Origin of the sequence: Streptomyces sp. NPDC088124 (assembly GCF_040685895.1) — a bacterium.
GTDB lineage: Bacteria > Actinomycetota > Actinomycetes > Streptomycetales > Streptomycetaceae > Streptomyces.
The window spans coordinates 1-57,671 of record NZ_JBFBJB010000049.1; the positions used below are offsets into that span (position 1 = coordinate 1).

Annotated in this window: 37 protein-coding genes and 2 pseudogenes (1 of these 39 running past the window's edge); 19 read left to right on the forward strand and 20 right to left on the reverse strand. The window is 71.8% G+C overall.

Annotation, left to right across the window (positions count from 1 at the left end):
* The 4 genes and pseudogenes from AB0P17_RS32060 to AB0P17_RS32075 all read right to left on the reverse strand — a co-directional run.
* Positions 1–94 (reverse strand): annotated as a pseudogene (locus AB0P17_RS32060) (thiamine pyrophosphate-dependent enzyme); the annotation flags it as partial.
* A 16-nt stretch (positions 95–110) separates the two neighbouring features.
* Complete coding sequence (locus tag AB0P17_RS32065) at positions 111–1,892, reverse strand: ABC transporter ATP-binding protein (RefSeq protein WP_365816394.1); 1,782 nt, start codon at positions 1,890–1,892, stop codon at positions 111–113.
* Positions 1,889–3,817 carry an ABC transporter ATP-binding protein gene (locus tag AB0P17_RS32070; RefSeq protein ID WP_365816396.1) on the reverse strand — a complete coding sequence of 643 codons (1,929 nt, stop codon included), beginning with the start codon at positions 3,815–3,817 and terminating at the stop codon, positions 1,889–1,891. The genes AB0P17_RS32065 and AB0P17_RS32070 overlap by 4 nt, the downstream gene beginning before the upstream one ends.
* A 111-nt stretch (positions 3,818–3,928) precedes the next feature.
* Complete coding sequence (locus AB0P17_RS32075; RefSeq protein WP_365816480.1) at positions 3,929–4,387, reverse strand: MarR family transcriptional regulator; 459 nt, start codon at positions 4,385–4,387, stop codon at positions 3,929–3,931.
* 131 nt (positions 4,388–4,518) lie between these two features.
* On the opposite strand from AB0P17_RS32075, the gene AB0P17_RS32080 reads away from it, so the two are divergent.
* Together AB0P17_RS32080 and mltG are read left to right on the forward strand one after the other, a co-directional pair.
* The gene (locus AB0P17_RS32080; RefSeq protein ID WP_365816482.1) at positions 4,519–6,357 is read left to right on the forward strand and encodes an ABC transporter ATP-binding protein; all 1,839 of its coding nucleotides are present in this window, start codon (positions 4,519–4,521) and stop codon (positions 6,355–6,357) included.
* A gap of 109 nt (positions 6,358–6,466) precedes the next feature.
* The gene (gene mltG / locus AB0P17_RS32085; RefSeq protein WP_365816398.1) at positions 6,467–7,309 is read left to right on the forward strand and encodes an endolytic transglycosylase MltG; all 843 of its coding nucleotides are present in this window, start codon (positions 6,467–6,469) and stop codon (positions 7,307–7,309) included.
* Between the two features lie 12 nt (positions 7,310–7,321).
* On the opposite strand, the gene AB0P17_RS32090 is transcribed toward mltG, so the two are convergent.
* Positions 7,322–8,473, reverse strand: coding sequence for an NAD(P)-binding domain-containing protein (locus tag AB0P17_RS32090; RefSeq protein WP_365816400.1), 1,152 nt, complete (start codon positions 8,471–8,473; stop codon positions 7,322–7,324).
* 141 nt (positions 8,474–8,614) lie between these two features.
* Here AB0P17_RS32090 and AB0P17_RS32095 point away from each other — a divergent pair, with 141 nt between their 5' ends.
* Both AB0P17_RS32095 and AB0P17_RS32100 read left to right on the forward strand, forming a co-directional pair.
* Positions 8,615–9,037 (forward strand): YjbQ family protein, encoded by a 423-nt coding sequence (locus AB0P17_RS32095; protein WP_365816402.1) that lies wholly within the window; start codon positions 8,615–8,617, stop codon positions 9,035–9,037.
* A 167-nt stretch (positions 9,038–9,204) separates the two neighbouring features.
* On the forward strand, positions 9,205–11,469 hold the full coding sequence (locus tag AB0P17_RS32100) for a PQQ-binding-like beta-propeller repeat protein (RefSeq protein WP_365816405.1): 2,265 nt from the start codon (positions 9,205–9,207) through the stop codon (positions 11,467–11,469).
* A gap of 68 nt (positions 11,470–11,537) precedes the next feature.
* On the opposite strand, the gene AB0P17_RS32105 is transcribed toward AB0P17_RS32100, so the two are convergent.
* Together AB0P17_RS32105 and AB0P17_RS32110 are read right to left on the reverse strand one after the other, a co-directional pair.
* Positions 11,538–12,716 carry a cytochrome P450 gene (locus AB0P17_RS32105; protein WP_365816407.1) on the reverse strand — a complete coding sequence of 393 codons (1,179 nt, stop codon included), beginning with the start codon at positions 12,714–12,716 and terminating at the stop codon, positions 11,538–11,540.
* A gap of 805 nt (positions 12,717–13,521) precedes the next feature.
* On the reverse strand, positions 13,522–14,976 hold the full coding sequence (locus AB0P17_RS32110; protein ID WP_365816408.1) for an MFS transporter: 1,455 nt from the start codon (positions 14,974–14,976) through the stop codon (positions 13,522–13,524).
* A gap of 939 nt (positions 14,977–15,915) precedes the next feature.
* Here AB0P17_RS32110 and AB0P17_RS32115 point away from each other — a divergent pair.
* The 6 genes from AB0P17_RS32115 to AB0P17_RS32140 all read left to right on the forward strand — a co-directional run bounded on the left by AB0P17_RS32115 (position 15,916) and on the right by AB0P17_RS32140 (position 23,579).
* Positions 15,916–16,266, forward strand: a complete 351-nt coding sequence (locus tag AB0P17_RS32115; RefSeq protein ID WP_365816410.1) for a LuxR C-terminal-related transcriptional regulator — start codon at positions 15,916–15,918, stop codon at positions 16,264–16,266.
* 244 nt (positions 16,267–16,510) lie between these two features.
* Positions 16,511–17,164, forward strand: coding sequence for a helix-turn-helix domain-containing protein (locus AB0P17_RS32120; protein WP_365816412.1), 654 nt, complete (start codon positions 16,511–16,513; stop codon positions 17,162–17,164).
* A 207-nt stretch (positions 17,165–17,371) separates the two neighbouring features.
* Positions 17,372–18,148, forward strand: a complete 777-nt coding sequence (locus AB0P17_RS32125; protein ID WP_365816414.1) for a phytanoyl-CoA dioxygenase family protein — start codon at positions 17,372–17,374, stop codon at positions 18,146–18,148.
* Positions 18,149–18,275: 127 nt separating this feature from the next.
* Positions 18,276–19,709, forward strand: a complete 1,434-nt coding sequence (locus tag AB0P17_RS32130; RefSeq protein ID WP_365816416.1) for an MFS transporter — start codon at positions 18,276–18,278, stop codon at positions 19,707–19,709.
* 300 nt (positions 19,710–20,009) lie between these two features.
* Entirely contained in the window at positions 20,010–21,809 is a 1,800-nt protein-coding gene (locus tag AB0P17_RS32135) for an ABC transporter ATP-binding protein (RefSeq protein WP_365816418.1), read from the forward strand.
* Between the two features lie 15 nt (positions 21,810–21,824).
* Complete coding sequence (locus AB0P17_RS32140; RefSeq protein ID WP_365816420.1) at positions 21,825–23,579, forward strand: ABC transporter ATP-binding protein; 1,755 nt, start codon at positions 21,825–21,827, stop codon at positions 23,577–23,579.
* 58 nt (positions 23,580–23,637) lie between these two features.
* Here AB0P17_RS32140 and AB0P17_RS32145 read toward each other — a convergent pair.
* The 6 genes and pseudogenes from AB0P17_RS32145 to AB0P17_RS32170 all read right to left on the reverse strand — a co-directional run.
* Positions 23,638–24,435 (reverse strand): annotated as a pseudogene (locus tag AB0P17_RS32145) (alpha/beta hydrolase); the annotation flags it as partial.
* Entirely contained in the window at positions 24,366–25,553 is a 1,188-nt protein-coding gene (locus AB0P17_RS32150) for an acyl-CoA dehydrogenase family protein (protein ID WP_365816422.1), read from the reverse strand. The gene AB0P17_RS32150 and the pseudogene AB0P17_RS32145, both read right to left, overlap by 70 nt.
* Positions 25,554–25,578: 25 nt before the next feature.
* Entirely contained in the window at positions 25,579–26,721 is a 1,143-nt protein-coding gene (locus AB0P17_RS32155) for an acyl-CoA dehydrogenase (RefSeq protein WP_365816424.1), read from the reverse strand.
* On the reverse strand, positions 26,718–26,996 hold the full coding sequence (locus AB0P17_RS32160; RefSeq protein ID WP_365816426.1) for an acyl carrier protein: 279 nt from the start codon (positions 26,994–26,996) through the stop codon (positions 26,718–26,720). Before AB0P17_RS32160 ends, AB0P17_RS32155 begins: the two co-directional genes overlap by 4 nt.
* Positions 26,980–28,536 (reverse strand): amino acid adenylation domain-containing protein, encoded by a 1,557-nt coding sequence (locus AB0P17_RS32165; RefSeq protein ID WP_365816428.1) that lies wholly within the window; start codon positions 28,534–28,536, stop codon positions 26,980–26,982. The genes AB0P17_RS32160 and AB0P17_RS32165 overlap by 17 nt, the downstream gene beginning before the upstream one ends.
* Positions 28,536–30,164, reverse strand: coding sequence for an AMP-binding protein (locus AB0P17_RS32170; RefSeq protein ID WP_365816430.1), 1,629 nt, complete (start codon positions 30,162–30,164; stop codon positions 28,536–28,538). The genes AB0P17_RS32165 and AB0P17_RS32170 overlap by 1 nt, the downstream gene beginning before the upstream one ends.
* A gap of 558 nt (positions 30,165–30,722) precedes the next feature.
* Here AB0P17_RS32170 and AB0P17_RS32175 point away from each other — a divergent pair.
* The 8 genes from AB0P17_RS32175 to AB0P17_RS32210 all read left to right on the forward strand — a co-directional run bounded on the left by AB0P17_RS32175 (position 30,723) and on the right by AB0P17_RS32210 (position 46,453).
* A complete protein-coding gene (locus AB0P17_RS32175; protein WP_365816432.1) occupies positions 30,723–34,208 on the forward strand; it encodes an amino acid adenylation domain-containing protein in 3,486 nt (1,161 codons plus the stop codon).
* A gap of 79 nt (positions 34,209–34,287) precedes the next feature.
* A complete protein-coding gene (locus AB0P17_RS32180; protein ID WP_365816434.1) occupies positions 34,288–35,700 on the forward strand; it encodes a hypothetical protein in 1,413 nt (470 codons plus the stop codon).
* A 161-nt stretch (positions 35,701–35,861) separates the two neighbouring features.
* Entirely contained in the window at positions 35,862–36,527 is a 666-nt protein-coding gene (locus AB0P17_RS32185; protein WP_365816436.1) for a YqcI/YcgG family protein, read from the forward strand.
* Complete coding sequence (locus AB0P17_RS32190) at positions 36,520–39,975, forward strand: amino acid adenylation domain-containing protein (protein ID WP_365816438.1); 3,456 nt, start codon at positions 36,520–36,522, stop codon at positions 39,973–39,975. Before AB0P17_RS32185 ends, AB0P17_RS32190 begins: the two co-directional genes overlap by 8 nt.
* Positions 39,972–44,273 carry a beta-ketoacyl synthase N-terminal-like domain-containing protein gene (locus AB0P17_RS32195; protein ID WP_365816440.1) on the forward strand — a complete coding sequence of 1,434 codons (4,302 nt, stop codon included), beginning with the start codon at positions 39,972–39,974 and terminating at the stop codon, positions 44,271–44,273. Before AB0P17_RS32190 ends, AB0P17_RS32195 begins: the two co-directional genes overlap by 4 nt.
* Entirely contained in the window at positions 44,270–45,289 is a 1,020-nt protein-coding gene (locus AB0P17_RS32200) for a methyltransferase (protein ID WP_365816442.1), read from the forward strand. The genes AB0P17_RS32195 and AB0P17_RS32200 overlap by 4 nt, the downstream gene beginning before the upstream one ends.
* Positions 45,290–45,393: 104 nt before the next feature.
* On the forward strand, positions 45,394–46,011 hold the full coding sequence (locus AB0P17_RS32205) for a flavin reductase family protein (RefSeq protein WP_365816444.1): 618 nt from the start codon (positions 45,394–45,396) through the stop codon (positions 46,009–46,011).
* 145 nt (positions 46,012–46,156) lie between these two features.
* Positions 46,157–46,453 carry a heavy-metal-associated domain-containing protein gene (locus AB0P17_RS32210; RefSeq protein WP_365816446.1) on the forward strand — a complete coding sequence of 99 codons (297 nt, stop codon included), beginning with the start codon at positions 46,157–46,159 and terminating at the stop codon, positions 46,451–46,453.
* A gap of 164 nt (positions 46,454–46,617) precedes the next feature.
* Here AB0P17_RS32210 and AB0P17_RS32215 read toward each other — a convergent pair whose 3' ends face one another.
* Complete coding sequence (locus AB0P17_RS32215) at positions 46,618–47,589, reverse strand: acyl-ACP desaturase (RefSeq protein WP_365816448.1); 972 nt, start codon at positions 47,587–47,589, stop codon at positions 46,618–46,620.
* A gap of 105 nt (positions 47,590–47,694) precedes the next feature.
* Positions 47,695–49,113: a DHA2 family efflux MFS transporter permease subunit gene (locus AB0P17_RS32220; protein WP_365816450.1), complete on the reverse strand. Its 1,419-nt coding sequence runs from the start codon at positions 49,111–49,113 to the stop codon at positions 47,695–47,697.
* A gap of 225 nt (positions 49,114–49,338) precedes the next feature.
* On the opposite strand from AB0P17_RS32220, the gene AB0P17_RS32225 reads away from it, so the two are divergent.
* The gene (locus AB0P17_RS32225; protein ID WP_365816452.1) at positions 49,339–49,911 is read left to right on the forward strand and encodes a hypothetical protein; all 573 of its coding nucleotides are present in this window, start codon (positions 49,339–49,341) and stop codon (positions 49,909–49,911) included.
* 312 nt (positions 49,912–50,223) lie between these two features.
* Here the strand turns inward: AB0P17_RS32225 and AB0P17_RS32230 are convergent, their stop codons facing one another.
* The 5 genes from AB0P17_RS32230 to AB0P17_RS32250 all read right to left on the reverse strand — a co-directional run.
* Positions 50,224–51,645, reverse strand: a complete 1,422-nt coding sequence (locus AB0P17_RS32230) for an adenylosuccinate lyase family protein (RefSeq protein ID WP_365816454.1) — start codon at positions 51,643–51,645, stop codon at positions 50,224–50,226.
* Positions 51,646–51,656: 11 nt separating this feature from the next.
* On the reverse strand, positions 51,657–54,488 hold the full coding sequence (locus AB0P17_RS32235; RefSeq protein WP_365816456.1) for a prephenate dehydrogenase: 2,832 nt from the start codon (positions 54,486–54,488) through the stop codon (positions 51,657–51,659).
* Positions 54,473–55,396 (reverse strand): phytanoyl-CoA dioxygenase family protein, encoded by a 924-nt coding sequence (locus AB0P17_RS32240; RefSeq protein WP_365816458.1) that lies wholly within the window; start codon positions 55,394–55,396, stop codon positions 54,473–54,475. Before AB0P17_RS32240 ends, AB0P17_RS32235 begins: the two co-directional genes overlap by 16 nt.
* A gap of 120 nt (positions 55,397–55,516) precedes the next feature.
* Positions 55,517–56,584, reverse strand: a complete 1,068-nt coding sequence (gene hppD / locus AB0P17_RS32245) for a 4-hydroxyphenylpyruvate dioxygenase (RefSeq protein ID WP_365816460.1) — start codon at positions 56,582–56,584, stop codon at positions 55,517–55,519.
* A gap of 62 nt (positions 56,585–56,646) precedes the next feature.
* A protein-coding gene (locus AB0P17_RS32250; protein WP_365816462.1) for a beta-ketoacyl-[acyl-carrier-protein] synthase family protein crosses the window boundary here: on the reverse strand, positions 56,647–57,671 show its 3' portion. It continues 247 nt past the right edge of the window; 1,025 of the gene's 1,272 nt are visible here — the last part of the coding sequence; its start codon lies beyond the right edge, outside the window; it ends in the stop codon at positions 56,647–56,649.

Genomic DNA, 57,671 nt, shown 5'->3' on the forward strand with positions numbered 1-57,671 from the left:
CGTACCCGACGGCCTTGTGGGCCAGGGAGGGCGCGGCGGACTGCTTGGCGAGCGGTACGGAGATCGCGAAGCCGTTGTTCTGGACGAGGAAGACAGGCTCTGAGCTGCCGTCAGCCGTGCCAGGAGCGCCACAGCGCGGCGTACGCGCCGTTCGCCGCCACCAGCTCGTCATGGCTGCCCTGCTCGCTGATCCGGCCCTCCTCGACCACCACGATCACATCCGCGTCGTGCGCGGTGTGCAGCCGGTGGGCGATCGCGATGACCGTACGGCCGTCCAGCACCCGGGCCAGCGAGCGCTCCAGATGACGGGCCGCGCGCGGGTCGAGCAGCGAGGTCGCCTCGTCCAGCACCAGCGTGTGCGGGTCCGCCAGCACCAGCCTGGCCAGCGCGATCTGCTGCGCCTGGGCGGGTGTCAGCGGGACCCCGCCCGAACCGACCTCGGTGTCGAGACCGCCGTCCAGCGCCCGCGCCCAGCCGTCCGCGTCGACCGCCCCGAGCGCCTCCCACAGCTCCGCGTCCGTCGCGCCCGTGCGGGCCAGCAGCAGATTGTCACGCAGCGACCCCACGAAGACGTGGTGTTCCTGGTTGACCAGGGCCACCTGCTCACGCACCCGCTCCGCCGGCATCCGGGAGAGCTCCGCGCCGCCCAGTGCGATCCGCCCCTGGCGCGGCCCGTAGATGCCCGCGAGCAGCCGCCCCAGCGTCGACTTCCCGGCGCCCGACGGGCCGACCAGCGCCAGCCGGGTACCGGGGCTGATGTCCAGCGTCACCCGGTGCAGCACGTCGACGCCCTCGCGGTAGCCGAAGTGCACCCGGTCGGCGGCGACGTCGCGGCCCTCGGGCACGACCGACGCGTCTCCGGCGGCGGGCTCGATGTCCCGCACTCCGACCAGCCGCGCGATCGACACCTGGGCCACCTGGAGCTCGTCGTACCAGCGCAGGATCAGCCCGACCGGGTCCACCAGCATCTGGGCGAAGAGCGCGCCCGTCGTGAGCTGCCCGACGGTGAGCCAGCCCTGGAGGACGAAGACCCCGCCGAGCACCAGCGAGGCCAGGAAGATCGTCACATGCGTGAGGTTGATGACGGGGAACAGCACCGACCGCAGCGAGAGCGTGTACCTCTCCCACACCGTCCACTCCCGGATCCGCTGCTCCGAGAGCGCCACGCGGCGCCCGCCGAGGCGGTGCGCCTCCACGGTCCGCCCCGCGTCGACGGTCTCGGCGAGCATCGCCGCGACGGCCGCGTAGCCGGCGGCCTCCGAGCGGTACGCCGAGGGCGCCCGCCGGAAGTACCAGCGGCACCCGGCGACCAGCAGCGGCAGCGCCACCAGCACCGCGAGCGCCAGCGGCGGCGCGGTCACCGTCAGGGCGCCGAGCAGCAGGATCACCCAGACGACGCCGATCGCGAGCTGTGGCACCGCCTCGCGCATCGCGTTCGCCAGCCGGTCGATGTCCGTGGTGATCCGGGAGAGCAGATCGCCGGTCCCGGCCCGCTCCAGCACGCCGGGCGGCAGCCCGACGGACCGGACGAGGAAGTCCTCGCGCAGGTCGGCGAGCATCTCCTCGCCGAGCATCGCCCCGCGCAGCCGTACCAGCCGTACGAACACGGTCTGGATCACCAGCGCGACGACGAACACCGCGACGACCCACTCCAGTCGCAGTTCGCGCGCGCCGTTGGACAGGTCCTCGACGATGGTGCCGAGGAGGTACGGGCCGACCATCGAGGCGATCACCGAGACGGCGTTGACCGTGACGAGCACGACGAACGCCGTCCGGTGGCGCCGCAGCAGCTCGCTCACATAGGTCCGTACGGTCGCCGGTGTCCCGACGGGCAGGGTGGTCGCCGACTCCGGGGCCGCCGGGTCGTACGCCGGGGGCGCCAAGCCGATCACGCCGATTCCTCCATCTCGTTCGCTGCCCCTGCCGCCCCTGACGGGACGGGGGCCATGACATGTTCCGTTTCTTCGGCGCCTGCCGCCGGGCCGCCCGCCTCACCGGGGGCCGCCGCCGCGTCGTCCGTCCTGGCGTCGTCCGAGCCGGCGTTGTCCGCGCCGGCTCCGTCCGTGCCCGCGTCGTCCGTCTCGCGGGTCACGACCGCCCGGTAGCCGGTGGCGCCGGCCAGCAGCTCCCGGTGCGTACCCACCGCCACGGCCTCGCCCTCGTGGACGAAGACCACACGGTCCGCGTGGTCCAGCAGCAGCGGCGAGGTGGCGAACACCACCGTCGTGCGCCCGGCGCGCAGCTCCTTCACGCCGCCCGCGATCCGCGCCTCCGTGTGCGAGTCGACGGCGGAGGTCGGCTCGTCGAGCACCAGCACCTCCGGATCCGTGACCAGCGAACGCGCCAGCGCCAGCCGCTGCCGCTGCCCGCCGGAGAGCGAGCGCCCGCGCTCGGTGATCCGCGACCGCATCGGGTCCCCGCTGCCGTCCACCGACGCCTGGACGAGCGCGTCCAGGACATCGCCGCACTGCGCGGCTGTCAGCGCCGCCGACGGGGTGACCGCGCCGGAGGCCGGGATGTCCAGCAGCTCCGCCAGCGTCCCGGACAGCAGCACCGGATCCTTGTCCTGTACGAGCACACTGGCACGCGCCGAGTCCAGCGGGAGATCGTCCAGCGCCACCCCGCCGAGCAGCACGGACGGATTCTTCTCGGTCTGGGCCGCGTGGCCGCCGAGCCGCTCGGCCAGCCGCCCGGCCGCGTCCGGGTCCCCGCACACCACGGCCGTCAGCAGGCCGGACGGCGCGAGCAGGCCGGTGGCGGGGTCGTACAGATCGCCCGTCGGCCGGGCCTCGGCGAGCCCGCCGCGCTCGTCCTCGTACGCGGTACGTTCCAGCGACAGCACCCGGGCCGCGCGTTTCGCGGAGGGCCGGGAGAAGGAGTACGCCATCGCGATCTCCTCGAAGTGCCGCAGGGGGAAGAGCATGAGCGTCACCGCGCTGTAGACGGTCACCAGCGCTCCGACCTCGATCTGTCCGTCCAGGGCGAGCCGGGCCCCGTACCAGACGACCGTGACCAGCAGAATGCCCGGCAGCAGCACCTGGATCGCCGAGATCAGCGCCCACATACGGGCGCTGCGCACGGCCGCCTCGCGCACCTCCTGCGAGGCGGTGCGGTAGCGGCCGAGGAACAGCTCCTCGCCGCCGATGCCGCGCAGCACCCGCAGCCCGGCGACGGTGTCGGACGCCAGCTCGGTGGCCCGGCCGGCCTTCTCGCGCTGGATGTCGGCGCGCTGGGTGGCGCGGGGGAGGAGCGGCAGTACGGAGAGGGCGAGCACCGGGGCGCCGACGGCGACGAGCACGCCCAGCTCCGGCAGGTACAGGACCAGGCCGACGCAGATCAGGGCGATGGCGATGACGGCGGCCAGGAAGCGTGAGAGCGCCTCCACGAACCATCCGATCTTTTCGACGTCGCCGGTGGAGACCGCGACCACCTCACCGGCGGCGACCCGCCGGGTCAGCGCGGAGCCCAGCTCGGCGGTCTTGCGCGCCAGCAGTTGCTGGAGGCGCGCGGCGGCCGTGATCCAGTTGGTGATGGCGGTGCGGTGCAGCATCGTGTCGCCGACGGTGATGGCGAGGCCGAACAGGGCGATCAGACCGCCGGCGAGCGCGAGCCGGCTCCCCGAGCGGTCGATGACGGCCTGGACGGCGACCCCGGCGCCGATGGGCAGCCCGGCGATGCCCAATTGGTGCAGCAGGCCCCAGGAGAGGGATTTGAGCTGTCCGCCCAGCTGGTTGCGCCCGAGCCACAGCAGGAACCGAGGGCCTGACCGGACATCGGGAATCCCCGGATCGGGATACGGAAGGTCGCGAATCTGCATGATGTCCCATGACTCGTGGATGGCCCAAACCGTGCAAGGTTCTCTGTGTTCGAGGCCACGAGGCAAAGGGTTTTCCGCGGAGGAGGCCGGTTCGGGCCAGCCGTGCCACGCTCAGCAGGGACGTTCGGCGGCACCGTCGACCAGTGTCGACAGCAGCCCGCCGAGCACCTCGCGCTGCTCGGCCGTGAGCGGCGCCAGGATGTCCGCGGCGGCGGACCGGCGCGCGCCGCGCAGGGCGCGCAGCGTCGCCCGGCCGGTGTCGGTCAGCTCGATACGGATCACCCGGCGGTTGGTCCGGTCGGGAGCGCGGCGCACCCAGCCGCTCGCCTCCAGGCTGTCGACCAGGGTGGTCACGGCACGGGGCACCACTTCGAGCCGCGTGGCCAGATCGGTCATCCGGGGCGGTGCGTCGTACAGCGTGAGCATGCGCAGCAGCCGTGCCTGGGCCGGGGTGATGCCGATCGGTTCGAGCTGCTGCTTCTGGACGCGGTGGAGCCGGCGGGTCAGCCGCCGTTTGCGGAGCCGCGAAACAGGGGAGTACGTTTGCCCCTGCCAACGGGCAGCGGTCAGGGCTTGGCCGTCATGAGGCTCCTACAGAGCCGAGTGAGAAGCCGCCCCGCGTTCACTCACGGGGTGGAGGAGTCACGAAACCCGAACCATCCAGAGGTTCCACAGGGACGCCCCGGCTTTCCCCGGACGTTCTGGGGGAGCCGGAGCAGCCCGCCCAACTGCGGCGGATCTTCGGCCTCTTCCGGCCCTATCGCGGCCGACTCGCGCTCGTCGGCCTTCTCGTGGCCGCGTCGTCACTGGTCACGGTCGCCTCGCCGTTCATGCTGCGCGAGATCCTCGACACGGCGATCCCCCAGGGCCGTACCGGCCTGCTGAGCCTGCTGGCCCTCGGCATGATCCTGACGGCGGTCGTCAACAGCATCTTCGGCGTACTCCAGACGCTGATCTCCACGACCGTGGGCCAGCGGGTCATGCACGACCTGCGCACCGGCGTCTACAGCCGGCTGCAGAGCATGCCGCTCGCCTTCTTCACCAGGACCAGGACCGGAGAGGTCCAGTCGCGCATCGCCAACGACATCGGCGGCATGCAGGCGACGGTGACCTCCACCGCGACCTCCCTGGTCTCCAACCTCACCGCCGTGATCGCCTCGGTCGTCGCGATGCTCGCCCTGGACTGGCGGCTCACCGCCGTCTCGATGGTGCTGCTCCCCGTCTTCGTCTGGATCAGCCGCAAGGTGGGCCGCGAGCGCAAGAAGATCACCACGGAGCGCCAGCGGCAGATGGCCACCATGGCCGCGACGGTCACCGAATCGCTCTCCGTGAGCGGCATACTCCTCGGCCGTACGATGGGCCGGGCCGACTCGCTCACCCGCTCCTTCGCCGACGAGTCCGAGCGTCTGGTCGACCTGGAGGTCCGCTCCAACATGGCGGGCCGCTGGCGGATGTCGACCATCGGCATCGTCATGGCGGCCATGCCCGCCGTCATCTACTGGGCCGCCGGCATCGCGCTCGGCGCGGGCGGCACGCCCGTCTCCATCGGGACGCTCGTCGCGTTCGTCTCGCTGCAGCAGGGGCTCTTCCGGCCCGCGGTGAGCCTGCTGTCCACCGGGGTCGACATGCAGACCTCCCTCGCCCTCTTCCAGCGCATCTTCGAGTACCTGGATCTCCCCGTCGACATCACCGAGCCCGAGCGGCCGGTCAGGCTGGAGCGGATCCGCGGCGAAGTCCGCTTCGACGGCGTCGACTTCAGCTACGACGACAAGGACCGGCGTACCCTCAGCGGCATCGACCTCACGGTTCCGCCCGGCGGCAGCCTCGCCGTCGTCGGCCCCACGGGCTCCGGCAAGTCGACCCTCAGCTATCTCGTGCCCCGGCTGTACGACGTGACGGGCGGCCGGGTCCTCCTCGACGGCGTCGACGTACGCGACCTGGACTTCGACACCCTCGCCCGGGCCGTCGGCGTCGTCTCCCAGGAGACCTACCTCTTCCACGCCTCGGTCGCCGACAACCTGCGCTTCGCCAAGCCGGACGCCACGGACGAGGAGATGGTGACGGCCGCGAAGGCCGCCCAGATCCACGACCACATCGCCTCGCTGCCCGACGGCTACGACACCCTGGTCGGTGAGCGCGGATACCGCTTCTCCGGTGGCGAGAAGCAGCGCCTCGCCATCGCCCGCACCATCCTGCGCGACCCGCCCGTACTGATCCTGGACGAGGCGACGAGCGCGCTGGACACCCGTACGGAACACGCCGTGCAACAGGCCATCGACGCCCTCTCCGAAGGACGTACGACCATCACCATCGCGCACCGGCTCTCCACGGTCAGGGACGCGGACCAGATCGTCGTCCTCCACGCGGGCGCCATCGCCGAGCGCGGCACGCACGAGGAACTGCTCCGCCAGGACGGCCGCTACGCCGCCCTCGTCCGCAGGGACGAGCGCCCGGCGCACACGAACACCGATGCGAAGGCGGCGGGCGCCGACCCGGCCGACCCCGATCCGGTCGACGGCCTGGCACCCGTCGCTCGGTGACCGCGGCGGCGCCGCCGTTCCCCGGGACGGGAACGGCCGAACGCGTACCATCCGTGTCGCCGCGCCCGAGGTGCCGGGATCGGTGATCACTCCGGGTTAGCGTGCCCGCATGACGAACGAGCCTCCGGTGGCACGACCCGGGCGTCGCACCCGGCTGACCCGCCGCGGCCGGCTGGTGCTGATCACCGGCGCCGCCCTCGCGGTCACCGCCGCGGTGCTGGTGCCTCTGACCCTGCTGTCCGGCGGGGACGACAGCGCCCGGCGGGCGACGACCCTGGCCGTTCCCGAGGGGCGGCGCGCGACCCAGGTGTACGCGTCGGTCGACCGGGCGCTGGACGTACCCGCGGGCACCACCCGGAAGGCCGCGGTGGACGCCCGGCTCGAACTGCCCGAGGCGGCCCGGTCCAACCCGGAGGGCTACCTCTTCCCGGCCACGTACCCCATCGACTCCACGACCTCACCGGCCGGACTGCTCGGCTACATGGTCAGGACCGCCAACCAGCGGTTCGGGGGCGACCGGATCACCGCCGGCGCGCGCGCCCACGGGGTGTCGGCCTACCAGACGGTCACCATCGCCAGCATCGTGCAGGCGGAGGCCGACACGACGGAGGACATGGCCCGCGTCGCCCGGGTCGTGCACAACCGGCTCGCCCTGGGCATGCCGCTCCAGATGGACTCGACGCTCAACTACGCGCTGAACCGCGCCACGCTGGACACCAGCCACGCGGACACCAGGACGGACAGCCCCTACAACACCTACGAGCACAAGGGACTGCCGCCCACACCGATCGGGAACCCGGGGGAGGAGGCGATGCGCGCGGCGGTCGCCCCCGCGAGCGGCGACTGGCTGTACTTCGTCACCGTGCGGCCCGGGGACACCCGCTTCACCAACCGGTACGCCGAACACCGCAAGAACGTCGAGGAGTTCAACAAGCACCGCAGGGACGCCTAGGCCCTGGCCTTCTCAGGCGGTCAGCGCCGCCGCCTTCTCCTCCCCGGCCGTCGTGCCCCCGCCCGTGTCACCGCCGTTGCGGTCGCCGGAGCCGCGTGCCAGCAGCCGCCGGATCTCCCGGACGGCCGCCCGGCCGGCCCGGTTGGCGCCGATCGTGGAGGCCGACGGCCCGTACCCGACCAGATGGACCCGTTCGTCCCGTACGGCGCGCGTCCCCTCGATCCGGATCCCGCCGCCCGGCTCCCGCAGCCCGAGCGGGGCGAGCTGGTCGATGGCGGGCCGGAACCCCGTCGCCCAGAGGATGACATCGGCCTCCACCGTCCGGCCGTCGTCCCAGACCGCACCCTCCGGCGTGATCCGGTCGAACATCGGCAGCCGGTCGAGCACCCCCTCCGCGCGCGCCCGCGCGACGGCCTCGGTCACCGCGAGCCCGGTGACCGACACCACGCTCCGCGGCGGCAGCCCCTGGCGCACCCGCTCCTCGACGAGCGCCACGGCCGCCCGGCCCCACTCCTCGGTGAACGGGCCCTCACGGAAGACCGGCGGACGGCGGGTCACCCAGGTCGTGTCCGCCGCCACCCGCGCGATCTCCATGAGGTGCTGGATGCCGGAGGCCCCGCCGCCGACCACGATCACCCGCAGCCCCGCGAACTCCTCGGGCCCCGGATAGTTCGCGGTGTGCAACTGACGCCCCCGGAAGCTCTCCTGGCCCCGGTAGCGCGGCCAGAACGGGCGGTCCCAGGTCCCGGTGGCGTTGATCAGCGCCCGGGCCGACCAGTTCCCCGCCGAGGACTCCACCAGCAGCCGCCCGCCGGTGCCCTCCCGGGCGCCACGGACATCGACGGGCCGGTGGACCCGCAGGCCGAAGCGCCGCTCGTACGCTGTGAAGTAGGCGCCGATCACCTCGGACGACGGCCGGGCGTCGTCGTCCGGGCCGGTGACCAGCTCCATGCCGGGCAGCGCGTGCATGCCGTGGACCTTGCCGTACGTCAGCGAGGGCCAGCGGAACTGCCAGGCGCCGCCCGGTCGCGGGGCATGGTCCAGGACGACGAAGTCGCGGTCCGGCTCCAGCCCCGAGCGGCGCAGATGATAGGCGCCGGACAGACCCGCCTGCCCGGCGCCGATGACCACCACATCGATGTCGCGTACCCCGAAGTCGTTCACGTTTCTACCAACAGTCGGGACTCCGGCAATCTTCCCGGCCCGGACCGTACGGGAACCTCCCCGGGGCAGCAGGGACGCAGGGACCCGCGCGAGCAGCCCGCGCTCCTTACCGGACCGCCTGACGGTTGGCACGATGGACGCATGTCTCACGCGTTCATGACCAGAGTCCTGAGTGTCACCACCGGCGCCGAGGAGAGGGTGGCCGATCTGACCCACGACTGCGCCGCGTTCCTCCGGGAGACCGCGCAGGGCCGGGACGGCCTCCTGAACATCTTCGTGCCGCACGCCACCGCCGGGGTGGCGGTCATCGAAACGGGCGCGGGCAGCGACGACGACCTCCTTGCCGCCCTGCGCACCCTGCTCCCCGCCGACGACCGCTGGCACCACCGCCACGGCACCCCGGGCCACGGCAGGGACCACGTCCTCCCGGCCCTGGTACCGCCCCACGCCACCTTGCCGGTGATCAAAGGGCGACTGGAGCTGGGCACCTGGCAGTCGGTCTGCCTGGTCGACACGAATGTGGACAACGCCGACCGTCAGGTCCGGCTGAGTTTCCTCGGTTAGCCGGTCGCCGGAACGGCGGCTTCCGAGCTGTGCGGCACGGGAGCCGCCCTGGGCTCCCCGCGGCACCCTCTTTGCGCTGCCGTACCGGCCTGCGACTAGTTTGTAGGCAGGACAGGTACGCAAACCCGTGGTGACAGAGGTGCACGGGGGACGAGAGGTCGGGAAGAGTGTCGCTGCGGGGAGGTGATCCGGTCGAGATCGGCGGTTATCCGCTTGAGGGGCGGCTCGGCTCGGGGGGCATGGGCACGGTCTTTCTGGCCCGTACGAACTCGGGGCGGGCTGTCGCGATCAAGCTGATCCACCAGCAGTTCGCGGGGGACGACGAGTTCCGTATCCGCTTCCGGCAGGAGGTGGCGGCGGCGCGGCGGGTGAGCGGAGCGTTCACCGCCGCCGTGGTCGACGCCGCGCCCGAGGCCGAGCAGCCGTGGATGGCGACCACCTATATCGAGGGGCCGACCCTCGCCCAGCACATCGCGGCCGACGGCCCGCTGAACGGGGCGGAGCTGAGGAGGCTGGCCATCGGGCTGGCGGAGGCGCTGCGCGACATCCACCGGGTGGGGGTCGTCCACCGTGACCTGAAACCCTCGAACGTCGTGCTCTCGCCCGAAGGGCCACGCGTCATCGACTTCGGCATTTCGCGCGCCGTGGACCAGCAGACGCTGACGATGACGGGGCGGGTCATCGGTACGCCGCCCTTCATGTCGCCGGAGCAGTTGCAGGCGCCGCGTGGTGTGGGGCCGCGCTCCGATGTCTTCTCGCTGGGGACGCTGCTGGTGTACGCGGCGACGGGCCGCGGGCCCTTCGACGCGGACAGCCCCTATCTGACGGCGTACCAGGTGGTGCACGAGGAGCCTTCGCTGGGTGCCGTGCCGGTGGCGTTGCGCGCGGTCGTCGAGCCGTGCCTGGACAAGGAGGTCGAGCGGCGCCCCTCGGCGGACGAACTCCTCGTGCTGCTGCGGGATCTGCCGTCCGACCTCGGCGGGGCCGACACGAACGGGGCCGGCGCGGGCTGCACCCGCGACATGGACACCCAGCATCACCTCGCGGCGTCGGCCACGCCGGCGCCGACTGCCACGGGCACCGCCCCGACTGCCGCGAGCACCGCCCCGGCCGTTCCCGATACGCGGAGTACGGGTGCTCCCCTCGGGCGCCGTCTGCGTCGTCGGTGGCGGCCCGTGCTCGCGACCTCGGTCGCGGTGGCCGCGATCGGCGGGGGCCTCGCGGTGCTGACGTCGGGCGGCCTCGGGCCGGACAGCGCCGGCCCCAAGGGCACCAGCGCCGCGGCGCCGAGTGCCCCCATCCTGGACGGCTTCGAGCCGTGGCACGAGACGGTGCCGGGCGGTCGTGCGGACATTCCCGACGAACTGCGCTGCGTCGCGCGCGGCGACGCCCTGTTCTGCGGGGGCGGCGGTGTGATCGCGACCCGTGTCAGGGCCTCGGACGGCTCGCGGGTGTGGACGGCGAAGAGTCCGGGCGTCCCCGTCCAGGGCATGCACCTGGTGGGCGCCACCGACGACACCGTGCTCGGTTACCGCTTCGCCGCCGAGGACGCCCCGCAGGACCCTCCCAACGAGGTGGTGGCCATCGACGCGAACAGTGGCCGGGAGCTGTGGTCCGTCCCGTCCGGCGTCCCGTCGGCGGCCGTCACGGGCCGGACGCAGGACGCCGTGGTGGCCGGCTCCACCGTGGTGACGGTCGACCCCTCCAACTCCCGCTTCGAGGCCCGGGGCGCCCACAGCGGCAGGGTCGCCTGGAAGACGCCGTTCCCCGCGGGCGCACAGTGCGCTCCCGTCCTGGCGGGTCCGCGGCTCTTCGCGATGTGCGCGACGGACGCGGAGGTGGCTGCCTCGGAGGTGCGCCGACCCACTCTGTACACCGTCGACCGCGCCTCGGGGACCCTGGGCAGGCCGATCGCGGTCGACGGCCCCGCCGTGCCGATGGGCGTCGCCGATGGCAGGCTCGTGCTCTTCCAGGTGCGCATGGAGGGAACGGCGCCGGCCGGTTACGACGGGGTGGCGCGGGTCGACCCGGCCTCGCGGAAGGTCACGTACTCCCGGCTGGCCAGGACATACCCGGGGACACCCGGCATGGCGGACGGCACCCTCTACGTGAGCAGGCGGATCGGTCTCGTCACGGCGCTCGACCCCGCGACGGGGCGGGAGAAGTGGTCCCGGCAGACGGGCGTGGAGGGCGCGTCGGGTCCCGCGGCGGGAGCCGGCGCACTGTATTTCAGCTCGGCCACCGGCCGGGTGGTCGCGCTGTCGCCGCGCGACGGCAAACCCCTGTGGACCACAGATCCGCAGGCCGACGGTCTGACGGGCGAGGAGGGCGCGAGCCCGCGCGTGGCCGTCGCGGGGCGTGCGGTGGTCGTGGCCGCGGCCGAGAACACCCTCTTCGCCTTCGACGCGCGGAATCCGCCGACGTCGGGCTGACGGCGCGACGCCGTCCCGGTGCTCCGCGGCCCGGTCGCCACACCGCTCGGCACCCTCCCTCCGCTGGCTCAGGTGAGCAGGGGGAGCGAGACCAGCCCGCGCATCAGGCGGGTGTGCCGCCACCGCAGTCGGTCCGGCGGGACGGCGAGCCGGAGCCGGGGGAAGCGGGTCAGGACCGCCCGTAGCGCGATCTCGGCCTCGGCCCTGGCCAGGGGTGCGCCGAGGCAGCGGTGGATGCCGTGGCCGAAGGCGACGTGGCCGCTCGCGTCCCGGTCCAGGTCGAGTCGGTCCGGTGCGGGGAAGCGCTCCGGGTCGCGGTTGGCGGCGCCGGGCGAGACCTGCACGGGTGTGCCGGCCGGGACCGGAGTGTCGCCGAGGAGCAGGTCCTCGGTGGCGTAGCGGAAGGTGGCGGTGCCGACGGGGGAGTCGAAGCGGAGCAGCTCGTCCAGGGCCGCCGGGACGGAGTCGGGGTTCGCGCGCAGGCGTGCCAGCTCGGCGGGGTGCCGGAGCAGGGCCAGGACCGCGTTGCCGAGGAAGTGGGTGGTGGTCTCGTGTCCCGCGACGAGGAGCAGCACCGCGAGGGAGACGAGTTCGTCCTCGCTCAGTCCTTCCCCGCCGTCGCGGGCCGAGATCAGGCGGTCGAGGAGCGCCTCGCCGGGCTGCCGCCGCCTGGCGGCGATCAGCTCCGTCAGGTAGTTCGCCAGGGCGTGCGAGGCGGCGTCGATCAGGTCGGGTTCTCCGGCCGCGAACAACTCGGCGGACCAGCGCCGGACGTCCGGCCGGCCGGTCTCCGGTACTCCGAGCAGCTCGCAGATCACGGTGACGGGCAGCGGTTCGGCGAGGCCGGCGACGAGGTCGACCTCACCGCCGGCCGGCCAGCGGTCCAGCAGCGCGTCGGTCACCTGGGCGATGTACGGGCGCAGCCCGGCCACCGCGCCGCTGGTGAAGGCCTTGGTCACCAGTCGGCGCAGGCGCGTGTGCCGGGGCGGATCGACGGCGAGCATGGTCTGCGCCACCGCGGGATGCAGACGGCGTGGTGACGGCTTGTCGGCGAAGAACGCGGCGGTGTCCTTCGAGAGCCGCGGGTCACCGAGAGCCTGCCGGGCTTCGGCGTATCCGGTGACGAGGTAACTGCCGTATCCGTCGAAGCCGGTGGGGACGTGCTGCACCGGACACGTGGACCGCAGTTCCGCGTAGGCGGGGTAGGGGTCGCGCAGGAAACGGGGGTCCTGAAGTGGGCTGTTCATGGTGTCAGGCTCCAACGGGTTCCGGCGGGGGAGTGGTCGCGACACGCGCGCTCCCGCCGCGCGCGTGACAGCGGGCGAGCGGGAGAAAGCGCGGATTTTTCTGCGCGGAGCCTTTCTCCGGCGCGTGCTCGGAGAGCGAAGAACGACGGGATTTCCGCGACGCGCCGTTGCCCTGTCGCGCGACCGCCGGTACTGAAGGAATACGGGAGATGCCGACCGTCCCTCTGCGGCGCGCGCCCTGTGCGCAGCTCTTTTCGATCGAGCGCCTGTGGGGGAATGAGAAGTGCCTCCTCGATCTGGGCCGTGCCGGTGGGTGAGCCCGTCGTCCTCCGTCTTCCCACTGCCGAATCGGCCTTTGCCGGGACGGCCATGGCCACGGTCGACGCATCATCGGAACGCGGCCCATCGGGCAACCCAAATCGCCGTTCCGCGGCCCGGACGCGGAACGCCCCCATTCCGCCTGCTCTCCGACCGGCGCCGTACGCCAACCGGGAGCGGCGCGGGCGGATTCCCGGAAGGTCCGTCACATCGCGTGGGGAATTCGGCGGAGCGCGAGGCGATATGCGACAGGCGAAATCCGCGGGGGGTGAAAGCGGGGAGCGGCCTCGGCCTTTCCCGTGCGACCGTGATGCCGCCGGCCGGGCGGGACGAGCGCCTTTCCCTTCCCGGGATCCCACCGCCTTTCGGCGGACTTCCGCCCACCGGCCACCCGGAGGAGCCCTCGTCGTTCCACCGCTCCCGCTGCCTTCGGGCGCGGGCCGGACCGGCCCGCGGGAGGGGCGGGGTCCGGCCATCTGCTCCGCTGCTACGCAGGCTCCCGTGAGGCCTCCTTCCTGTCGGTCTCCGGCCGTGCGGCGTTGTCCCCGGCGAGCAGTACGGCGATGAGGACCGCGCCGAGGGCGAGCAGCCCGGCGGCGATGGTGAGCGTGTGCGAGAACCCTTCCGTCGCCGCGCGCAGCGGGCCGACCGACCCGGTCAGCTCCTCGCTGCGCCGCGTGGCGACGGTGACCAGGACGGCCAGTCCCACGGCGCCACCGATCTGCTGGACCGAGTTGAGGACCGCCGAGCCGAGGCCGGCGTTCTCCTCGTCGGTGCCGTGGACCCCGGCGATCGCCAGGGCGGGGAAACCGAGACCGGAACCGAAGCTCACCACGAGCATGCCGGGCAGCACGCCGGTCACGTAACCGTCGTTCGCCGACACCCCGGACAGGAGCAGGAGTCCGCCCGCGCCGATCAGGAACGCGAGCACGAGGGTCCACCGCAGTCCGAACCTGACCACGACCCGGGAAGAGCACCAGACACCGGTGAGGATGCCCGCGCCGTAGGGCAGATAGCCGACCCCGGCCTCCAGGGGGCCGTACCCCAGCACGGTCTGCAGATGCAGCATCAGCAGGAAGGAGAGGGAGAAGAAAGCCGCGGTGAAGAGCAGGCCGGCGCCGTTGGAGACGGCACGTATTCTGACGGAGAGGAAGGACAGCGGAATGAGCGGCTCCGCCGTGCGCGCCTCGACGGCGACGAAGACGATGCCCAGGGCCACCGCGAGCAGCACCGGCCCCAGTACCGTGAGTTCGGTCCAGCCCGACCTGTCGGTCTGCAGCAGGCCGTAGACCAGGGAGACGATGGCGCCGGTGCCCAGGACCGCGCCGGGGATGTCCAGCCGGGCGGGGCGGTCGGTACGGCTCTCCCCGACCAGGCGCGGCAGCAGGACCAGGGTCACGGCGACCACCGGCAGGTTGATCAGGAAGATCCAGCGCCAGGACGCCAGCCCGGTCAGCGCTCCGGAGATCACCACCCCCGTCGTTCCGCCCAGCCCGGCGATGGCACCCCAGATGCTGAGCGCCTTGGCGCGTTCCTCCCGGCCGGGGAAGAGGAGAGTGATCAGTGCCAGGGCCGCCGGACTGGCCATGGCCGCCCCCGCGCCCTGGGCGAACCGGCCGGTCACGAGGAGCCAGGGTTCCTGGGCGATTCCGCAGAGGAGGCTCGCCACGCCGAACAGCGTCACGCCCCAGAGGAAGATCCGGCGGCGCCCGACCAGATCGGCGAGGCGGCCGCACAGCAGCAGCAGCCCGCCGAAGGCGAGGAAGTACGCGTTGGCGACCCAGGTCAGGTTGCCGGTGCTGAAGCCGAGGTCGCTCTGGATGCTGTGGAGCGCCACGTTGACGACCGTGTCGTCCAGCACCAGCATGAATTGCACGAAACACAGGACGACGAGGGCGGCCCGCCGGCGGTCGGGGGCCCCGCGGCCCGAGGGCGCTGTCATCACGAGCGGTCCGCGCAACACCGCGTTGCGGCAGGCGATTTGGGGCGGTAGGGGCGGCAGCGGCGCCGGTGGCGTGGGTGAATGATCAGCACCCTACGACGCTATGCAGGGCCGTCATCGACCGCAATACGTTACCCGGCCAAATACGGGGGGTGGGTATTGCCCGCGGTGTGGGCGGCGGCCGCGGCGCCGGGTGCTCGGGGCGCCCGCTGCCGGAGGAGCGGCGGGCCGGGTCCTCCGGTGGTCGTACGTCCGGGGGCGGGGGCAGGGGCGGAGGGATGCCGACGGCGGGGGATCCGCTCGCGGCGGCATCGGTTTTCGGCCACGGTGCCGCCCTCGGAGCCTCGGGTCCGGCGCGCGGTCACCCCGGCCGCGAGGAGCCCGGGCTCTCCTCGCCGCGGAGCCGGGGCGACGCCCGGGGCGGGTGATCAACGAATATCCGGAGGTGCCGCGGGAGAATGTTCATTACCCAGTTCCGGGGTGTTCGAAGCGGCGATCCGAACATTAGTGGATGTTCTTCGCGGTGAACGGATCTGATCCGCACGCGACTTCGCGCAGCCGGCGACCGTCCGGTGGCAGCGAGATCTTGACCTCGAAGGTAGGGCAGCCTAACGTTCCTACACATGCCCGAAAACGTCGCACGCATTGGATTCTGGTTGGCCGGACATCGCGCAGCGTGGAACTCTATTCCGATGACGGTCATCCGCCGTACGCCAACGACGTCAACGACGCCAATGATTCGGACCGCTGTACGGGGCATCCCGTCCAGGAAGGGGTCAACTGCGTAGAGAAATCATGACGGTTCCTCTCCGGCCCGGACAAGTCATTTTTCCGCCACGCAGGCGGTCGCGCGTCAGCCGCTCCGAGACCTGGGCGACAAGAAACGGATCAGCGCCATTCACTGATCAATCCCTGCGGTGTTTCTAGCTAAGGATCACGATGACGATGATGCAGCTCAGTACACGGCAAATGGAGATACTGTTACTCATCGCGGAGGGTTACCGCGACAAACAGATAGCCGAGCGCCTGGGCATGTCGGTCCGGACCGTCGACTCGCACCTGCAGCGCCTCTACGACCGGTACGGGGTCCGGAGCCGGGCCGCGATCGTGGCGAAATGGCTTCTGGAGGGCGGTACTCGGGGCTCCAACGAGCTGGGGGCATCGCTCCTCCTGGAGGCCTGCGCGTGCGACCAGCGCAGGCGTCGCCAGTGCGGAGAGCGGGGTCGGGAGCGCGAGGGCGAATCGGTCACCGGCGGCGGACTGGCCGAGGGGCAGCGGCCCCTGCGGTGAGCGGACGGCCCGATGGGGCGGGAGCGGGGGGGATGCGCGCCGCTGACGGATCGGCGAGCGGGGCACCGGCGTCGACGGCCCGGCTGACGAGCGGGGCGCCGGTATCGCCGGCCCGGCCCGCTGTCCCGGCGGTGCGAGGATCGCGCGGCCGTTTCCTACCATGGGTGGAATCGACGGAAGGGACTTCCCCCTCATGAGTACGCGGGACACCGGGGCAACCACCAGGGACTCACGTCCGCGACGCATGGGACGCCCGCCCATGGCCGACCGGGAGGCCATCATCGGCGCCGCGCTGTCCCTCGGGTTCGCGCGTCTGACGATGCCGGCCGTCGCCGAGCGCCTCGGTATCTCGCACTCGACGCTCTACCGCTACTTCGCCAGCCGCGACGCGCTCGCCGCGGCAGCCGCCGACCACGCCGTCCACGCGATCGAATGGCCCGAACCCGAAGAGAATTGGCGCGACTTCCTCACGGCGACCGCGTGGGCGCACTGGCGGCTGTACGCCGCGCGGCCCGGACTGGCACAGGAGATCACGGCGCTCCGGCTCACCGGCCCCGCGCTGGTGGGGCGTGACAACCGGACCGGGGTCGCGCTGCTCGACTACGGCTTCTCGCCCGAGGATTCCGTCCTCGTCATGGACATGCTTGCGGAGCTGGTCACCCAGGCGTTCCTCGCCGTACTGCCGCAGGGCAGCGACGGGTCGGAGTCCGACGACGGTGCCGCGGCGGCCATCGAAGCCGTGCGCCGACGCCGCCGCGAGCTGATCGGCCCGTGGATGCACACCTTCGACTCACGCCTGCGCGGCGTGCTGGGCGAGGCCGTCGCGGGGTCGCCCGCCGCCTGGTTCGAGCACAAGCTCGATCTCTTCCTCGACGGGGTGGCCGCCCGCCGCGGCTGAGCCTCTTCCGCGTCTCTTCCGCAGGGCCGTCGGACGCCCTGCGGGCAGGGCTCGGCAACTTTCCGACACCGTGTTATAAAGTAAGTGTCACACGGTGGTTGACCCGTCTCCGCAGGGGCGGCGCCATCACCGACCACTTGCCTGCACTGGGCCCGGCTGGGCCGCTGACGACCTCGTTCGTCCCAGCGGCCGGAGGGGATCGACACCGTGAGCGCACACTGCCCCGCTTCCCGCGACATACCGAGGCGGACCGTGGAGTCCTTCCGGGAGAACGGGTTCGCCCACGTCCCCCGGATGCTCTCCGCGGACGAGGTGGACAGCTTCCGTACGGCCTCGCTCGCCGCCCTGTCCGCGCACAGCAAGTCCGACGACGCGGGCGCCACCCGGATCATCTCCACGGAGCATGTCTGGCGCGCCGACGGGCCGCTGCGGGAGCTGGCCCTGCACCCGCGCATCGGCGCCTTCGCCGAACGGCTGGCGGGCATGCCGCTGCGGGTGTGGCGTGGCGACGTACTCCTCAAGGAGCCGCGTCGCAGCGCCCGCACCAACCTCCACGACGACGAGACCTTCCTGCCCTTCGAGGGCCGGGCCAGTCTGACGGCCTGGGTGGCGCTGGTCGACGTCACCGTCGAGCGGGGCTGTATGACCTTCCTGGCCGGCTCCCACGAACGACCGGGTCCGGACCGGGTGGGACTGCCGGCACTGAGCGCCGACCCCGACGGTTACATGCTCAAATACTGGCCGGGGCTGAACTGGAACACCCGGGTCACCGTCCCGCTGCGGGCCGGTGACTGCACGTTCCACCACGGCCGTACGGGCCATATGGCCGCGGCCAACTCCACCGACGAACAACGTGTTTCCTACGTCGTGGCTCTCATCGACGCCGAGGCGACCTACCGTCCCGTGTCCGGAGTCGACGTCCCGGGAGAACTGACACCGGGTCAGAAACTCCCGGACGACCTGTACCCCCGGGTCGGGGCTTAGGCCCCGACCCTCGCGCCCCCCCGCACACACGCTCGCGGCGTCGGCCGGAAGCCCTCGTGGCGGAACTGCCAGGGCCTCCGGCCGCCTTGCGGTCACACGCGCCGCCCGCCAACTCAAGTGAGGTCCGATGTCACACTCCGATGTCCGCGCGTCCGGCGCCGGCAGCCCGACGTCCGACGGAGGTGATCCCCGGCGCTGGAGGGCACTGTGGATCATCGTCGCCGCCCAGTTACTGGTCGTACTCGACGCCTCGGTGGTGAACATCGCCCTGCCGTCCGCGCAGTCGGCGTTGGAGATGTCGGACTCGAGCCGCCAGTGGGTGGTCACCGCCTACTCCCTGACCTTCGGCGGGTTCCTTCTGCTCGGCGGACGGGTGGGCGATCTCCAGGGACGGAAGAAACTCTTCATAGCCGGACTGATCGGTTTCGCGGTGTCCTCCGCGGTCGGCGGTTTCGCGGTGAACGAGATCATGCTGCTCCTGGCCCGTGCCGCGCAGGGCGTGTCCGCCGCCTTCCTGGCGCCGGCCGCGCTGGCCCTGCTGACCACGATGTTCACCACGGACGCGGAACGCGCCAAGGCATTCGGCGTCTTCGGGGCCGCGGTCGGCACGGGCGGAGTCGTGGGCATGATCCTCGGCGGCGTGCTCACCGAATACCTGTCCTGGCGCTGGTGCCTCTGGTTCAACGTTCCGGTGGTGCTGCTCATCCTCGGACCCGCGATGCGCGGACTCACCGAGAGCAAGGCGGCCCGGTCCGCCCGGTACGACCTGCCCGGCACCCTGACGGCGACGATCGGCGTCGGGTCGCTGATCTACGGCATCTCCGAGGCCATCGAGGTCGGCTGGCTCGGTACCACCACCTTGGTGTTCTGCGGCGCCGGCCTGCTCCTGCTCGCCCTCTTCGTCTGGATCGAGCACCGGTCGGCGGAACCGATGATGCCCCTGCGCATCGTCCTGAACCGGGTGCGCGGCAGCGGCTACGTCGTGGTGGTTCTCATCGCCAGCGGGCTCTACGCGTACTACCTGTTCCTCACGTACTTCCTCCAACTGGTGCGGGAATACTCGGCGCTGATGACCGGACTGGCCTTCGTGCCGATCGGCGCCGGAATCCTCTTCGGCTCGCTGGGAACCGGGCGGCTGCTCGCCAGGATGAGCGCGCGCTCCGTCATGATCGGCGGACTCCTGCTCAGCGCGGCGGGGTTCGCCCTGTCCGGCACCATCCAGCCGGACACCGGATTCTGGACCGTCGTGTTCCCCTCGCAGCTCCTGATCGGACTCGGCATCGGTGCCGCGATGACGACGGTCATGCGGCTCACGCTGGACGGTGTGGCACCGGAGGAGAGCGGGGTGGCCAGCGCTCTGACCAACGCGACCCGCGAGATCGGCGGCGCGATCGGCATCTCCGCCCTCAACGTGGTCGCGATCTCCGTCGCCGACGGCGGGCGCGGGAACGAGGCCGTCACGGACGGCTACGCCGCGGCGTTCCTCGCCGGAGGCGGACTGATGTTGCTGGCGGCACTGATCGTCGTCATGAGCCGGCCGCGGCGCACCACTGCGGCCTAGGGTGTGTTGCGAAAGTCCCGCCTGGCTCGCGACGCCTGGCACGCACGCTCGCTGCGTTGTCGGAGTCGTCCACGTACGTTCAGGCCATCGAGGGCGCCGATCCTCCGCCTTGCGATCGCGCTCGGCGTCCAGAGGACGAATCAATGTGCCGAGACGGAGCGAGCGGAGCGAGTGCAGTGCACCAGACGCCGCGAGCCCCGCCCTGCGGGCGGACGGCGCTACTTTCGAAACACGCCCCAGGAGTCAGGCCCAGGAGTCAGGGCGCCGCCGGAGGCGGCCACGGCAGGAGGAGGCAGTCAGGTGGCGACGAGCGGCGGGGAGACCATGGAGAACGACGACCCGGTTACGGACGGACCCGGGCGGACCGGTGGCGCACTGGGTGTGCTGCTCCGTCCGGTACGTGGTCGGCTGATCCTCGGCATCGTGCTGCAAGGGGTCGCCGCGATCAGTTCACTGGGTTCGTTCATCGCGATCTATCCGCTGGCCACCGCGCTGCTGTCGGGTGACGGCGACCGGGCCCGACGGGTGGTCCTGTTCGCCGCGGTCGCCCTGATGGTGCGGTTCGTCGCCCAGTCCCTGAGCTATCTCCTCATGCACGACGCGGACATGGAGTTCCAGCTCCGCCTCAGGCGGCGGATCGCCCGGCGGCTCGGCCGGCTGCCGCTGGGCTGGTTCACCTCCCGCAACAGCGCGACGGTCAAGAAGACCCTCGCCGACGACGTCGAGTCGCTGCACTACCTCGTCGCACACTCGATGCCGGATCTGACGATGGCGGTCGTCACCCCGGTCGCCGCCCTGGTCTACCTGTTCGCCCTGGACTGGCGGCTGACCCTGATCACCCTGGTCACCATGCCGCTGTTCGGGGTCCTGTTCCGGATGACGGGCCGCCGCAGCGGACGGCAGGGCGAGCGGCTGGGCCGCGCCATCGTCGGGGTCAACACGGCGGTCATCGAGTTCGTGCAGGGCATCGCCGTGATCAAGGCGTTCGGCCAGCGGGACCGGGCCTGGGGCCGGTACACCGGCGCCGTCGACGCCTACATGGCCACGCTGAGCGACGTCAAGGGACCGATTCTGCGGTTGAGTTCGATCGCGTACGCCCTGGTCTGCCCGGCCACGATGCTGCTGGCCTCCCTCAGCGGCGGCACGCTCTTCGTCGCCGCCGGCTGGGCACGGCCGGTCGACGTGCTGCCCTTCGTCCTGCTGGGGCTGGCGATCACCGCACCGCTGGTCGTCGTGACCTACGCGCCCCAGGCCCTCGGCCAGGCCAGGCAGGCCGCGGCCCGGGTCACGGACCTCCTGAACACACCGGTCCTGCCCGAGCCGGAGGCTCCCCGGCGGCCGTCCGGGCACCGCGTGGACTTCCGCGACGTCACCTTCGGCTACACCCCGGGGGAGCCGGTCCTGCGGGACGTCAGCGTCAGCCTGCGGCCCGGCACCGTCACCGCTCTGGTGGGTCCCTCCGGCGCGGGCAAGTCGACCATGGCCGCGCTGCTTCCGCGGTTCTTCGACCCGGAGCGCGGATCGGTGTCCATCGGGGGAGTCGACGTACGCGAGATGACCCCGGGGGAGCTGTACCGCCACGTGAGCTTCGTCTTCCAGGACGTCCGTCTGCTGCGTGCCACCGTCGCCGACAACATCAGGATGGCCCGCCCCGACGCCTCGACGGCCGAGGTGGAGGCGGCGGCCAGGGCCGCCCGCTGCCACGACCGCATCATGGAACTGCCCCGGGGCTACGACTCGGTGGTCGGCGAGGACGCCCGGCTCTCCGGCGGCGAGGCCCAACGCCTCTCCATCGCACGGGCGTTGCTCGCGGACACGCCGGTCCTGGTGCTCGACGAGGCCACCGCGTTCGTCGATCCGGAGGCCGAGGCGAGCATCTACGACGCGCTCTCGGTCCTGGTCGAGGGGCGCACCGTGCTCTTCGTCGCGCACCGGCTGCACACCATCGTGGAGGCCGACCAGATCGTCGTACTGGAACAGGGGCGTGTCGCCCAGCTCGGAACCCACGCCGAACTGGTGGACCGCGAAGGCCTCTACCAGGAGCTGTGGGCCGCCTACGCCGCATCGGGCGCCGGTGCGGCCGAGCAGCTGAACCGCTGACCCGGAGGGAGCGTCATGCACAGCAAACTCGTCCGTGTCCTCGGCCAGGAACAACTGCGGCCGATCGCGGGACATCTGACGGCCGTGACCGTCTACGCGGTCCTGCAGGGTGCCGCGTTCGCCCTGCTGGTACCGGTACTGAGCGCACTGCTCGACGGTGACGCGGGCCGGGCTGCGCCCTGGCTGGGGCTGCTCGCCGCGGTGACCGCCACCACCGGCGTCGCCTACTACGTCCAGGCCCTGCTCGGCTTCAGGACCGCGGTGTCCACCACGGGCCTCCTCCACCACCGGCTGGGCGAGCGGCTGGGCCGGCTCGGCGTCGGCTGGTTCTCACGGGCCAGGCTCGCCCCGCTGACCAGGCTCGCCACGGCGGGCGTGGGCGAGGTCACCCAGCTCTTCGCCCATCTGCTGGCGCCGCTGATCACCTCCGTCGTCACCCCGCTGACCGTGCTCGTCGTCATGTTCTTCCTCGACTGGAGGCTGGCCGCGGCGATGGCGGCCACGCTGCCGCTGCTGTACCTGGCCTATCGCTGGTCGGCGTCGGCGATCGGGCGCACCGACGAGATCGTCGACGCCGCCATGGCCCGGTCCGACGACCGGATCTTCGAGTTCGCCCAGTGCCAGCCCGTCATCCGGGCCTTCGGCCGCGCGCACGCGCAGAACGACCTGCTCGACCAGGACATGCGGCGCCAGCACGACATCGGGCTCAGCCGGCTGCGCAGGACGACCGTGGCCCGCGGCGCCTTCGGCGCCACGGTCCAGCTCTCGGTGACCGCCCTGCTCGGGATCGCCACCGCGCTGGCGCTCGGCGGCTCGATCGACGCCGCCGAGGTGATCGCGCTCGCGGTGCTCCTCGTACGCTTCAGCGAGCCGGTCGCGGCCCTCAGCGACGCGGGAGGAGCCCTTCGGGCGGTGTGGAACCGGCTCGATCAGCTGGACGAGATCTTCCGTACGCCGTCGCTGCCGGAACCGGCGGAGCCGCGCCGGCCGGCCGACGCGACCGTCGAGATCTCCGGTGTCCGGTTCCGCTATCCCGATTCCCCGGGGGCCGAACCGGTTCTGGACCGGCTCGAAGCCGTGCTGCCCGCCAACTCGATGACCGCGCTGGTCGGCCCCTCCGGCTCGGGCAAGACCACGGTGACCCGGTTGATCGCCCGCTTCTGGGACGTGGACGAGGGATCGGTACGCATCGGCGGGGTGGACGTACGGGACATCGACGCCGACACGCTGGCCTCCCAGGTCGCGATGGTGTTCCAGGACGTCTATCTCTTCGAGGGCACCATGGAGGACAACGTGCGCGTCGGCCGCCCCGGCGCGACCGACGCGGAGGTCGCGGAGGCGGCCGGGCTGGCCCGGGTGGACGAGATCGTCGACCGGCTGCCCCACGGCTGGAACACCCCCGTCGGGGAGGGCGGCACATCACTGTCCGGTGGTGAGCGCCAGCGGATCTCCCTCGCGAGGGCCATTCTCAAGCAGGCGCCCGTACTGATCCTGGACGAGGCGACCTCAGCCCTCGACCCGGTCAACGAGATGGCGATCTCCGACACCCTGCGCGCCCTGGCCGGGCGCCGCACCCTGCTGGTCATCGCGCACCGCCTGCCCACGGTGGTCGCCGCGGACCGGATCCTCGTCCTCCAGGACGGGAGGGTCACCGAGTCGGGGACGCATGAGGATCTGCTCGCGGCGGACGGGACCTACCGGCGCTTCTGGCAGGAACGGAGCCGGGTCCAGGGGTGGCGGCTGCACTCCTCCGAAGCAGGGAAGGGGTAGGCACCCGCGGAGCGGACCCGGCGGTCTCCAGGAAGTCCTCCACCGCTTCCCGGGTCTCACCGGGCCGCTCCAGATGGGGGGAGTGCCCGCATCGGGCGATCTCGACCCGCCGGACCGGGCCGGCGACCCCCTTCTCGACGGCGCGCAGCTGACGGGCGGTCCCGTACTGGTCGAGCTCGCCCTGGACCAGCAGGACCGGGCTGGTGATGGCGCGCAGCCCGTCCTCGATGTTCCAGTCGCGGAAGGCGGGGGAGAGCCAGACGTCGGCCCAGGAGTGGAAGACGGTGTCCGGGTCGTTGTGAAAGCCCCTCAGCCGTACGGCCAGCGGCCCCTCGCGGTAGGCCGCCCGGGCGGCGGTGATCCCGGCCAGGGTCTCCGGCTCGACGAAGACATGGGGCGCGAGGAGCACCAGAGCGTCCACGGGGTGCTCGTTCGCGTGCAGCAGGGCGATGGAGGCCCCGTCACTGTGTCCCACGAGGACCGGGCGGTCCAGGGAGAGCCGGTCCAGGAGTTCGGGCAGGACCTCGGTCGCCTCCTCCCGCATGTAGCCGACCGGGCGCGGGGTCGGCGCCGGGCCCGAGCCGCCGTAGCCGTGCCGGGAGTAGACCACCGCCGGACGGCCCGTGGCCCGGGCGAGCGCGTCGGGGAACCGCGACCACATGGCGACACAGCCGAGCCCCTCGTGCAGGAACACCAGCGGGGCGAGGCCGGCGTCCCCCGCTATCCGCCGGTACTCGACGGGGCCGCGCCTCAGTTCGATCTCCGGCACAGCGACGTCACCTCCCGCTACCAGTCGAAGTTCCGGGCACTGAGCATGTTGAAACCGAGGGCCGACTTGCCCACGTACTCCAGGCACTCGTCGGGTTTGGCGGGCATCACGGCGCAGAACGACGCCTCCCGGAGCAGCCGTTCCAGCGGAACGCTGGTGCGCAGCGCGCCGGAGCCGCAGATCCGCGCGGCGCCGAGCGCCAGACGCGGGGCGAGCTCGCCGATGCAGTACTTCGCCGCGTGTACGGCGGTGTTGGCCTCCAGGCTTCCGCGTTCCTCGTCGACCTGTCGTGCGGCGGAGTGGACCAGAGCCCGCGCGGCCCGCAGCTCCACGGCGAGGCGGCCCACCTCCGACTGGACGACGGGGGACGAGCGGCGGCCCTCGTTGTCGCGGAGCAGCCGGACCATGAGCCGCAGGATCGACTCGGCGATCCCGAGGTACGCGCCCATGTAGCCGGAGACCATCCAGTGGGGTTCCCGCACGAGTTTGAACAGGGAGAGCCCCTCGACACCGAGGAACAACCGGTGCCGGGGGACCTCGACCCCGTTCATCGTCATGGTCGCGGTCTGGGTGCCGCGCAGTGCGGCGCCGTCCCAGACGCCCGAGAAGGCGACGCCGGGAACTCCCTTCGAGACCACGAAGTGCGACACCTCGTCGGCCTCGGAGGTCCCGTCCTCGCGGGCGGCGACGACGTAGTGGTCGGCGATGCCCGCCAGCGACACGAACGCCTTGGTGCCCTTCAGGACATAGCCGCCGCCCGCCGCCCGGTAGGTGGCCTGGATACGGCGGAGCTTCGCCCCCGAACCCGTCTCCGACGTGGCCGACGCGAACATCTTCCCGCGCTCGACGACTTCACCGAACACCCAGTCACGGAACCGGGACGCGCTCTCGGGCAGGGCGGCGCCGCCCGTCTCGCAGAGGGAGCCGATGGCCACGTTGTGCATGTTGAAGCCGAGGGCGGTGGCCCCGTCGCCGAGGGCGATCTCCTCCAGGACCTTGGTGTAGTCGAGGAACGAGAGTCCCTCGCCGCCGGACTCCCGGGGAATCAGGAGGGTCAGCAGGCCCGCGTCCCGCACCAGCCGGTAGCCGTGGTGCGGAGAGAGCCGCCCCTGGTCGACCGCCGCGGAGCCGAGTCTCAGTTCGGCGGCGGTCGACCGGACCCGGTCGAGGAGGGTATCCGTGTGCGGGGTGTCCGAGGCGTGCATGTGATCCTTTCCGTCCGGTCGGAGGTCAGTTCTCGACGGGAAGTCCCAGCTCGCGGGCGACCGTGATGCGCAACAGGTCGTTCGGGCCCGCGTAGACCGACGCCGCCATGGGGCTGGTCAGATCGGCGGTGAGGCCCGATTCCTCGATGAACGAGCGCACCCCGCCGAGCTGGGCGGCCTGCCGGCTGAACATCAGGTAGTCCTCGGCCACGGAGATCTTGGTCAGCGCGGCATCGGCCGCCAGCTGGCGGGGGCGTACCCCCGCGTCCAGGCGCGCGGCCATCCGGTAGACGAGTTCCCGGGACCGGTGCAGGGCCAGGGCCATGTCCGCGACCCGGGCCGCGACGACATGGCTCGCTCCCATCCTGCGCCCGAAGTGCTCCCGGGTCGCGCACCACTCCACCGTGCGGTCGAGCACCCTGCGCATGGGGCCGAGCGCGTACGACAGGAGCAGCGCGCGCTCCCACGCGGTCGTGAGTGTCAGCAGGCCGAGGCCCGAGCCCTCCTCGCCGACCATGCTGCCGGGGGCCAGCCGGACCCCGTGGAAGGTGAGGGAGCCCATGGGCACCTCGGTCAGGGCGGTCTTGGGGAACGGGGCGCTCTGTTCGACGTCGGGGGCGCTCAGGTCGACCAGGAAGGCGGAGAGGGCGAAGGGGGTGCGTTCGGCCGCCGTCCTGGCGAAGACCAGGGCGGTGTCGGCCACCGGGGCGGCCGTGACGAACGACTTCGTCCCGGTGAGCAGATAGCCGCCGTCCTCCTGCCGTTCGGCCCGCGTGGCCATCGAGAGCGGGTCGCTTCCCCCGCCCTCCTCGGTCAGGGCGTGGCAGAGCAGCACGTCCCCGCTCTCGGTGTGCTCCGTGTCGCCGAGGACGGACCGCAGCGGGAACTGGATTCCGAACCGCTGGGACGCCATGGCGTAGCAGAGCCCGGCGCTGGTGCCCGCGCGGCCGATTCCCTCGATCGTGGCCACCGACCTGGTCACCGGCCCGAGCCGGGCGGCTCCGGGGGGCCGGTCCGAGGGAGCCTCGTCCCACACCCCCCGGGCCGTGAACGCCTTCCACCGGGTGCGGAAGTCGGCCTGGTCCGCCTCCGCGAGCGCGGATTCGGCCAGTCGGGTCGCGTGGGCGACGACGTCGTCGACGCCGGCCCGGGGGTCCCCGTCCGTCATGACACCGGGCTCCCGTCGCCGGCGGCGGCCCGGTACCTCTCGATGGCCGTCCAGAGGGCCGTGGGCGTACGGAAGTTGGCCGCGACGAGCGCGGTTTCCGGGAAGGAGACCCCGGTCGTCGCCTCGACCCGGGCCACGATCCGCATGATGGTGAGGGAATCGAGCAGCCCGGAGACGAGCAGGGGTGTGTCGTGCTCCACCTTCTCGTCCAGGGCCCCGTGGGATTCCGAGATGATCCCCTGGAGGAGGGCGCACAGCTCATCGACGTCTTCCATGATCCCTTTCCTGGTTCGGCGCCGCCGAAGCCAGCGCTTCGCGGTCGATCTTTCCCCGGTCGGTGAGTGCCAGCCGGTCGACGAGATGGATGTCGTCGGGCATCATGTGCCGGGGCAGCGCCGTCGAGACGGCCTCCCGCAGACCTGCCTCGGTCGCGCCGTCGGCGACGGCGTAGAGAAGGATGCTTCCCTCACCCGGGCCCCGCGGCCGCCACACCGCCGCGCAGGTGCGCACCGCGGGGAACTCCTGGACGACGCTCTCGATGTCCAGGAGATCGATGCGGTATCCCCGGCGCTTCACCTGATGGTCGCGGCGTCCGCGCAGATAGATCTTTCCGTCCTCGCCGTAGTGGCCGAGGTCGCCGGTGAGGTACGCGGGCCCGCCGCCGTCGTCCGGGGAGACACGGGTGGTGAGCGGCCGCGGCGCGCCGTCGACGAGATAGCCCAGGAAGACCGTCGGGCCGACGACGGCGATCTCTCCCTCGTCCCGGGTGACCCGGTGGCCGTCGTCGACGAGTTCGACCCGGACCCCGTCGATCGCCCGGCCTATCGAGAGACCGTCCCGGTGGTCCCACCGCCGGGACACCTGCTCGAAGGTGCAGACATTCGTCTCGGTCGGGCCGTACAGGTTGTAGAACTCGGCCGTCTCGAACACCTCGGTGTACCGCTTGAGGTCACCCACGGGGAACGGCTCGCCGGCGAAGGCGATGATCCGCAGCTCGGGCAGTTCCGCGCCGCTCGCTCCTCCTTGGCGCAGCATCGACCGGTACAGCGTCGGGACGGCGTAGAAGACGGAGATCCGCTCGGACCGCAGCCAGCCCACCACATCGCGCGGGAACCCCTTGAGTTCGTCGGGCAGCAGGACGAGGCAGGCGCCGGACAGCGCGCTGCCGAAGAGGTCGAAGGTGCTGAGATCGAAGGTCAGCGACGACTGGGAGCCGATCCGGTCCGAGGAGGTGACGCCGAACTGCCCGACGGCCCACCGCACGAAGTGGAGAACGTTCTCGTGGGAGAGGAGCACTCCCTTGGGCCAGCCCGTACTGCCCGACGTGAAGAGCACGTACCCCGCGCCGGGAAGATGGCCGAGCGGTGCCGCCGGGCAGTCGACGGGGAGGATTCCCAGGCCCGACCCGAGAAGCCGGAGCGTCGCCGGGCTGTCGTCGACGCACTCCTTCACCAGGTGGGTGGTGGCGGCCCTCGCCGACGGGGCGATCAGAAAGGTGATGCCCGCGTTCCTGACCATCCGGGCGGTCCGTTCGGGCGGCACCGCCACATCGAGCGGCGCCGCGACGGCTCCGGACCGCAGGACCGCGTGGACGGCCAGTACGGCCTCGACGCTCTTGGGCACATGGATCCCCACGCGGTCGCCGGGGCGGACACCGGCGGCGGTGAGGGCGTCGGCCAGGCGGCGGACGGTCCTTTCCAGTTCCGCGTAGGTGAGGGTCCGTCCGTCCGCGGTGATCGCGGGCCTGTCCGGATGGTCACGCGCCGCACGTACCAGCAGTTCGTCGAGGCGGGGCGGTACGGGGGGCGGAGTCATCAGGCCGACCCGTTCCGCAGCGAGGCGGACAGCGCCTTCTTGTCCATCTTTCCGACGGGGGTCAGTGGCATCACGTCGAGCACCCGTACCTCGTCCGGCGCCTTGTAGGCGGCCAGCCCCCGGTCCGCGAGGAACACGGCGAGTTCGGCGCGGTCCGGGGCGCGGGTGCCGGTCGGCACGAGGAAGGCGACGGACCGCTCGCCGAAGTCCTCGTCGGGCGCGGCCACCAGGGCGACGGACCGGATCCCGGGGTGGGCCAGCAGATGGCCCTCGACCTCGGTCGCCGGAATCTTCTCGCCACCCCGGTTGATCTGGTCCTTCGACCTTCCCACCACGACGAGATGCCCGGACGGCAGCCGCCGCACCAGATCGCCGCTGCGGTAGAACCCGTCCGCGGTGAAGCTCTTGGCGTTGTGCTCGGGCGCGCGGTAGTAGCCCCGCAGTGTGTACGGGCCGCGCGTGAGCAGTTCGCCCTCCTCCCCCTCGGCCACCTCCTGGTCGTCCGGGCCGGCCACCCGTACCTCGTCCGCGGGGGAGATGGGCCTGCCCTGCGCCGTGGCGATGATCTCGGGCGGATCGGTCAGCCTGGTCAGACAGAGCAGTCCCTCGGCCATCCCGAACACCTGCTGGATCGTGCAGCCGAACCCGGCGATCATCTGCTCGGCCATGTCGTCGGCCAGCCGTGCGCTGCCCACCTGGAGGACCCGCAGGGTGGACAGGTCGGCGTCGGTCATCGACACCTCGTCCAGCCAGACCGACGCCATCTGCGGGTTGATGGCGGCGATGGTGACGCCTTCGCGCTCGATCAGCCCGAAGCAGTAGTCGGGGTCGGGGTTGCTCGCCAGGACGACGGTGCCGCCGACTCCGAGCGTCCCCAGGACCCCTGGGCAGTTCATCGTGTAGTTGAACGCCACCGGCAGCGCCGCGAGATAGACCGAGTCCGCTGTCAGGGCGCAGACCTCGCCCGCGGCACGCCCGTTGTAGAGGTAGTCGTCATGGGTCCGCGGGATCAGTTTGGGCAGCCCGGTGGTGCCGCCGGAGAGCAGCAGGAGCGCCAGGTCCTCGCCCCGCGCGCCGGAGGCCGGCGCCGTGGCCGCCGGACCGGTCGTCAGCAGGTCCGCGAAGGAGGTGAATCCGGTTCCCGGCCCCGGATCGCCGACCACGATGATGTGTTTGAGGGCCGGGCTCTCGCTCCGTACGGCCTGGGCCAGCAGCCGGTGGTCGAAGTCGGCGTGTACGTCGGGGATGACATAGGCGACCGCCTCCGAGAGCCGCGCCAGATGGGTCATCTCGCTGCTGCGGTGGCCCGGCTGCGTGTGGACCGGCACCGCGCCCGTCTTCATCAGGGCGAACCAGAGCAGCAGGAACTCCACCCGGTTGGGGAGCTGGACCAGGACGCGGTCCCCGGAGGCGATCCCGAGCTCGGTGAGTCCGCGCGCCACCCGGTCCGACCGGTCGTCCAGTTCGGCGTAGCTGAGCCGGGTCCGGTCGTCGACGACGGCGAGCCGGTCACCGTGCGCACGGGCCCGTGCGCCCAGGAACCGGGCGAAGGTCTCCCCCCGCCAGTACCCGGCGTTCCGGTATTTCTCGGCGTCTGCGGCCGGCCAGCCCACCACATCGGCGGTCATGAATGAAACTCCTTTCAGGGCGTTATTTCGTCGGTGCATTCATTCGTGGACAACTCTCCGTGGATCGGGAGGTGATGCCGCGTGATTATCGGTGTCGAGTGCGCGGGGCGGTGAATTTACGGCGCCTGTTCGTTCTGCCGCTTCGGCCGTCAATCGGCGGAAATCGCGGACGGTGCCAGGTGTGCGCCAGGGTGAAGTCGTGCGGACTGTTCCGCCGGCCGACCGTAGCGCACGCCTCAAGTCGAGGTCAACGGCGTCCCCCTGGTGATGGGTTGGGCATGAGGTGCAGAGAAAACACTGCAGAGAAAACCCTTGCCGGTAAATACCTAAGGGAAACTCCTCACGCTTTCTCATGGGGCTGACGGGTAGCCTGTTGACACCATGAAAGGCGCTGTCGTACGTTCAGGCGGCCGGATCGCTGTCACCCTTCTCATAAAGCAAGTTGCCGACCTCCCCGTCGCGGGAGGGAAATTCCGGCACCGGTGATCAGCAGATATAGCTCCGAGCTTCGGGCCTGTGCCCGTGTTCCGGGAACACCGTGCGAATCGTGGAGGATCCGTGGGAGATGTCGTGTTGGGGCAGGAAGAAGTCCGCACCCTGGTGGCCGGCCAGCTCGACATGGATCCGGCCGCCATCGGTCCCGGCGACGACCTGGTCACGCTGGGGCTCCACTCGATGCGGATGATCAAGATCGCCGCGCATCTGCGGCGGCGGGGGGTCCGGGTGAACTTCTCCGACCTCGCGCTGCGGCCCACGGTCCGGGCATGGTCCGAACTCATCGCGGAGCGCCTCGGCGGGGAGACGGGCCGCCCGCCCGGGCCCGCGCCGCGGGAGGAGCGCGACCCCGCCGCCGCCGGGGAGCCGTTCGGACTGGCGACCATGCAGCACGGCTACTGGATCGGCCGCGCGGACGGTCAGGCCCTCGGCGGCGTCGCGGCCCACCTGTACGCGGAGTTCGACGGCCACGGGGTCGATCCGGGGCGGCTGGAACGCGCGGTCGCGGAGCTGGTGGACCGGCACGCCATGCTGCGCAGCCAGTTCCTCGACGACGGAACCCAGCGGGTCCTCGGCCGGCCCGGCGTGCCGGTGTGGTCGCTTACCGATCTCCGCGAGGTGGCCGCGCCGGACCTGGCGGGCCGGCTGGAGGAGATTCGTGAGCGGAAGACGCACCAGCGCATGCGCGCGGATCTCGGGCAGGTTCTCGACATCTCGCTGACGCTGCTGCCCGAGGGCCGGACCAGGCTGCACGTGGATGTGGACATGCTCGCCGCCGACGCCCTGAGCTACCGGCTGCTGCTGGCGGATCTCGCCGACTTCTACGCGGGGGACAGGGCCGGTCTCGCACCGCTCTCGTATGACTACCGGAGCTATCTCGCCGACTACGACGCGATGAACGCCTCGGCACGCGAGGAGCAGCGGGCGTGGTGGCAGGAGGTTCTTCCCGAGTTGCCGGACGCTCCCGCCCTGCCGCTGGTACCCGAGTCGGAGCGGGAGGATCCGCTCCGTACGGTCCGCTACGAGCACTGGCTCGACCCCGAGCACAAGCGACGGCTGATCGACCGTGCCCACGAGCGGGGTGTCACCCCCGCCACGGTCCTGGCCTCGGTCTTCGCCGAAGTCGTCGGCATGTGGTCGAGCGAGCAGAAGTTCCTGCTCAACCTGCCCCTGTTCAACCGGGAACCCCTCCACCCCGATGTGGAGAAGCTCGTCGGCGACTTCAGCAGTTCCGTACTGCTGGACGTGGACGTCACCGAGCCCCTGTCGGTGCTCGACCGTGCCAGGCAGTTCCAGCGGAACCTGCACACCAAGGCGTCGCACGGAGCCTTTCCGGGCCTCGACGTACTGCGGGATCTGGGGCGTCTGCGGGGCGAGCCGGTGCTGGCGTCCGTCGTGTACACCAGCGGGCTGAACCTGGGGGAACTCTTCCGGGACACCGTCATCGACGCGTTCGGCGAGCCGGTGTGGATCATCTCGCAGGGGCCGCAGGTCGTACTCGACGCCCAGGTCGTGGAGTTGCGCGGCGGTCTGCTGTTCAACTGGGACGTACGGGAGCAGGCGTTCCCGGCCGGAATGATGGACACGATGTTCCGGCGCAACCGCGAGCTGCTGGAGGAACTGCTCGCCGACGAGGCCGACTGGGACCGCCCCGCGTCCAGGAGTCTGCCGCCGGCCCAGGCCGCCGTCCGTGCCCGGGCCAACGCCACGGACCGGCCGGTCTCCGGACGGCTGCTGCACGAGGGTTTCTTCGACATCGCCGGGGCGGAGCCGGACCTGCCCGCCCTGGTGTGGGGCACCGACGGGCTGATGAGCTACGGCGCGCTGCGTGACCGGGCGCTGAGGGTCGCCGGCGCGCTCGTCGCCCGGGGAGTGCGGCCCGGTGACGCCGTCTCCATCCAGTTGCCCAAGGGCCCCGGCCAGGTCGTCGCCGCCCTCGGCGCGCTCGCCGCGGGGGCGAGTTACGTACCGATCGGCGTCGAGCAGCCCGACGCCCGGCGCGACCGGATCGAGCGGACCGGCGATGTGGTGCTGGCACTGCGCGACGAGGGGAGCGCGCCGGGCGCGAACGGGATCACCGTCCTCGGCCTCGACGCGGCCCAGCACGGGGCCGAGCCGCTGCAGAGCCCGCTCACCGTCGACGCGGAGAGCATCGCCTACGTCATCTTCACCTCGGGTTCGACCGGACTGCCCAAGGGCGTCGAGGTCTCCCACGCGGCGGCGATGAACACGGTCGACTGCCTGAACGAGCACTTCGGGATCTCCACCGGTGACCGGTCGCTCGGGGTGTCCCCGTTCGAGTTCGACCTCTCCGTGTACGACATCTTCGGCCTGCTCTCCGTCGGTGGGTGCCTGGTCCTGCCCGACGACGAGAGCCGCCGGGACGGACAGCGGGCCGCCGAACTCGTCCGCACGCGGGGCGTGACCGTCCTCAACTGCGTGCCGAGCCTGCTCGACGCCATCCTGGCGGGAAGCGGGACGGAAGGGCTCGGCGACAGCCTGCGCGTGGTCGTCCTCGGCGGCGACTGGGTCGGCGCCGACCTGCCCGGACGGCTGCGGCAGCTGGTGCCGGACTGCCGGTTCGCCGGGCTCGGCGGCACGACGGAGGCCGCCATCCATTCCACCGTCTGCGAGGTGACGGGCCCCGTTCCGCCGGAGTGGAAGGCCGTGCCGTACGGCGTACCGCTGGGGAATGTCCGGTGCCGGGTGGTCAACGAAGCGGGGGCGGACTGTCCCGACCGGGTCCCCGGCGAACTCTGGATCGGCGGTCGCGGTGTCGCGCACGGCTACCGGAACGATCCCGAACGGACCGCCGACCGGTTCGTCACCCACGACGGGGAGCGCTGGTACCGCACCGGGGACATGGCCCGCTACTGGCCGGACGGCACCCTCGAATTCCTGGGCCGGCGCGACAGCCAGATCAAGCTCCGGGGCTACCGCATCGAACTCGGCGAGGTGGAGGCGGCCCTGCGCGCCCTGCCCACCGTGCGGCGCGCCGTGGCGGACGTGGTGGGGCACACGACGCGGCAGCTCGTCGCGGCGGTCACCCTCACGGACGGCTCCCAGGAGGCGGGAGTACGCGAGGCTCTGGCGGCGCACCTGCCCCCGCACATGATCCCCGAGAGGATCGAGACGCTCGACGCCTTTCCCCTGACTCCCAACGGAAAGCTCGACCGCAAGGCCGTCCGGGCCGTTTTCGAGGCGGGGGCCGCCGGTGAGCGGCCCCACACACCGCCGAGCGGCGACCTGGAGACCGTCCTCGCCGACATCGTGGGCGCGATGCTCCACACCGGCCGGGTCGGTGCCGAGGACGACTTCTTCGCCCTGGGCGGCGACTCGGTCCTGGCCACCAAGGTGATGGCCCAGATCAGGCAGTGGCTGGACACCTCCGAGCCCACCGTGACGGACCTCTTCGCCACCCGGACGGTGCGGGAACTGGCCGTACGTCTGGCCGAGCGGCAGAGCGTTCCGGGCCGCATCGAACAGGCGGCACAGATCTACCGCGAAGTCGCCTCGATGTCCGAGGCGGAACTGCTGGCCGAATCATGACCGGGCGCCGGCCCCCGAGCCGCCCCCGAGCGGTGAGCCCGGCTTTCACTCCCGCTCCCGACTGGAAGGACATGTCCAGGTGACTTCTCCGAGCCTATCCGCCGTCCCCGCTCTCCCTGGGGACGATCCCAACGCCGTAGTGAAGGCGTTCGCGGCCAACCGGGCCTTCCGGGCCGCCGAATGGGCCGAGCTGACGACCGAGGACAACCCCTACCGACGGCCGGTCCGCCCCGACGACCTGGCCTGGCTCGACTACTCCGGCGCCATGCCGGCGGCCGACGCCCTGAAGCTGAGCGGCCTCCTCGGCCATCGCATGCTGCGCAACGTGTACGACCTCGACGCGCTCTACGTCGCGCCCGCCCCGAAACCGGCGGTCACGGCGGACCAGGAAGCGTTCTACTCGCAGGAGAACAGGGTGCTGAGCGCCCTCGCGAAGCCGATCCTGGAGCACCATCTCTTCACCTTCCTGGAGGAGGGGCGCACGCCGCTGGAACGGCCGACCGTCGCCGCCGCGACCGGCCATGTACTCAGTTCCTTCGAGCAGCGGGCGGCAGCGCCGAACAGGGCGCTCGACGCCGTTCTGAAGACCGCGGGAAAGCGGGAGGCCGGCACCTTCCTCATGCTCCAGCTGAGTGCCTTTCTCCCGGCCATGAACACGGCGGTGGGCCGGGCCGCACTCGGTGAGTACGAGCTGGCCGCCACCTCGCTGCGGCCGTTCCTGCTCGACGAGTACCGCTCCTGGGTGAATTCCTCGGCGGCCTACGGGAAACTGCTCGCCGGTGCCGACCTGAAGACGTCCGCGGCGGCCTACTGGCAGCTGTACCTGGGCACGTCGCTGGCGCGCGGCAATCACCTCCACCATCTTGCGGTGAACCGCGAGAATCTGTTCGCCTTCCTCGGCGCCCTCGTCCACAAGAAGATGGACGAAAGTCTCACCCGTGACCGGTTCGCCCATGTCTTCGCCACTTCCCTGACCGCGGACACCGGTTACTTCGACGGGGTCGGAACCGTCGCGGAGGACGGCCTCAGGGAACTCGTCGAGCGTCTGCTCACGCCGCTGGCCGCCGTCCACGGGGACCGGGTCGTACAGGAATTCCACCGGGGGTTCACGGACGCGGCGCGCTACGCCGAACTCTGGGAGGCCGACCTGGAGACCCAGGTGACCTGGGCGGACAGCATCCAGGAGTACCAGGACAAGGCCGTGAAGATCGATAAGTACCTCACGGACGAGAACATCGAAGTCGATCTCGACACGTTCGTGGAGTCGAACGAAGAGACCTCCACCACGCATGTCCACGATGAACACCGGCTCGTCATGATCGAGTCCGGGCAGATGCACTTCTGGAACAACGTGACGCACAAGATCGAACTCAATCAGGGCGAAAAGCTGCTGATTCCGGTCTCCCGGCTCCACGGATCCACCGTGCTGTCCGGGGAGTGCACATACCACCAGCCGATCATTCCTGACGACCTGCTCGCCAGAATCCTCTGAGTCCTTCGAGTCGAATTCCGGGCGAGAGATGGAGCTTTCGTATGCTGTCGGCGGACACTCTGCCAGCCGATGGGAGTCTGACCTCCCAGGTGATAGGTGATCTTCCCGAGTGGGGAATGCTCAGCGCGAGGGAGTTGATCGGCAAACTGACCTCCTCCACCATGCCATTCCCCTGTACCTTCGCGGTCTCCGCGGCAAAGAAGGCCTCGCTGCGGTTCGGTTTCATCGACGATCTGAACGACGAGCGCAGCTGGGCGGCCCTGCCCGGGATCATCGCGTCGTACCTGGAGATCTACCGGACGATCGCCAGGGAGACCTCCCTCATCATTCTCTTCCGCCCTGACCGGGAGACCGGCGACGTCGCGCACTACCAACAGAAGTTCTGGGACGTCCTGCGGTATCTGCACGAGAACGACCCCCGGCCCTGGCCGGCCGGCATACCCGAGAGCCCCGACGACAGCCGCTGGGAGTTCAGCTTCGCCGGCACGCCCATCTTCGTCGTGTGCAACACCCCCGCGCACAAGAGGCGGGCGAGCCGGTCGAATCCCGGATTCATGATCACCTTCCAGCCGCGCTGGGTCTTCGAGGAACTGGACTCCAACACCGCCCGGGGCGCGGCGGCCAGGCGGGTGATCCGGAAGCGTCTGCGCGCCTTCGACAGCGAGGAACCCTCACCGGAGCTGGGGAGTTACGGCGACCCGGACAACCGGGAGTGGCGCCAGTACTTCCTCCTCGACGACAACGCGGAGAAGCTCGGGCGCTGTCCCTTCCGCCCGGAGACGGCCGACCCTGCCCCGGCGGCGCGAGGTGAGGGAAGCGGTGACTGAGGAAAACGGGGACGGGGCCGGGTCCCGCCGGCCGGCGGACACGGCCGCTGCCGCGGCCTCGGCCAGGCAGGAACGTATCCGCCGCACCTTGGAGGCACGGGGCTTCGGACCCACGAGCGGTACCGCCGCGACGGAGGACTTCCCGCCGCTCGGGCCCGGACCCCACCCGCTCTCCCCGGCCCAGCGGCGGATGTGGTTCGCCCAGCAGCGCGATCCGAAGAGCGCCGCGTACAACATCTGCGCCGGATTCGTCATCAGCGGCGACCTGGACCCGCACCGGCTGCGCCGGGCCTTCGAGACGGTCGTGGCGGAACAGGACATCCTGCGCACCGTCTACCGCACCGACGCCGACAGCATGCCCGTACAACTCGTCCTTCCCTCGGTCGAACTGCCCTGGGCGACCGCCGACTGCGGGGGAATCCCGAACGGTGACTGCCGGGGCGCCGGCGGCGACGCCCTCTGGGACGAGGTCGACCGGCTGGCGGCGCGGTTCGGCCGGGAGACATTCGACCTGACCGTCGACTGCCCCCTGCGGCTGCTGCTCATCTCGTCGGCCCCCGACGAGCATGTGCTGGTCCTCGTCGTCCATCACATCGCCGTCGACGATCTGAGCTGGGCTCCGCTCTTCCACGCGGTGTCCGCCCACTACCGCGCGGACACCCCCGGGCCTCCGGCCCCCGCACCTCGGGTGCGGTACGCGCAGTTCGCCCGCCGGGAGCAGGAACGCGCCTCGTCCGGGTACTTCGGGGACTCGCTGGAGTACTGGCGGCGCACGCTCACCCCCTGGCCGCCGCCGGTCCCCCTGCCGGACGCGGGCGAGGCCGCGGCGGACGGTCCGCGCGGGGAGGGCGTACGGCGGAGGGTACCGCTGTCCCCGCGGACCAGCGCGGGGATCGCCGCACTCGCGAAGGACTCCGGCACCTCCCTGTTCATGACGACACTGGCCTGTGTGACCGCCGTCCTCGGCCGGTACTCCGGAGCTGAGGACATCGCTGTCGGCACGGTCACCGTGAACCGGTCACGGCCCGAACTGGAACCGCTGATCGGCAACTTCGGCAACACCGTCATGCTGCGGATCCCCGCCCGCGACAATCCCCGCTTCGTCGACCTGCTGGCCGAGGTCCGCAGGGTGTGCCTCGACGCCTTCGGACAGCAGGAAGTCCCCTTCGACCAGGTGGTGGAGGCCGGCCGGCCACCACGCCGGCGCGACGGGGCGGGCCTGTTCAACGTGATGTTCACCCAGCGGGGACAGACCCTGCCGACCGATGTGGTCTTCCCGGGCCAGCAGTGGCGGGAATACCCGGTGTTCAACGGCAGTACACGCTTCGACCTCGCGGTCGAGGTCGTGTCCGGCCCGGACGGGCTCACGGTGACCGCCACGGGATCCGACCGGCTCTTCGGCGCCGAGAGCCTCGACCGGCTGCTGGGCCATGTGGCCACCCTGATGGACGCGGTGTCCACCGCCCCCGAGCGGCGCCTCGGCGAACTGCCGCTGATGCCCGCCCACGAGTACGCACGCGTCGTCCACGAGTGGAACGCGACCGACCGGCCGGAGTACGTGCCCAGGACCACGCTCCCCGGACTCTTCGCCGAGCAGGTACGGCTGCGGCCGGACGCGTGCGCTCTCGTCGACGGGGACCGACGGCTCGACTACCGCGAACTCGACGGCCGGGCCAACCAGCTCGCCCGGCGGCTGATCGCGGACGGAGTCCGCGGCGGCGACTACGTCGGAGTGCTGCTGGAACGGTCGGCGGAACTCATCGTCGCCATGCTGGCGGTCCTCAAGGCGGGAGCCGCCTTCGTCCCGCTGGACCCGGCCTGGCCCGCGCTGCGCACCGGCGAACTGATCTCGGCGGCCGGCCTCACCGCCTGCGTCACCACCGCGACGCTGCTGACCCGGAGCGATCTGACGGCCGTCTCCCCGCGGACCGCGCACGTGGACCTGACCGCCGACGCCGCCACGATCGCGGGCCACAGCCGCGAACCGGTCGAGGTCGACACCGCGCTCGACGACGTCGCGTACGTCATCCACACCTCCGGTTCCACCGGTGTGCCCAAGGGCGCGATGATCACCCACCAGGGGATCGTCAACCGCCTTCCCTGGCAAGCCGATCTGCTGAAGTTCTCCCCGTCGGACGCCGTGCTGCACAAGGCCCCGCTCAGCTTCGACATCTCCATCAACGAGATCTTCCTGCCACTGACCAGCGGCGCCCGTCTCGTCCTCGCCCGACCGGGCGGGGAGGGGGACGTCTCGTACCTCCTCTCGGTGATCGCCGAACAGGAGGTGACCTTCGTCTACCTGGTCTCCTCCATGCTCGATCTGATGGTCGAACGGAACGACGCGGAATCCGCGCTGCGTCACCTCCGCCACGTCTGGTGCGGTGGCGAGGTGCTCACCGCCGACCTCTACACCCGGTTCCGGCAGCGGTCCGACGCCCGCATGTACCACGGTTACGGGCCCGCCGAGGCGACCGTCGGGGTCACCTGCCGGGTCTACGAGAGCGCCGACCACGTCCGGGACATCACCATCGGCAGGCCCAACCCGAACACCCGGATCCATCTGCTGGACCGCCACGGGAACCCTGTTCCGGCCGGAGTCGCCGGGGAGATCCACATCGGCGGGCTGCCCCTGGCCCGGGGATACCTCAACGACCCGGAACGGACCGCCGAACTGTTCGTGCGCGACCCGTTCCGGACCGGCGAGCGGCTCTACCGGACCGGCGATCTCGCCCGCTACCGCGCGGACGGGCAGATCGAGTTCGTCGGCAGGACGGACAACCAGGTCAAGATCAACGGCAGGCGCGTCGAACTGGAGGAGATCGAGGCCAAGCTCACCGCCCACCCCGAGGTACGGCAGGCCGCCGTCATCACCCGGGACGAGGGCCCCAGGGGCGTCCGGCTCGTGGCCTTCGTCGCCGCGCGGGAGGCCGCGGTCACCCCGGACGAACTGCGGACCTGGCTGGGCGAGCGACTCCCGTCCGCCATGGTTCCGCCCACCGTCGTCCTCCTGGACGAGCTGCCCCTGCGCAGCTCGGGCAAGCTCGACCGGACGGCCCTGGCAGCCGCCCCGATCTCCGAGGCACCGCGCGACACCGCGGCCGTGGCGCCGCCGACGGGCGCGCTCCAGCGGTCGATCGCCGACATCTGGGCCCGCACCCTCGGCGTCGCACAGGTGGGCGCCGAGGAGAACTTCTTCGATCTGGGCGGGCACTCCCTCCTGGTCGTGAAGGTGCAGAACGAGATCCACCGGACGCTGGGGTACGACGTCTCCGTCGTCGCCCTGTTCGAGAACCCCACCGTCGCGTCGGTGGCCCGCTTCCTGGAGCGGGGCCCGGCCGCCGGCGACGAGGAGGCACGGGAGCTGAGACGCGTCCGGGACCGTGCCGCCCGGCAGCGACGCATCCGGGCCGGACGCGGCCGAGCGGACAACGCGAGGGAGACGACATGAGCGCCGACATCGGACCGGTCGCCGGCACCGGCCCGGACCCCGGCACCGGCCCGGACACCGGCGAAGGCGACTGCGACATCGCGGTGATCGCCATGGACGGAAGGTTCCCGGACGCGCCCTCGCTGCGGGACTTCTGGGCGCTGCTGAGCAGCGGGCGGGACGCCATCCGCCCGGTCGCCGACAGCGACTTCCTCGCCGCCGGGGGCGCCCCGGGCAAGCTGAACGACCCGAACCACGTCAGGGTCGCGTGCACGCTGGAGGGCGCGGACCTCTTCGACGCGGAGTTCTTCGGCATCCAGCCCGCCGAGGCCGAACTGCTCGACCCGCAGCACCGGATCTTCATCGAATGCGCCTACCACCTGCTGGAACAGGCCGGGTTCGTCCCCGGCGACCAGGAGGGCACGGTCGGCGTCTACGCCGGAGCCTCCACCAGCCAGTACTACCTCGACCACGTCTATCCGGCGCTCGCCGTCCGGCCCGGGTCCGTCGACGGTTTCATCGGCTCGGTGGCCAACGCCACCAGCGCGCTCGCCACGCGGGTCTCGTATCTGCTCAACCTGACCGGTCCGAGCGTGGCCGTGCAGACCGCCTGCTCCACCTCCCTGGTCGCGGTGCACCTGGCCTGCCAGGACCTGCTGAACCACCAGTGCGACCTGGCCCTGGCGGGCGGCGCGACCGTCAACCCCGCCGCGGGACTCGGCTACCAGTACGTACCGGACGGCCCCTTCTCCCCGGACGGGCACTGCCGCCCCTACTCCTCCGACGCGGCCGGCATGTCTCCCGGTGACGGGGTCGGTGTCATCCTGTTGAAGCGCCTGGCCGACGCCGTCGCCGACGGCGATCACATCCACGCCGTCATCAAGGGATCGGCGGTCAACAACGACGGAGCCAGGAAGATCGGCTTCACCGCGCCCAGCGTTCAGGGCCAGCGGGACGTCATCGTGGCGGCCCAGGCGATGGCCGGGGTGAGCGCCGACGCCATCAGCTACGTCGAGGGCCACGGCACCGCCACCCCGGTGGGCGACCCGATCGAAGTGAGCGCGCTGACGAAGGCGTTCGCGTCGAGCACGGACCGGACGGGGTTCTGCGCGCTCGGATCGGTCAAGTCCAACCTCGGGCACCTCGACGCCGCGGCCGGGATCGCCGGTCTGATCAAGACCGTACTGGCGCTGGAGAACGAGCTGATCCCGGCGACGCTCCACTACGCCGGACCGAACGAGCTGATCGACTTCGCGGCCTCCCCGTTCGTGGTCGCCGGCACGGCGCGCGCCTGGCCGCGGTCCGCCACCCCCCGGCTGGCGGGCGTGAGTTCGTTCGGCGTCGGCGGCACCAACGCGCATGTCGTGCTCGCCGAGGCACCGCCGCGTACCCCGCCCGAGCCGCAGGGCCGGCCCGAAGTGGTCCTCCTCTCGGCGGCCACCCCCGGCGCCCTCAACGACCTCGGCGAACAGCTCCGTGAGCGGATCTCCCAGGACCCCGGCACCGATGTCGCCGACATCGCACACACCCTGCAGCGGGGCCGCCGCCCCCTGAGGGCCCGGCGGGCACTCGTCGCGAGCGGCACCGCCGAACTCGCCGAGGCCCTCGGGAACGCCACGGCCGGCGCCTACGGCGAGGCCGGCGGAGCCCCGCGCGACGTCGCCTTCATGTACCCCGGCGGCGGCTCGCAGTACCAGCGCATGGGACAGCGGCTCCACCGGATCCATCCGGTCTACCGGCGCGAGATGGACCGCTGCGCGCGGATCCTCGAATCGGCCTGCGGGCTGGACCTGTTCGAGGCGCTCTACCCTCCGGGCGACACCGCTCCCAGCCGGGAGAACATCGACGTGCCCCGGGGCCGGTACGCGGCGATCGTCGCCACCGAGTGGTCCCTGACGGCCCTGCTCGCCTCCTGGGGAATCCGCCCTTCCGTCATGATCGGGCACAGCCTCGGCGAATACACCGCCGCCTGCGTCGCCGGGGTGATGGATCTGGAGGAGGCCCTCCCGCTCGTCATGGAACGGGAGCGGCTGATGCGGGAGGCCGGCGGGATGACGCTCAGCGTCCTGCTGGACGAGGCGGACATCGTCGGCCACCTCCTCCCGGGCACCTCCCTGGCGGCTGTCAACGCCCCCGGCATGTGCACGGTCTCCGGTGTCCCCGCGGCCATTCTCGAACTGGAGAAGAACCTGACGGAGAAGGGCATCGACCAGCACCGGCTGCGCATCCCCGGGGCCGCCCACTCCGAGGCGCTCGACCCGGTACTGGACGAATTCCGCGAGCTGCTCGGCCGGGTGACGCTGCGCGAGCCGACCCTTCCCGTCCTGTCCGGCCTCACCGGTGAGCCGCTCACCCCCGAACAGGCCCGCGACCCCGAGTACTGGGTCCGGCACACCCGGGGCACCGTACGGTTCCGGGCCTGCCTGGAGGCACTGCCGACGGACCGTCCGCCGGTCCTGCTCGAAGCGGGGCCCAGCGGGGGACTGGCCAAACTGGCCCAGTACACACTCGGGGACTCCGTGGTCACCGCCACCGGCATCCGGCACGCCTACGCCGAGGAGTCCGACGACCGGGTGCTGCTCAACGCGGTGGCGCGGCTGTGGACACACGGTGTGGAGGTCGACTGGGAGGCCGTACGGGAAGGCCGCCCCGGACGGACCGTTCCGCTGCCCGGGTATCCGTTCCAGCGCCGGCGCTTCTGGGTGGAGCGGATGGACCGGTCGGCGCCGCCCCCGCCGGAGCGGGCCGACGAGGTGTCGCTCACCTCGTGCGTCTGGAGCGGTTCCGGGCTGCCCCGGCCGCCGGTCGGCGCGGAGCCCGGGACGCCCTCGGACACCGTCCTCGTCGTCCTGGGACGCTCCGGGCTCCAGGACCCGCCCGCCGGGCTCCTCGACGCGGACGGCGCACGGTGCGTGACGATCCGTTTCGCGGACGGATTCGGCACCTCGGGGACCGGCTCGTACCAGATCGACCCGGCGTCCGCGGACGACGTGCGCGCCCTCCGCGAGAGCCTGTGGCCCGGGGGAGCCGACGACGCCGGGGTCCAGGTGCTCGACCTCGGCTCGGCGGGAGGTGAACCAGGACCGCTGCGGCAGGTCACCGAGTCGGGACGGTTCATCGACGCCCTGCTCACCGAACTCGGCGAAGGAGTCAGGCCGCCGAGGGTCGTCGTGGTCGGCCACAGCGCCTTCGCCCTCACGGGCCCGCACTCCTCGCCGGAGCACCGGCTGGTCCACGGCCTGGTCGGCCACTGGCGCGAGAAAGGCGCCCGGGCCGTCGCCACCGCCGTCGATCTCGACGCCCCGTTCTCCCCGGACACCGACGACGCCCTGTGGCCGCTGCTCCTCGGCGAACTGCGGGCCGCCGAGCCCCCCGTGACGGTGGCCTACCGGGGCGGGCGCCGATGGGTCGCCGGCCCCGCGGAGGTGACGGGGACACCGGCCGGCCTGGCGTCGCTGCCGCGCGCCTGGGTCGTCCCCGGCGGGCTGCGGATGCCCGCGCTGCCCTACGCGTCCTACCTGTCCGCCGCCTTCGACGGCGCGGTCACCGTCAGCGAGTCGGTCGTCGCGGCCGACGGCGACCGCCCCGGTCTGCTCCGCTCGCTCGGCCCCGTGGCGGGCTCCGACGCGTCGGAGACCCTGGCGTGGCTGACCGGGCTGTGGCAGCGGCGCGCCAACGAGCCGTTCAGCGCCGTCGTGTTCATCGATCCGCCGGAGGACCGGCCGTCGGTCGAGCGCGCCCTGCTCAGTTCCTTCGCCGAGGCGTGTGTGGAGGCGGCGGCGGCCGAGGGGCTGCCCTGGCGGCTGGTGCGCTGGCGGCACCGGCCCGCGGGGGCCGGGCAGGCGGACGGCGACCCGGCCGAGGCCGCTGTCCGCCGGGGTGCCGCGGCCCTGGCGGTCGCCCTGGGCACCGGCGGCCACCCCGTCCTCACCGTCACGGTCACCGTCCCCGGCACGACGGCGGAGCGGCGCGTGCCCGATTCGGGTGCCACCGTCCCCGTACCACCGGAGGCGGACGACCGGAGCCTTCCGTCCCCGGACAACGGGCGGGCACGTCCTCCGCTCGGCACCCGGTACGCCGAGCCGCGCAACGACGTGGAACGGCGCGTGGCCGAGATCTGGCGCACGGCACTGGGCCTCGACGACATCGGAGTGGACGACAACTTCTTCGAACTCGGCGGTGAGTCCCTGCTGCTCATGCGCGTCATCGCCGAACTGCGCGAACAGTTCGCCGTCAACATGTCCATCCGGCAGCTGTACATCAATGACCGTCTGACCGTTTCCGGGATAGCCACCGTGCTGAAGGAGAGAACACAGTGACCTCGCAGATTCCCGTCGAGCCCGTTCCGGCCGTACTGCGCGTCCGGGAGCTGATGACCGCGGGCCTGCTGTCGCACGCCATCTCGGTCCTGTGCGATCTGGGCGTACCCGATGTCCTGGAGACCCCGCGTTCGCACGTGGAACTCGCCAAGGAGGTGAACGCCGACCCCGAGGGCCTGCTGCCGTTCCTGCGGGCGGCCTGCGCGGCCGGCGTGCTGGCCGAGCCGTCCCGCAGGAGCTTCGAACTGACCGAGCTGGGCCAGGTGCTGCGGGCCGACGACCCGCACAGCATCAAGGCCATGTGCTCCCTGACCTGCCGGGACGAGTTCAGCCGCACCTGGTCGGACTCCCTCCACACGGCCCGTACGGGCGGGCCCAGCTTCGCCGTCTCCCACGGCTCGACCTTCTTCGAGTACATGGCGTCGAACCAGGAGTTCGCGACCCTGTTCGACAGGGCGATGCAGTCCTCCGCCGCCGTGGACAACCTGCTGGCCGGATTCGACTTCTCCGGGGTCCGCCATGTGGTGGATGTCGGCGGTGGTCGCGGCACCATGCTGGCGGCCGTGCTCAAGCGGTACCCGACCCTGCGGGGCACCCTGGTCGATCTGCCGCACGTCGTGGGCAACGCGCGCAAGACGTTCGCCGCCGCCGGCGTGGAGGACCGGGTCACGCTGCTGCCGGGCAGCTTCTTCGACCCGATTCCCGGGGACGCGGACGTCTACCTGCTCTCCCGGGTGATCGGGAACTGGAACGACGAGGACTCGCTGCGCATCCTGCGGACGGTGCGCACCGCGATGCGCGCGGACAGCCAGTTGGTCGTGGTGGGAATGATGCCGAGCGAGAACGACCGCACGCACTACCCCCAGCAGCTCGACCTGTACATGTTCGCCCTGCTGGGGGCCCGTCTCCGGTCGTACGAGGAGTACCAGGACCTGTTCGCGCAGGTGGATATGGAGGCCACCGGCTGGTCGAACTTCCCCGACAGCGAGTCGGTCCTGCGGGCGCGGCTGACATGAGGTGAGACCCGGGCGGCGGCGCGGGCCCCGGCCGCCCGGGCGGCGCCCGACGCTCCCCGCGCCCGCCCGTACACCGGCCCGCCGACGTCAGGAGGTCACTCGCCGTGAGCCAGGAGCCCGTGCCCGCCCGTTCTCCGTCCGTCCTGTCCGTGCCCGCTCCTTCCCCGTCCCTCCGGCCCCCGGAGCACCCCTGCCCCGCGCGTGATCACGGCGCGGACATCCGGCCGCTCATGGCGAGCTTCCCCAGTGGGGTCGGTGTGGTCACCGCGTACGCCGAGGACGGCTCACCGTGGGGGATGACCTGCACCTCCCTGTGCGGTGTCTCCCTGGATCCACCCGTCGTGCTGGTGTGTCTGGGAACCGCGAGCCACACCCTGAAAGCGGTACGGAGCAGCGGGTCCTTCGCCCTCAACCTGCTGCACGCGCAGGGCCGCCGGACCGCCGAACTGTTCGCGTCCGGCGCGCCCGACCGGTTCGACCGCGTCAACTGGCGGGGCGGCGCCGGCACCGCGGGACCGCATCTGACCGAGGACGCCCGCGCCGTCGCGGACTGCTCCGTCGTCGGCGAGCAGGTCGTCGGCGACCACGCCGTGGTCCTGGGCGAGGTCTCGGCGGTGCGCACGGTGGGGCGGCAGCCGCCCCTGCTCTACGGGCTGCGCCGGTTCTCGGTCTGGCCGCACGTGGGGGAGGCCGCCCAGCCGTTCCATGACGTCGTCGGCTGACGGGTCATCGGGTCCGCCCGCGTCCGCGCCGGTTCGCGGGAATCCGGGGGCGGCCGACCCTTGTGAGGAAATACGGCATGGGGGTATACATGGAGGCGACCTAGAGATACCCCTCAGGGGTATGAATGCCTTCAGGAGGAAACCCATGTCGTCGTCGTGCTGTACACCCGAGGGAAGCTGCCACACCGGTTCGGCGGCGGAGCCCAAGGCCGCCACGGCCGCCACGGAGAGCCGGACCGTTGTCCACCAGGTCAACGGAGTGGGCAGCGCCCACTGCCAGGGTGTGGTCACCCGGGCGATCGCCGGGGTCGACGGAGTGCTCTCGGTCGAGACCGAGATCGGCACCGGTCTGGTCACCGTCACCACCGGTGGCGTGGTCGAGGACGACCTGATCGCCAAGGCGCTCGACGACGCCGGTTACGAGTACGCCGGCCGCGTGTGACGTCAACAGCCGTCAGGGCCGGTGTGCTGCGCGCCCCAGACGGCTGCGCGTGCTCGGTCGAACCGCTTCGGCCGGTGTGCCGCGCGGCCGGACGGGAGGCGGAGTCCGGCCGCGCGGCGGCGGCGTCGGGGCGGACCGGGTCGGGGCGGCCGCGCCGGGGCCGCTCAGCCGGCCGCCGCGGCCGCCTGCTTGGCGCGTGCGGCCCTGATGGCGGCGCGCCGGTCCGTGAAGGCCGTCGCCTTGGTGTCCAGCCGGCCGGTGAAGGCGGCGAGTTCCTCGCGGGCGGCCTCGCCCTCGGGGCCGAACCCCTCGCGTTCGAAGACCCGCAGGGTGCGCAGGATCGGCATCAGCACACTGTCGTGGTGGAGCCGCAGGTCGTAGATGCCCGCGAGGGCGATCTGCGCGGACTTCCGGCCGAAGTCCTTGATGGTGGAGCCGGGCATCTCGAAGCCGGTGACGACATCGGCGACGGCGCGCATCGTGGTGTCCGGGGCCAGTTCGAACGCGGCGTCGACGAGAGAGCGGTAGAAGACCATGTGCAGGTTCTCGTCGGCGGCGATCCGGGCCAGCAGCGCGTCGCACACCGGATCGGTGCTGACCCGGCCCGTGTTGCGGTGCGAGATCCGGGTGGCCAGTTCCTGGAACGCCGCGTAGGTGATGGCGTGGAGCGCGCTGAAGCCGTCGGGCCGGTCGTACCCGGCCGACATGTGGACCATCCTGGCCCGTTCGAGGGCGCGCGGGTCGACCGCCCTGGTGGCGAGGAGGTAGTCGCGCAGCGCGATGCCGTGACGGGCCTCCTCGGCGGTCCAGCGGTTGACCCAGGTGCCCCAGGCGCCGTCCTTGCCGAACTGCGCGATGGCGAAGTGGTAGCCGGGCAGATTGTCCTCGGTCAGCAGGTTGACGATGAGGGAGGTACGGGCCACCTCGGGGAGCGTCGCCTCCTCCTCGGTCCAGGCCTCGCCTCCCAGTGGGCCCTCGAAGTCGCGCGCCCGGCTCCACGGCACGTACTCGTGCGGGAACCACTCCTTGGCCACCCCGAGGTGCCGGTGGAGGTTGGCCTCCACCACGGGCTGGAGCTCGTACAGCAGTGCCGATTCGGCGCGCTCGGCGGATCGGTCGGACAGGCGTGGAGGCACAGGTCTCGCTACCCTTCATGTTCTTTCACTCGCGTGTCGGATCTGTCTGTTTCCGCGTCCCCCGCTCGCCGTCCCTGTGCGGGGCGGGCGACGCCGGAGGGCTGTTCAGGCGGCGCGGCCGCGGATGCCCACCGCCGCCACGGCGGCGACCGCGGAGCCCGCCGCGCAGGCCAGGAAGACCTGGAGGTAGCCGGTGTCCGCCAGCACGCTGTGCCGGGCCAGGATCGCGGCGAGCGCGGCGATACCGAACGCCCCGCCTACCTGACGGGCCGTCATCAGCAGCCCCGTACCGGAGGCGAAGCGGTCCTCCGGCAGGGAGCCCGCCGCCGCGTTGGAGATCCCGGTGAGCGCCATGCCGATGCCCGCGCCCGCGACGATGCCGATCGGCAGCCACAGCGAGAGGTAGTGGCGCTCGTCGTCGAGCAGGAAGAACATCGCCGCGCAGGATCCGGCGAACAGTACGGCGCCGGCCAGCGCGGCCGCCCACTGTTTGGCCGGCCCGACGCGCCGGCCGACGACCACGGCGCCCGCCGCCGCGCTGAAGGCCCCGGGCGAGACCGCGAGTCCGGCCTTCAGCTCCGAGTAGCCCCAGACGGCGTTGAGGAACAGCAGGGTGCTGAGCAGATACGCGTACATCGCGGCGCCGAAGAACAGCACGGTCACATTGGTCGCCGCGAACGGCCGGCTGCGCCAGAGCTGCCACTCGACCGCGGGCGAGGGGTGCCGCAGGGAGAGCAGCAGGGCCACGGCGCTCAGCACGGCCCCACCGATCAGCAGGCCGAGTACCGACCCGCTGCCCCAGCCCCAGTCGCTGCCCTGGGTCACACCGAAGACGACGCCGCCCAGACCGAGGCCGAGGCACACCGTACCCACCGGGTCGGGCAGTGTGCGTCCGCTCGGCGGGTCGGTGGCCAGGCCGAGGGCGCCGACCAGGACGATGGCGAGCCCGATGGGCAGATTGATCAGAAACACACTGCGCCAGCCCCACACGTCGACCAGCAGCCCGCCGAGGCTGGGACCCACGGCGGCGGCCATGCTGCCGATCGCGCCCCACACGCCCACCGCGACGGCCCGCCGGGCGGGCGGGGTGTGTGTCAGTACCAGCCCGAGGGCCGACGGTGTCATCCCGGCGGCGGCGACGCCCTGCAGGGCACGGGCGGCGATCAGTGTGTTCAGGTTGGGCGCGAGTCCGCTCACCACGGAGGCGAGGACGAACAGGGAGGTGGACCAGAGGAACAGCCGCCGCTGTCCGATGACGTCCGCGATCCGGCCGGCCACCGCGAGCAGCGCGGCGAAGACCACGGCGTACCCGGTGATGACCCAGGTCAGGTTGGGCAGCGACGCGTCCGGGAAGCTCTCCTGCAGATCCGCGAAGGCGATGTTGACGATCGTGGTGTCGAGGATCGAGAGGAAGGCGGCACCGGACGCGGCCAGCAGAGCGAGCCGTGCGGCCTTGCCCGCCGTGTCGCCGGGCGGAGCGCCCGCCGCCTCGTCGACGGGCGACGGGGATGGGGTGGCCGTCATCCGTGGATTCCTTCCGTGTGGGGACCGCGGCGGCCGGTGAGGTGCGCCGCGCTGGATGGACGAACGATCGTGCATGTTTATGCCCGCCCTATGAAACACCGCGCGCCTGGTGAGCGCAAGGGGCGCAAGGGAGGTATTCCGGACGGGTTTCGGTGGACTCGGAGATGTTATATAAACGACCGTGCGTTTAGTTTTATTCATCCGATCGCGAGGAGCCCGTTGACCGTGGAAGCCATTCCTGACGCCGGCGCCCCGGCGTACGAGGCCGTCGAGCCGACCGGTGCTGAGATCCAGCAGTTCTGGTGGCTGCACGACGCGCGCTGGTACCAGGGCGTGCTGCACCGCTTCGGGCAGGAGGCGGCGAACGAGATCAACGCCGAGGCCGTCCGGTTCGTGGGCCGCCGGGTCGCCTCCTGGTACAGCCGGTCGCGCCCTTCGAAGGAAGAGCCGTCGGCCGCCGAACTGGCCGCGCAGGTCGCCGACCTGCTGGCGCTGATGGGGTCGAACGGCCGCTCGGAGGTCGCCCAGCAGGTGCTGGACGACGACGAGTGGGAGACCGTCGTCGGCAAGAGCTTCCCGCTGCTCATGCTGCGGGCCGCCGGGACGCTGGAGGGGTACGAGTGCCCGTGCCTCGAACTGCGGGCCGGATGGTTCGAGGGGCTGCGGGTCCCGGTGCGCGACAGCTGCGTCGAGTGCCAGCGCACCACGGGTTCCGTCTGCCGGTTCAAGGCACGGATCCTGCGGGACGGTGAGGACGGCAGTGCCGTGAGCGAGGACGCGAAGGCCCACGCGGACTGACCGGCGGGCCGGGCACGGCAGGCGCGCCCCCGGACACACTGGGCGGGCGCGCCGGAGACGCCGTGCGCGCCGGACACAGCAGGCGGGCGCCGGACACACACCGTGTGCGCCGGACGCGACAAGTGCGCGCGGGAGCCGTGCGCGCCGGACACAACACCCGCCCGCCGGCACCGCCGTGCGCGCCGGACGCAACGGCCGTGTGTCGGACGCACCGCGGGGCGGGGCCCGGAGAGATCACCGACCGGTCATCTCTCCGGGCCCCGCCCCTGGTTCCCGGACGGCCGTGTGTTCCCCGGCCGTCCGGGGTGTCCGTCAGATACCGCCGCCCTTCAGGACCCGTTCCACCAGCATGGGCGCCGCGCCCGTGTAGTGGGCCGGGTCGAGGAGTTCGGCCAGCTCGCCGGGGGAGAAGTGGCCGGACAGTTCCGGTGTCTCCGCCACGACATCGGCCAACGGCCGGTGGGTGGCGGCGGCCCGCGCCGAGACCCGGCTCATCAGCTCCTTCGCCGCGGCCTTGCCGAGCGCCGGCGCCAGTACCGCCGCCAACCGCTCGGAGGCGATCATCCCCCCGGTGAGGGCGATATTGGTCCCCATCCGTTCCGGGAACACCTCCAGCCCCTCGACCAGTTCACGCGCCGAGTGCGCGGCGCCGCCCGTCAGCCGCAGACACTCCCGCAGCGGCTGCCACTCCGCATGCCACGCCCCCGCCGACCGTTCGTCCTCCGAGAGCAACGCCCCCATCAGCACGCTCGCGTACGCGGGGAGTTGCAGGGCCGCCGCCCTGATCAGCGTCGCCAGCGCCGGATTGCGCTTGTGCGGCATCGCCGAGGACACGCCGCGGCCGGTGGCGGCGGGCTCGGCCACCTCCGCCGTCTCCGTACGGGAGAGCAACTGCACATCCACCGCGATCTTGCCCAGCACGCCTGCGGTCAGGGCGAGTTCGGAGGCCAGGGCCGCGACGGGCGCCCGGGTGCTGTGCCAGGGCGCCACCGGTTCCGCGAGCCCCACCTCCGCCGCGAACCGCCGCATCAGACGCGCCGCGTACCGCTGCGGATCGGCGCCCTCGCCCGCACCCGCGTCCCGTTGCGCGTATTCGAGGTACCCCGCCAACGTCCCCGCCGCGCCGCCCAGTTGCGCGGGCAGCCCACCGTCGAGCAGCCCGCGCAGCCGGGCCGCGCAGCCGTCCACCGACAGCAGCCAGCCGGCCGCCTTCAGCCCGAAGGTGGTGGGTACGGCGTGCAGCCCCAGGGTGCGCCCGGCCATGAGCGTGTCCCGGTGCCGGTCGGCGAGCAGCCGCAGCGCCGCCCCGAGCGCGTCGAGGTCCCCGACCAGGATCTCCAGCGTCCGCCCGGCCACCAGCATCAGCGCGGTGTCCAGGATGTCCTGGCTGGTCGAGCCCCGGTGGACGTAGTCGGCGGCGGCCGGATCGTCGGCGGCGACCACGGCCGTGAACGCCTGGACCATCCCCACCACCGGATTGGCCGCGCCCCGCCCGGCGCGCGCGACCGCCACCAGGTCCAGCCGTTCCGCCACCGCCGCCGCGGTGATCGTACGGGCGGCCGAGGCGGGCACCACGCCCAGCTCCGCCTGGGCCCTGACCAGCGCGGCCTCGGCGTCCAGCAGCGCCTGGAGACAGGCGCTGTCGGAGGTCGCCGCCTCGGCCGGGGTGCCGGCGCGTACCGGGCTGAGGATCCCGGAGTCGAGGTCCGCCGCGGGGACCGGGGGTGAACTCATCGGTGAACTCCTCATCTCAGGGCCGCCTGCACCGTCGTGGCACCCACGGCCGGACTCTCCGCGAGGGCCAGCACCGCCCGCGCGAGCGCGTCGGAGTCCTGCAGCGTCACGGAGTCGACCCCGGGCCGGATCCCCGCGGCGGTCGCCCAGTGCACCGACTCGGTCGGCACACCGAAGACGAAGCGGCGCGGATGCGGCGTCCCCGACGCGTCCAGGAGGTGGAACGGCGACGCGGAGACGGCCACCCCGCCGGTCCGGTACGCGTAGCCGTCCGGGTCGGTGATGTCGTACGTGCGGCACTGCCCGTCGGCGAGCAGCTGGAGCAGCAGCGGATCCGCCGTCGCCGACACGTCGACCTCGGGCAGCCGCGCCTCGATCAGGGTCGTGGCACTCAGCCGGGACCCCGGCACGGCGGGGGACCGTACGGTGAACACCCGGGCGTTCTCGTCGGTGGCCACCTCGGCCTCCGGGCCGAGCACCCGGAGCACCCCCGCCTCGATCAGGGCCACCGCCTCCTCGATCCGCCGAGCCGGCGGACCGATCGACAGGAACGCGTTGAGCGGGGTGTACCAGCCGTCGAGGTCGTCCCTGCGGGACCGGCCGGTCAGCCCGCCGTGGTCGATGACCAGCCGTATCTCGTTGCGCAGATCGCGCAGCACATCGAGCGCGGCCTTCAGCGGCCCGTCCACGTTGCCGGCCCTGGCCGCCGCCAGGTCGTCCCGCAGATGACCGAGCAGCCACGACGTGAACTCCTCCGGCGAGGCGAAGTTCCGCCCCAGGTACGGCCGCGCGACGCGCTCCCAGTCCCAGCGGTCTCCCGGCGCCACCCCGGCCAGGTCGAGGACGCGGCCCTCCTCGGCCCGGTCCCTGGCGCCGAGATACACGTCCCGCAGCGCCCGCGCCCCGGTGGTGTCACCGGTCGAGGCCAGCAGGGCGGTGTAGTAGACCGTCTCGACCTCCTTCGCGATCAGCGGCCACAGATCGGCCCGGAAATCGAGCCCGCCGCTCCGGGCCCGCTGCCGCAGCCCGTCCACCACCTCCGGGGTCAGCACCGCCGGCGTATGGCGGCCGTGCGCTCCCTTCTGGTTCTCGCCGCGCGAGTGGAAGGGCAGACCGCGGCGGGAGCAGGCGACCATCACCGGCTCACGCCCCGACGGCCGGTAGGCGAGCCCGCCGGGCCCCCGGACGAACTCCCCGCCCCGGCCCAGGGTGAACAGGGCCATGTAGTCGAAGAAGTTGAGACCGAGACCGAGCAGCGCCACCGTCTCCCCGGGACGCACCTCGGACAGGTCCACGTCCGCCGGGTTCGCGGGAGCCACGTAGCGCAGCTCGTTCCGCTTGGCGAAGTCCCCCCGGGCGAACTGCTCGGCCGACCCCCGTACCGGCACATGCCCCTGGGCCAGCACCACCGCGTGCAGCCCACCGAGCACCGTGCCGTTCTCCAGCCGTACGCTCTGCGGGCCGCCCGGCCCCTCGTCGCGCAGCGCGACCGCGCGGGACTTGTGCACCACGGTGCTGACCCGGCCGCGCGCCGACGTCAGCACCCGCCGGAAGACCCACTCCAGATAGTGGCCGTTGAGGGAGCGGGACGGATACGAGTCGGGTCCGAGCGAACCCGCCTCGGCCAGCACCGCCTCGTCGTACGGACCGGTCTCGCCGAGGTCGTACGGCCCCTGTCCGGTGAGGGCGCGCGCCCACTCGTACAGGCTGGGGCCCGGGGCCAGCGGGCCCCGCATCCGTACGCTCTCGTCGGTGAACATCGTGACCTGGGAGGCGACGGTGTTCATCAGCAGATGCGGTGACTGACCGGTGCGCCAGACGCGGCCGGCGCCCGGCGGGTACGGATCGACCACATGCACGGTGACGGAACCGCGGTGCCCTTCGGTGTTGGCACAGAGCCGTTCGAGGACCGAGAGGCCCCGTGGCCCCATGCCGACGAGACAGACATCGAGCCGATCCGCGTCCATGGTCGCTCTCCTCTCAGGTATCCGGGCGTGTCCCCGCACTCCTCGCGCGAGCGCCGCGGTCAGGCGCGCGGAGCCCGTGCGCCGGCGCTCCGCGTCCTGACCGCTGACATCGCGCAGGGCGTCCCGGACCGCGTCGAGATCCCGGGCCACCTCTTCCAGCACCTCCTCGACCGCGGGGGCGTTGGAGGCGAGGATCTCCGACCACAACGCCGCGTCACCGGCGGCGATCCGGGTCATGTCGCGTACCCCCTGGCCCGCCAGCCGCAGCTGCGACTCGTCGCCCGCCACCAGCCGGGCCGCGAGCAGACTCGACACCAGATGGGGGGTGTGCGACGTCAGCGCGACGGCCCGGTCGTGGTCGGCGTGTGCCATCGTGAGCGGAGTGGCCCCGCACAACTCGGCCAGCCGGGTGGCGTGTTCCAGAGCCTCGGTCCGCGAGTGGTGTGAGGGGGCCAGCACCCAGGGGCGGTTGTGGAACAGATCCGCGCGCGCGGCGCCCGGCCCCGACTGCTCCCGGCCCGCCATCGGATGCCCGCCCACATAACGGGTGAGATCACATCGCAGTTCGGTCGCGGCCTGCTGGGGAATCGACTTCACACTGGCCACATCGGTGAAGTAGGTGGCAAGCTGACCCTGTTGCTGCTCCCTGAGCACAGCGGCCGTGCTCAGGGGCGGTACCGCGATCACCGCCAGGTCCACGGGGGTGCGGGGAGCGCCGGCGATCCCCGCACCCAGCGACTCCGCGACCCGCGCGGCCTCCGGATCCCGGTCCAGCAGATAGGTGGTCACGCCCCGGCCCCGCAGGGCCAGGGCGACGGAGGTCCCGATCAGGCCGGTGCCGACCACCGCGACCGTACGCATCAGCTGCTGCGCCACAGCACGGGGCAGTACCGCGGGTCGGCGTAGTCGGGCCGGCCCTGCGCGTCCCGGCGCACCAGCACGTCGTGGTTGTAGTGGACCTCGCTGCCGTCGGACCGGGTGAAGGGGCGGTAGCGGTTCTCGCCGTCCTGGAGGTGGAAGGAGATCGCGCGGCGCGGCCTGTCACTGCGGTTGGCACCACTGCCGTGGTAGGTCAGGCAGTGGTGGAAGCTGACATGGCCCTTGGGGATGTCCATCGCCACCTTGCGCACCTCGACACCGTTGTAGGCGGCGTTCTCCGTGAGCATGGCGTCCAGCTGACCGCGGTCGCGCTCGGCGAAGTGCAGCGAGGTCTGGTCGTTGGCGGAGGTCTCCTTCCAGCGGTGGCTGCCGTCCACCATGGTGATGGTGCCCATCTCCTCACCGCAGTCGTGGAAGGGGATGAACGCGGTCAGCATCCGCTCCGAGGTGGAGTTGGCCCAGTAGTGCCGGTCGAAGTGCCAGGGCACGATGTTCGACGTCTCTTCCCGCCGCGGCGGCTTGAAGATCAGTGTGGACTGGAAGACCCGGATCTCCCGGGCGCCCGCCAGCAGCGCGGCCGTGGCGCCCAGCAGCGGTTTGCCGAGGATCCGGCCGATGGTGTCGTCCTCGTAGTGGATGTAGTCGTTGTGCCGCTGTACGGGGCCGTCCTCGGGCTTCCAGGAGGCGAGCTTGGGCGGGCGCACCGGCAGGGTGTTGTCGCGGTGGCCGGCGTAGTAGCGCTCGCTGGCCGCCTCCAGGGTGTCGATCTCCTCGTCGGTGAAGATCTTCTTCGACAGGTACCAGCCGTGTTCCTGGTACGCGATGATGTCGTCGTCGGTGGGGAGCAGCTCACGCTCCGCGTCGGTCAGTGTGAACAGCGGGGAATCCTCGGAAGACACTGTCATCCTTTGCTCGTTCGTCGTGGTGCCGTCGTTCGTCCGGGGCCGGGCGCCGCGCGCCGGGAGGGATGTCGTGACGGGTGCCGGGACGGGTGCCGGGACGGGCGGCCGGCCCCGCGCATCCGCTCACGTGGTGACGCGCTCCCGGGCCTTGGCCTCGTAGAGGGCCTTGATGTTGCCGCTGCCGAAGGTGCGGGCACCGTGCCGGTCGATGACCTCCCAGAAGAAGGTCCGGCGGATGTGCATGGACTGGGCGAAGATCTGGAAGACCTCGCCCCAGTGGTCCCGGTCCACCAGCACGTTCGTCTCGCGCAGCGCCCCCAGGTCGAGCTCCGGGCGGCCGAGGCGCCCCTCCAACTCGGTGTAGTAGGTGTCGGGCGTCTGCAGGAACGCCACCCCGCGCTGCTCCAGTGTCCTGACCGTGCCGACGATGTCATCGGTGAGCAGCGCGAGATGCTGCACACCGGCACCGCCGTGCCGGGCCAGGAATTCGTCGATCTGGCCGGGCTTGCGGCCGACGACCGGCTCGATCAGCGTGAAGGTGATCTTCCCGCTGGGGCTCTGCACCACCTTGGAGTTCATGGCCTGCTCGCCGACCTCGATGAACTCCTCGAAGATCTGCGAGAAACCGAAGACCTTCTGGTAGTACTCCACCGTCGGCGACAGTTCCCCGGCGGGCAGACAGACCGCGGCGTGGTCGAGCACCGCCAGCAGCGGCGGCTCCTGCGCGGCGGGGCCGGACGGCACCATCTCCATCACACCCGGCAGGAACTCCTCGGGGTCACCGGTCCGCTCGACGAAACGGTGTGTCACATCCCCGAAACCCGCCACGCTCGCGGTGACCACACGGGCCCCGCACCGCTCCAGCACCCTCGGCTCCTCGGCCACGGCCGCGCCCTGGGCGACGGCGGTCTCGAACGCGCCCCTGGTGTCCGCCACCGAGAAGGCGATCGTCGCCACGCCGTCGCCGTGCCGCGCGGTGTATACGGCCGCCGGGTCCTCGGGGTCGAGCGCGGAGGTCAGAAGGACCCGTATGTCCCCCTGTACGAGCAGCAGCGAACGCCGCCCCGGCAGTCCCGTTTCGGGACCCGCCTGGCCCTGGACGCGGAACCCGAAGGCGAAGCAGAGAAAGTGCGCCCATTGCTGGGCGTCACCCACAAAGAATTCGACGTGGTCAATTCCGTCAATGTCCACGGACGTTCCTCACCTTTTCTTTTCTTCCGGTTTCTCTCGGACTCTCGTTCTGTTCACGTCGGTCAGGACCGCTTTTTCCGGGTGGAGGCGGTGCCGAGCAGCACGCTGACGTTGTGACCGCCGAAAGCGAAGGAATTGCTCAGCGCGGCTTCGACCCGCTGCTTCCTGGCACCGCCCCGTACGTGGTCCAGCTCGCACTGGGGGTCCACCTCGTCCAGGTTGTGCGTGGGCGGCAGGGTGCCCCGGGCGACGGCCAGCGCGGACACGGCCGCCTCCACCGCGCCCGAACCGCCGAGCAGATGCCCGGTCATGGACTTGGTGCCGCTGACCGCGGGCGACCGTTCGCCGAAGACGGACCTGATGGCCCTGGCCTCCGCGATGTCGCCCAGCTTGGTCGCCGTCCCGTGCGCGTTGACGTAGCCGACGTCGTCCGGCACGAGCCCGCCGGAGGCCAGCGCGTTCCGCATGCTGCCCGCCGCGCCCTCCCCGTCGGGCCGCGGTGTGGTGGGCCGGTGGGCGTCCGTCGTGACCCCCCACCCGAGCAGGTCGGCGTATCCGGCCGCGCCGCGTCCGTCCGCGTGTGCGGCCCGCTCCACCACCAGGACGCCGGCGCCCTCCGAGAGGACGAATCCGTTGCGGGCCCGGTCGAAGGGCCTGCTGGCGCGCTCGGGGTCCTCCCAGCCGTGCGCCAGCGCCTTGGCGTGCGCGAAGGCCAGCGCGGACGTCGGGTTGAGCGGCGCCTCGGCGCCGCCGCAGACCACGACATCGGCCTCGCCGTACCGGATCAGCCGGGCCGCCTCCACCACCGCGTGGGCGCCGGCGGAACAGGCCGTCGCGATGGCCGCGCTCCAGCCCCTGATCCCGTGCTTGATGGCGATCCGGGCCGCCGCCATGTTCGGCAGCATCCCGGGCAGCAGATAGGGGCTGATCGCGGTCGCGCCCCGCTCGGCGCGCGCCGCGGTCTGCGCCTCGTACGTGGTCAGTCCGCCGGCCCCGCTGGAGACCACGACCGCGACCCGGTGCGGGTCCACGTCCCGGCCCACGACGATGCCCGAGTCGGCGAGAGCGTCGTCGGCGGCGGCCAGCG

Excerpts from the sequence above, each read along its gene's own strand:
- AB0P17_RS32140 (WP_365816420.1), top strand. The coding sequence starts at position 21,825 with ATGCACAGCAAACTCGTCCGTGTCCTCGGCCAGGAACAACTGCGGCCG.
- AB0P17_RS32130 (WP_365816416.1), top strand. The coding sequence starts at position 18,276 with ATGTCACACTCCGATGTCCGCGCGTCCGGCGCCGGCAGCCCGACGTCC.
- AB0P17_RS32110 (WP_365816408.1), bottom strand. The coding sequence starts at position 14,976 with ATGACAGCGCCCTCGGGCCGCGGGGCCCCCGACCGCCGGCGGGCCGCC.
- AB0P17_RS32165 (WP_365816428.1), bottom strand. The coding sequence starts at position 28,536 with ATGACTCCGCCCCCCGTACCGCCCCGCCTCGACGAACTGCTGGTACGT.
- AB0P17_RS32155 (WP_365816424.1), bottom strand. The coding sequence starts at position 26,721 with ATGACGGACGGGGACCCCCGGGCCGGCGTCGACGACGTCGTCGCCCAC.
- AB0P17_RS32210 (WP_365816446.1), top strand. The coding sequence starts at position 46,157 with ATGTCGTCGTCGTGCTGTACACCCGAGGGAAGCTGCCACACCGGTTCG.
- AB0P17_RS32170 (WP_365816430.1), bottom strand. The coding sequence starts at position 30,164 with ATGACCGCCGATGTGGTGGGCTGGCCGGCCGCAGACGCCGAGAAATAC.
- AB0P17_RS32195 (WP_365816440.1), top strand. The coding sequence starts at position 39,972 with ATGAGCGCCGACATCGGACCGGTCGCCGGCACCGGCCCGGACCCCGGC.
- AB0P17_RS32160 (WP_365816426.1), bottom strand. The coding sequence starts at position 26,996 with ATGGAAGACGTCGATGAGCTGTGCGCCCTCCTCCAGGGGATCATCTCG.
- AB0P17_RS32220 (WP_365816450.1), bottom strand. The coding sequence starts at position 49,113 with ATGACGGCCACCCCATCCCCGTCGCCCGTCGACGAGGCGGCGGGCGCT.
- mltG (WP_365816398.1), top strand. The coding sequence starts at position 6,467 with ATGACGAACGAGCCTCCGGTGGCACGACCCGGGCGTCGCACCCGGCTG.
- AB0P17_RS32105 (WP_365816407.1), bottom strand. The coding sequence starts at position 12,716 with ATGAACAGCCCACTTCAGGACCCCCGTTTCCTGCGCGACCCCTACCCC.
- AB0P17_RS32095 (WP_365816402.1), top strand. The coding sequence starts at position 8,615 with ATGTCTCACGCGTTCATGACCAGAGTCCTGAGTGTCACCACCGGCGCC.
- AB0P17_RS32150 (WP_365816422.1), bottom strand. The coding sequence starts at position 25,553 with ATGCACGCCTCGGACACCCCGCACACGGATACCCTCCTCGACCGGGTC.
- AB0P17_RS32070 (WP_365816396.1), bottom strand. The coding sequence starts at position 3,817 with ATGCAGATTCGCGACCTTCCGTATCCCGATCCGGGGATTCCCGATGTC.
- AB0P17_RS32120 (WP_365816412.1), top strand. The coding sequence starts at position 16,511 with ATGGGACGCCCGCCCATGGCCGACCGGGAGGCCATCATCGGCGCCGCG.
- AB0P17_RS32230 (WP_365816454.1), bottom strand. The coding sequence starts at position 51,645 with ATGAGTTCACCCCCGGTCCCCGCGGCGGACCTCGACTCCGGGATCCTC.
- AB0P17_RS32185 (WP_365816436.1), top strand. The coding sequence starts at position 35,862 with ATGCCATTCCCCTGTACCTTCGCGGTCTCCGCGGCAAAGAAGGCCTCG.
- AB0P17_RS32115 (WP_365816410.1), top strand. The coding sequence starts at position 15,916 with ATGACGATGATGCAGCTCAGTACACGGCAAATGGAGATACTGTTACTC.
- AB0P17_RS32240 (WP_365816458.1), bottom strand. The coding sequence starts at position 55,396 with ATGACAGTGTCTTCCGAGGATTCCCCGCTGTTCACACTGACCGACGCG.